Source organism: Dokdonia sp. Asnod1-B02, assembly GCF_045063955.1.
Lineage (GTDB): Bacteria > Bacteroidota > Bacteroidia > Flavobacteriales > Flavobacteriaceae > Dokdonia.
Window position 1 is genome coordinate 1,321,201 of record NZ_JBEFNW010000002.1, and the last position, 57,671, is coordinate 1,378,871.

The following is a 57,671-nucleotide window of genomic DNA, read 5'->3' on the forward strand; positions in this document are numbered from 1 at the left end:
CAATAATCATATCAGAGATATTGTGTGAAAAATTTGGAAGTCACTCTCAAGCCGAGGAGCTACTAACAGTTAAAAACAATTATCTAACTGAGCATATTAATGAAGTAGAACATTATAATGGTGTAGGAAAGTTATTTGAATATCTGAAAAAGCGCAATATACCCTATGGTATAGCCAGTAATGCAAGCAGTAACTTTGTAAAAGACTGTATAAAATTCTGGAAGTTTGAAGTACCTGTGATGTACGGCTATGAAGATTATGTAAATCCAAAACCTAATCCAGAACCTTATTTAAAGTTGGCAAATAGTTTAAATATAAAACCCGCTGACTTTAAAGATGTTTACATCTTTGAGGATAGTGAGCTAGGCTTACAAGCAGCTTTAAATTCAGGTATGAAATCTGTTTACATACAATCACATTGTGTAGTTTCCGAAAATATCATTAGTCAAACTAATTATCAATTTAATTCACTGTTTGATGCGATAGGAACTATTGATAAGCTTATAGCTTCTTAGTTAATAGAAGCTCTCATCATGAGAACTTGAAAATTATGAATGTCTTTGAGCTAGGTCGTTTTCAATACTGTATCATTTTTCTTTAATAAAACTTAAATTGACAGCGCTGTAGGTTAATCATTTAGAGGTCTTTAACGGTTGCTAGTTAAAATGTCATAATCCAGCTTAAATTATATTAGTGTCCAATTAAATTTATGTGAAACTAAAATGAACCACATGAAAATAGTAGGAAAAATATTCAGAATAGTGACAGTCGCTCAACTAGGTTATTATACCTACGACTGGATAAAGAATAAACGATCTTTTAAAAAAGAGTTTGTTCCAAATTTGAAGAAAATAAAACGGAAACTAATATAATAAGCATTATGGACAATACTAAAAGAGCAGCAGATCTTGACAATAAGGAGCACGGTGTGCACAAGGATAAGCACATAAATCAATACGGAGATCAAAACAAGGATTCATCCCAACCTAAAAGCGATGCTGGAGAGACTCATAAAGCTGGAGACAATATACTTTCTAATAAAGAAAATGCAGTGCAAGACAATGCTCATAAGGACGCGAAGCAAAAATCAAAACAATAAGATTATTGATTTGCAATTATTTCAAAATACTACAGTGAAAACTTTTATTCAACGCTGTACAATATGATGTAGGATTTCATTTCGGTGATGCTAACCGACATTGATAAAAATGAAAAACCCTGTAAATCAACGATTTACGGGGTTTTTGTTGAGTTTTGATACTCAATTAGTGGAGTCGGAGGGATTCGAACCCTCGTCCAAACAAGCAATATTACTGCTTTCTACGTGTGTAGTTTCTGTTTAAATTTTCGTGAGATTGCCGGTTAGAAACTACCAACGCACCCCTTATCTTCAATTAGGTGTCTCTCTCGCATCAAAGCCCTACGAGGGATAGGTTTACTTTTACGAAGTCACTATATCGATTGCCGTAAACCAAGGCTCTCGAGTGACTTCCTGCTTGTCTACCTTGTAGACCGAGGCGTAATCTTACTATAATTCAGATTATGCAGCTAGGGCGTAGTTGTTCTCGCCGTTTAAAAAGATGAAAAATGAGATTTACGAGCTGTTTTCCAGCGCTCGACACGCTTACAATACTATTGGTCTCGCTGTCAAAACCAGTCGACCCCAGTATTAAAATTTCCACTTTGCTTTCGCGAAAGCGGAACTACAAATATACTACTAAAGCTTATATTTGCTATTAATATTATGCAAAAGCTGTACCAACTACAGACACTGCCAAAACTTCACACACTATGAAATTTGCAATTATCAAGGAACGTAAAAATCCACCAGATAGAAGAGTTGTTTTTTCTCCAGAAAAACTGGCAGAAGCAAGAGAGCAATTTGAAGATGCAAGCTTTGTAGTCGAAGCATCTGATATAAGAGTGTTTCCAGATATGGCTTACACCATTAATGGCTTTGATGTAGAGGAAGATGTCTCTGATGCAGATGTGATGATTGGGGTGAAAGAAGTGCCTATGGAGGCGCTTGTGCCTAATAAAAAGTATTTCTTTTTTAGCCATACCATTAAGAAGCAACCATATAACCGTGACCTACTCAAGGCTATACTTGATAAGAATATAGAGATGTATGATCACGAAGTGATTACAAAGGCTAACGGAGCACGACTTATAGGTTTTGGTCGTTATGCAGGACTTGTTGGAGCATATAATGGTTTTAGATTATTAGGATTACGTGATGGACTTTTTGAACTTCCTAAGGTAGAAACGCTATTAGATCTTGAGGCTGTAAAAAGCCAACTAGATAAAATCAAGCTTCCTGCTATTAAAATTTGTCTCTCAGGTAGTGGAAAGGTTGCCCGCGGAGCACAAGAGATTCTAGACCATCTCAAGATTAAGGAGGTGACAGATCACGCTTATTTAAATGAAGAATTTAGTGAGCCAGTATATTGTACTATTGACGTACTTGAGTATAATAAACGTATTGATGGTACAGAAGGTTCTCGATTAGAGTTTTATAAAGACCCTTCTGGATATGAGAGCGACTTTATGAAGTATGCAAAGGTGACAGATTACTTTATTGCTGGACATTTTTACGGTGATGGTGCTCCTTATCTATTTACTAGAGAAGATGCAAAACATCCAGAGTTTAAGATTAATCTTGTTGCAGATGTATCTTGCGATATAGACGGTCCAGTGGCGAGTACCATTCGTCCTTCTACTATTGCAGATCCATTTTATGGGTATAATCCTGCTACAGAACAAGAAGATGATTATAATAAGGATGGTGTGATTGCTATGATGGCTGTAGATAATCTCCCGTGCGAATTACCTAAGGATGCTAGTGAAGGTTTTGGTGAGATGTTTTTAAAGCATGTGATTCCAGCGTTTTTTAATGGAGATAAAACAGGACTTCTTGATCGAGCGAGAATGACGCAAGATGGAAAGCTTACTGAGCGTTACAGCTACCTTCAAGACTATGTAGACGGTAAGGAGTAACGTTAAAGTTACACTAAATTCCTACAAGTGTTAAAAGATAAATAACACTACTTTGTACCTTTATCGTTCATCAATCAATTAATAATGAAAGTTCTTATTACAGGCGCCACGGGATTAGTAGGGCGCGCACTCACAGACTTATGTCATAAAGACGGCATAAGTGTACATTATCTAACTACCTCAAGAGATAAAATTGAGGATACACCTAATTATAAAGGTTTTTACTGGAATACAAAGACAGATGAGCTTGACGAAGCTTGTTTTGAAGGAGTAGAAACTATCATCCACCTTGCTGGAGCATCCATTGCGCAGCGCTGGACACCAGAAAATAAAAAAGCAATTTTTGAAAGTAGAGCTACAACAGCGAGATTGTTGTATAGTGCGCTTTCGCGAAAGCGGTCTAAAAACCAACCTATTTCTATAAAGCATTACATTTCTGCTAGTGCAGTAGGTGGATATCCATCTTCATTTACAAAAATGTATGATGAGTCTTATCCAGAATATGCTAAAGGTTTTTTAGGACAAGTTGTCGAAGAGTGGGAAAAAGCTGCTTTAGAATTCCAAAAACTTGATATCATTACTAGCCGTGTGAGAACGGGGATTATTCTTGACAAAGACAGTGGAGCGTTACCTAAAATTATGCAACCTGTAAAATATGGAGCAGGTGCACCACTAGGATCAGGAAAACAATGGCAATCATGGATTCATGTGGATGATATGGCAGGGATTTACTTCCATATATTAAAAAATAAATTGGCTGGCATATATAATGGGGTAGCACCACACCCAGTTACAAATAAAAAGCTGACAGAAGTGGTGGCAGACACTATGGGCAAGCCACTTATCATCTCTAGAGTCCCTAAGTTTGCACTTAAACTCATGCTAGGCGACATGGCAGTAATAGTTTTAGAAAGCCAGAAAGTAAGTGCTCTTAAAATTAAGACAGATGGATATGAATTTAAATACCCAAAAATTGACAAGGCTATAGAAAGCTTATTGGACTAACCAAAAAAAGAAAAGCCACTCGTGAGAGTGGCTTTTTTTACGCTCTATAAAAAGGAAGTCTTAAGCTTTAGTAGCTTTAAGATTTACAGTAAGCTCGATATCGTCAGAGATAAATTTATCTCCTAAATCGTCAAATACAGATTGTGATCCGTAGTTTACTCCCCAATCAGTACGATCAATAGTAAATGGCTCACTTGTAAGTGTCATATTTTCACCTTCTACAGCATAAGAAACTGGGAACTCAATGTTCTTCTTCTGGTCTCTTATAGTAAGGTTACCTTGCATCATTTTTTTACCGTCTTTTTCTGTAACTCCAGTTACTTCAAAAGCAGCAGTAGGATATTTTGCAACGTTAAAGAAGTGATCTTCTTTTCCTTCTGCCATTCCCTTTAAGTGTCCTTCAAGACTTTCTTTTCCGTCACCAGCCTCAAGGTCAGTTACAGTAATAGAAGTCATGTCAATAAGAAATGTTCCAGTAATAGCATCTCCAGCAACATTTACAACACCGTTTTCTATGTTGATAGTTCCGTTGTGCTTTCCTGTAGGCTTGCTTCCTACCCATGCAATTGTAGAGCTTGAAGCATCTACCTTAAATTTTGCAGCATCTTCTACTACAGCTACTTCCTGAGCATCTTTTGCTTCTGTCTCGTTCTTTTCTCCTTTACAAGAAACTACTCCTGCAACAAGAGCTACAGCAGCAAGTGTATTTAAAATTTGTTTTTTCATCTTGATAAAATTATTTAGTGAACTGCAAAATTAACATTTATCCATAGCCCTTATCATAATGTTATCTTAAATAGTAGTACGCTTTCGCGAAAGCGTAACAAACCTTAGAAATAGCTTTTTTATTACATGACGCAAGTAGGAGTATGGCTTTAAGCTTGGTCTCTGGTTGTGGATATAGTTAGATGACTATCTAAAAAATGATTCTTGTAACAGTTAGCATAGTATTCTCTTCTTAGATGGAAACAAATAACCGCTAGGCACGTCAAAGTTGTACATATAAGTAAGGATTACTTTTGTGAAGTGGTTTGATTAAATGTATTGATAAATCACGATACGGTAAGTTTTAAAAAGCCAGTGACATTTTGACATTTTGATACAATTGGCAGTACTTTTGCCACCTCAATAAAAATTGAATTTAAGACCATTATGGCAACAGAAGATAAAACACCAGACAATACAGTAGACGAAGCTGCTCAAGAGCAGTTTGTACACGAGGCAGAAGATGCAACGGTAGAGGCAACTGAAGAGGTAAAAGATGAAAGAAGCGAGCTAGAAATCGTTCAAGATCAACTGGCAGAGGAGAAGGATAAATTTTTACGCCTTTTTGCCGAATTTGAGAATTACAAGAGACGTACTACTAAGGAGCGTATAGAGTTATACAAAACTGCAGGACAAGAAGTCATACAAGCTATGCTTCCAGTTGCAGATGATTTTGACCGTGCTCTTAATGAATTTAAAGGCGATAAAGACGACGTTCACGTAAAAGGAATGACGCTTATAAGCAATAAATTTAAAGAGACGCTTAAGTCTAAAGGACTTGAGGAAATGAGTGTGAGAGCTGGAGATGATTTTAATGCAGATCAACATGAGGCAATAACTCAAATACCAGCACCTAACAAGAAATTGAAAGGTAAAATTGTAGACGTGATAGAAAAGGGATACAAGTTGGGAGATAAGATCATCCGGTTTCCTAAAGTAGTTACGGGACAATAATTTTAAAATGATTTACATCGCAGTATTTGTTTAAACTTATACTGCGATTGCAATAGATTAAGAGTGCTCAGTAACGCTGAGCTTTGATTATGAAAGAAGATTTTTACGACATATTAGGTATCTCAAAAGGAGCCACAGCAGCCGAAATTAAAAAAGCATACCGAAAGAAAGCGGTGCAATATCACCCAGACAAAAACCCTGGTGATGATACTGCAGAAGCAAACTTTAAAAAAGCTGCAGAGGCATACGAGGTGCTTAGTGATGATAACAAGCGTGCTCGTTATGATCAATATGGTCACCAAGCCTTTGAAGGCGGAGGTGGCGGTGGCGGCTTCGGTGGTGGAGGTATGAACATGGATGATATCTTCAGTCAGTTTGGAGATATTTTCGGCGGTGCTTTTGGTGGCGGCGGAGGTGGTTTTTCTGGATTTGGTGGTGGCGGAGGTCAGCGTCGAGTGAAGGGAAGTAACTTACGTATTCGTGTAAAACTTACTATTGAAGAAATTGCAAACGGCGTTGAGAAAAAAATCAAGGTTAAACGTAAAAAGCAAGCCGCTGGAGTATCATACAAAACATGTACTACCTGTAATGGTGCTGGACAAGTGACAAAAATCCAGAATACTATTTTAGGCCGCATGCAAACGAGTGCTCCTTGTACTACTTGTGGTGGAGCAGGGCAAATGATTGATAAACGTCCAGATGGTGCAGATGCGCAAGGTCTTATTATAGACGAGGAGACAGTAAGCATCAAGATTCCTGCAGGAGTAGTAGATGGAATGCAGCTTAAGGTTACTGGAAAAGGTAACGAAGCGCCAGGAAATGGTATCGCAGGAGATTTACTTGTTGCAATAGAAGAAAAAGATCACGAGTTCTTACAAAGAGAAGGTGATAACCTTCACCTAGATCTTTACATTAGTATTAGTGAAGCAGTACTAGGTACTTCAAAAGAGATTGATACTGTTACTGGTAAAGTACGTATCAAGATAGAAGAAGGTGTACAGAGTGGTAAAATACTACGCTTGCGTGGTAAAGGTATTCCATCTATAAACGGTTACGGTAAGGGAGATTTATTGGTACACGTAAATGTATGGACGCCTAAAACACTTAATAAAGAGCAAAAGCAGTTTTTTGAGAAGATGGCAACAGATGATAATTTTATGCCTAATCCAGAAACTGGAGATAAGTCATTCTTTGAAAAAGTTAAAGATATGTTCTCATAATGTGAAACTTTCAAATTTTGTGAAACCAAAATTATAGGGTTCATAAAAAAAACTTATATTTGAATAACGTTAAACAATGTTTGACGTTATTTTTCTTTTTCATAGCAATTTTTTTTCCCATCCTGAACTTACGTCTAGGGTGGGTTTTGCTTTTAGGACGTTTTGTAAATCTTGAATTATAGTACTGTTTGCCTAGTTTTCTAGTTATGATAAATGACTTACAACTATAAAGGTCTCAGTACGTTTTAATAAAACTCCTAAATTATAGCTAACAGTTATGCCTCCGTCAGGTCATATTCCTATCTTAGCTTGATTAACCACTATCTATGAATTCATTACTCGTTGCAGATACAGTCTCAAAGAAGTTTGGTGACTTTACCGCACTTAATAACGTTTCTATTGCTGTGCCAGAAGGAAGCATTTTTGGGCTACTAGGCCCTAATGGCGCTGGCAAGACAACACTCATTCGTATTATCAACCAGATTACCATGCCAGATACCGGTAGTGTAACGCTGGGAGGTGATCCATTACAACAGCATCACATACGCGATATAGGCTACATGCCAGAAGAGCGTGGCTTATATAAATCTATGAAAGTAGGGGAGCAGGTGCTTTACCTTGCTCAACTTAAAGGCCTTTCTAAAGCAGATGCAAAAAAACGAGCTAAACACTGGTTTGAAAAACTAGAAATAGGAGACTGGTGGGATAAAAAAATTCAAGAGCTTTCTAAAGGACAGGCACAGAAAATCCAATTTGTGGTGACCGTAATGCACCAGCCTAAGTTGCTCATTTTTGATGAGCCTTTCAGTGGATTTGATCCTATAAATGCAAATCTCATTAAAGACGAGATTTTACAATTGCGTGATGAAGGTGCTACCGTAATATTCAGTACGCACCGTATGGAATCTGTAGAGGAGCTTTGTGACCATATAGCACTTATTAATAAATCTAATAAGATTCTCGATGGTGAAGTAAACAGCATCAAGAGAGCATACCAGAATAATACGTTTGATGTAGGAGTACAGGTTGTAGATGAGACCGCTTTCGCGAAAGCAGAACAAGAACTCAAAGCTGCTTTTAAAGTAACTCCAGCGCATTTTAAAAGTCTTGGTAATGAACGTAAGCTTCGTGTGGAAATGGGCGATAAGTCTACGCCAAACGAATTACTTACTACCTTAAAAAATCATGGACAAGTCACCCATTTTATGGAAGTGATACCAAGTGTAAACGATATCTTCATTCAAACAGTTAGCCAAAACAAATGAGCATTCTTACCTTAATTATAAAAAGAGAATACATTGCCAGAGTACGTAATAAGTCATTTTTAATAATGACATTTTTGAGTCCGCTTATACTTGTGGGGATGATTTTATTAATCTCATACCTTACTCAACTCAATAGCGAAGATAAACGCACTATTGTAGTAGTAGACGATTCTGGGCAATTTGAAACTGTATTTTTTAATACAGACCAAACCACGTATCTCAACCTAAGTGATCAAGGCCTAGAAGCTGGAAAAGAGGTTGCAAAAGGTGAAGGTTATTATGGACTTATCTATATTAATGATAATCCTGCTATCGTAGAAGATGCTGTAACTTTTTATGGAAATGAAACACCTTCTTTTAGTTTTATAGGAGATATAGAAAAACGCATTGAAAAGAAAATGACCGATGAAAATCTCATCGCTCAAGGCATAGATTTGAATACGCTAGAAACTGCTAAAAGTAGTATAGATGTGCAAATAGAAAACTTTTCTGGAGAGACGAGTTCTAAGATGAGTAACTGGGTGAAAGCTGGTTTTGGAGGTGCTGCGGGTTACTTATTAATGATGTTTATTATCATTTATGGTAATATGGTGATGCGCTCTGTAATCGAGGAAAAGACTAATAGAATTATTGAAGTGATTATTTCTTCTGTAAAGCCCTTCCAGTTAATGATGGGTAAAATACTAGGTACTACACTTGCCGGAATCACGCAATTCTCAATATGGGTTATTGTGGGAGGAATATTGCTAGTAGTTCTTACTACGGTATTTGGTATAGATCCTTCAGCGGCATCGGCGGCGAGTCCTGCTGCTTCACAAGCGCAACAAATAGCAGAAGATCCTGGGATGGTGATTGAGTTACTGCAAGAGATTCAAAAACTACCGTTATTGCAACTTGTAGTAGGCTTCTTTATTTATTTTATAGGAGGATACTTTCTGTATAGTTCTATATATGCCGCAATAGGTGCAGCAGTAGATAATGAAACAGATACACAGCAGTTTATGTTACCTATCATTATGCCGTTAATGTTGGGAATTTATGTTGGCTTTTTTGCAGTGATAGATAATCCTCATGGAACGGTAGCCACAGTTTTTTCTATCATACCGCTTACCTCACCTATAGTGATGCTAATGCGTATACCGTTTGAGGTTCCAGTATGGCAACTGGCGCTATCAATTACCTTACTAGTGGCATCATTCGTGTTTACAGTATGGTTTGGGTCAAAAATATATCGCGTAGGGATATTGATGTATGGTAAGAAGCCTACTTATAAAGATTTAATAAAATGGTTAAGATACTAGCACTCCTTCTTGTTCTGCAGGAAGAGACTGTAGAGAAGGTAAAAGATATTATTGAACAAGACGTATGGGGAACCATTAAGGAATGGTTGGGTTTCGAACTTATAAGTGTAGGTAAAGAGCCTAATCATATAGGTTTTACAGTGGGTCACCTTATCATTCTAATAATAGCTTTTATACTCACAAGCATTCTCCTTAAGTGGATACGTGTGTTAATGACACGTAAAATGGAGGGCGATGACAAACTTAAGTTTGTAAGTGTTTTTAAGTTTATCAAGTATATCGCTTATATAGTGGTAGTGCTTGCTACGATGAGTGCTTCAGGGATTAATATTACGGTGCTTCTCACGGCCTCTGCAGCATTATTTGTAGGTCTGGGTCTTGCATTGCAGGAGGTATTTCAAGACGTAATAGGTGGTATTCTTATTATGATAGATAAGTCTATATCTGCAGGAGATATTATAGAAATGGATGGAAGAGTAGGTCGTGTGTTTGAAATAAAATTACGTACTACAAGAGCATTAACTAGAGATGATAAAGTAATAATTATCCCTAATCATAAGTTTATAACAGACACTGTCTATAATTACACTCAAAACCATAAAACCACCCGAGAGAATGTAAAGGTGGGCGTTGCTTATGGAAGTGATACGAGACAAGTAGAAAAAATATTACTAGAATGTGCAGTTGCACATCCTGAGATTTTAAAGCATCCAAAGCCTTTTGCGCTTTTTGAAAACTTTGGTGATAGTTCGCTGGATTTTGGTCTATACTTTTTTGTGAGAGACAGTTTTGTAGACCCACGGATTAAAAGTGCGCTTAGGTATGCTATAGACGACCGTTTTCGCGAAAGCGGGATTACCATCCCCTTTCCTCAAAGAGATGTACATCTTTTTAATACGGTAAATCCAGTATATACACCTAATAAAACAGCAGTTAACACCAATATTGAACCCCCTAAAAATGATATGATTGATGAATAAACAGACTAACATTATTATAGTATTACTACTGTTGAGTGGTACTTGTTTTGCTCAGCTTACAGATTTGGCTAGGATTGAGTATACATACTTCCCGCAGGAGCAATCTGATAATTCGTTTAGGAGGTTTAGAACATTTATTAATGTTCCTATAAAACTTAAAGAAGATACATACTTAGTTCCTGGATTTGAATATCGTAATGTGAATTTGAAGTTTGAAGATGTTGTGCCTTTTAGCCGTGAAGACTTAGATAGATTTCAATCGTTTAGTCTGTCTCTAGGATACACTCAGAAAATAAGTGAGGAGTGGCGCATAGGAGCAAAACTAGGTACTACGGTAACGTCTAATTTTAGTACAGGATCTGCCACTAGTAATGATTATGTGCATACTGGGGCTTTGTATTTTATAAATGATAAGACTAACGAAGGTCTAGATAAACCGTGGCGACTCATAGTAGGTGGGCGCTATGATACAGAATCTGGAAGACCTTTTCCATTACCTTTTGTAAACTATTATAAAGAGTTTCACCCAGACTGGTCTTATACATTGGGTGTTCCAAAATCAAATATAAAACGCTATTTTGGTAAAGACCGTAGGCACATACTCCAGAGTTTTGTGACGCTTGATGGGTTTTATGCAAATATTCAAGATAATGTAGATGTTGCAATACCTGCAGGAGAGTTTGAAACGGCAGAGAGTATCTCTATGACTGTAGCACTATTTGGTGTAGGTTATGAATACTGTTTTACAAAACACTTAGTGTTCTACATTTATGCTGGACATACGATTATAAATGACATACGATTACGTGATGGCGATAGAGATGATGTATTTACCATAAACGACAGAAACACGTTTTACGGTCGTTCAGGTATAAAATTTAAAATATAACAATGGCAAAGATTTTAATTATAGAGGATGAGGCTGCGATACGTCGTGTACTTACCAAAATTTTATCAGAAGAGAGTAAGGATTATCAAGTAGAAGAAGCTGCAGATGGACTTGAAGGTATCAATAAGATACGCGAGGAAGACTACGACTTAGTGCTGTGTGATATTAAAATGCCAAAAATGGACGGAGTAGAAGTGCTTGAAGCTGCACGTAAGCTCAAGCCGGAAACTCCTATGGTAATGATCTCAGGACATGGTGACCTAGATACAGCCGTAAACACGATGCGCCTAGGAGCTTTTGATTATATATCTAAGCCGCCAGATCTTAATAGATTACTTAATACCGTACGCAACGCGCTAGACCGAAAAACCCTTGTCGTAGAAAATATTCAGCTTAAGAAAAAGGTGAGTAAAAAATACGAGATGGTAGGTAAGAGTAAGGAGATTGATCAAATCAAAGAAATGATTGAGAAGGTTGCTCCTACAGATGCTAGAGTTTTGATTACTGGTCCTAATGGTACAGGTAAGGAGCTTGTAGCACACTGGTTGCACGAGAAAAGCGAGCGAGCAAAAGGAGCTCTTATAGAAGTAAACTGTGCTGCGATACCTTCAGAACTTATAGAAAGCGAACTTTTTGGCCACGTGAAAGGTGCTTTTACAAGTGCAAATAAAGATCGCGCAGGTAAGTTTGAAGCAGCAAACGGTGGAACTATATTTCTAGATGAAATAGGAGATATGAGTCTTTCTGCACAAGCTAAAGTACTTAGAGCTTTGCAAGAAAGCCGTGTACAACGTGTAGGAAGCGATAAGGATATTAAAGTGGATGTACGCGTAGTGGCGGCAACTAATAAGAACCTGAAAAAAGAAATAGCAGAGGGAAGATTCCGTGAGGATTTATATCATAGACTGGCAGTAATTTTAATTAAAGTGCCAGCGCTCAATGATCGTAGAGATGATATCCCAATTCTCATAGAGCACTTTGCAAAGAAAATCTCTCAAGAGCAAGGAACCGCAAAAAAATCATTTTCAGACAAAGCTATTGATTTACTTAAAGCTTATGACTGGACTGGAAATATACGTGAACTGCGCAATGTAGTGGAACGACTTATTATCTTAAGTGGCCCAGAAGTGTCAGAAGGGGATGTAAAACTATTTGCTAGTAAATAATATAATTATGAGTGACATTAAACCAGAAGACTATAAAATCACTAACGGTGTGACACTTTCAGATAGAGAGACCACCTTGTTTTCAGACGTAGAAGAGAAAGAGCTAGAAAGTAAGCTCAAGAAAATACGTAAGAAACTAGGCAAACTTCAAGACACTATGTACGCGCATGATAAATATAGCGTGCTTGTTTGTCTTCAAGGGATGGATACTTCTGGTAAGGATAGCCTCATACGTGAAGTCTTTAAGGATTTTAATGCACGTGGCGTTGAGGTTCAAAGCTTTAAAGTGCCTACAGAGCTAGAGTTAAGTCATGACTACTTATGGCGTCATTACTTGGCACTGCCAGAGCGCGGTAAATTTGGCGTGCATAACCGCACACATTATGAGAATGTGCTTGTCACTCGAGTGCACCCAGAATATATTTTAGGAGAAAAATTGCCTAACGTTCACAGTGTAGATGATGTAAATGAAGCATTCTGGGATAAGCGATTTGAGCAAATCAAAAACTTCGAAAAGCATCTTTCAGAGAACGGAACCATCATCTATAAATTTTTTATGCATTTATCTAAAGATGAGCAGAAAGATAGATTATTACGCAGACTCAATAAGAAAGAGAAGAACTGGAAATTTTCGGCTGGAGATTTAAAGGAGCGCAAGCTTTGGGATACTTATCAAGAATATTATGAGGACGCCATAAATCGTACATCGACAGAGAAGGCTCCATGGTATGTGATTCCAGCAGATAATAAGCCGGCAGCTAGACTTGCGGTAGCTACTATAATACTTGAGACATTATCACAATATGATGATATTCAAGAGCCAGAATTAGACGATAAAACAAAGGCAAATCTTGCCGATTATAAAGAACAGTTGAGCAATGAATAAAAAATTACGTTATATACTTGCGACTGCACTAGTAGTTGTTTCCGCTTTCGCGAAAGCGCAAAATGATTCAATTACTTTGAGAAAAATATACTCGGCAGCGCTTACAGAAGGGCAAAGCTATGAGTGGCTAGATCACCTTTCTAATCAGATAGGATCGAGACTAAGCGGAAGCCTAGGAGCCGAAAGAGCCGTGACCTGGACAAAAAGCGAACTAGAAAAAGTGGGTCTTGATAAGGTGTGGTTACAACCAGTGATGGTGCCAAAATGGATACGTGGTGAAGCTGAAAGAGCATTTATAGAAGGGGATAATGCAAGCATTACGTCTGTCCCTATTTGTGCACTTGGAGGATCTGTTGCTACAAAAACTACTGGACTCAAAGCAAATGTAGTTGAGGTGATGGGAATAGAAGAATTGAAAGCGCTTGATGCAAACGAAGTAAAAGGAAAGATCGTTTTCTTTAACAGACCTATGGACGACGAGCTTATCTTGACATTTCAAGCATATGGCGGTTGTGTAGACCAGCGTTATGCTGGAGCGATGGAAGCAGCAAAGCTAGGAGCGGTAGGTGTGATTGTAAGATCTGTGACACACAGTCTTGATGATTACCCGCATACAGGATCGATGTCTTATGGTGATTTGCCTAATTCAAAACGTATTCCTGCAGCTGCAATAAGTACCAAAGGAGCAGCGCTTTTAAGTACATCCTTGAAGCTCAATCCTGATACTAAGTTTTTCTATAAAATGTCTTGTAAGAACCTCGCAGATGTAGAGTCGCATAATGTGATAGCTGAAATTACAGGAAGTGAATATCCAAATAAATATATGGTCGTAGGTGGTCATTTAGATTCTTGGGATCTAGGAGACGGCTCGCATGACGATGGTGCGGGAGTAGTACAAAGTATGGAAGCGCTACGATTAATGAAAGCAATAGGTTATAAGCCTAAGCATAGTATTCGTGTAGTATTATTCATGAATGAAGAAAATGGCCTTCGAGGAGGTAATAAGTATGCACAAGAAGCAAAGGCAAAAGGTGAAAACCATGTCTTTGCTTTAGAAAGTGACTCTGGCGGATTTACACCAAGAGGTTTTTCTTTTGATAGTGATGATCGTAACTTCAATAAAGTGCTTACTTGGAAATCATTATTTGAGCCTTACTTAATTCACGACTTCACAAGAGGAGGGAGCGGTGCAGATATTGGTCCGCTTAAAGCAACTAATGATGGTATTGTACTCGCAGGACTACGTCCAGACTCACAACGCTATTTTGACCATCACCATGCGGCAAATGATACCTTTGATGCAGTAAATAAAAGAGAACTTGAACTAGGCGCTGCCACAATGACTGGCCTACTGTATTTGATGGATAATTATATACAGCCTCCAGGGAAATAATGCTCTTTTATTCATGGGCTGGATTATGCTAAGAATACTTTTCCTTTTAGTGACAATTAATTGTATCGCTCAGAAAACGGAAAGGATGCCGCTTTTACATATCGCTCCAGAGGTAATGTATCTCTATGACGATAACATAGAGAACAAAGACGATATAGAAGCATCAGATTTTGAACCGAGAGATAGTGATTTTGTACAGGCTTTAGGAGTTAATGTCGGGTTTAACGTGAGTGAATACCTCTCACTTGGAGCTTTTGTGAGTAAAGAAAAAGTATTGTCAAGAGATCTTGATTATAATGGCTGGGCAATAGCTGCGAATTTTGGAACAGAACCCCAGAAAAGCGGTTGGGCAGCAAGTATGAAACTTGGTAGCCACTTTGGAAACAACTTAAGAGAAGGAGGATTTTTAGGAAGACTTGGATTGGGTTTTAAATTTTATCTTTTTAAACTTCTTACCGCACAAACAGAATTTATATACTCTTATCAAGCCTTAAAATTTAAAGAAATTGTTGATGTCGAGTCTAGACAAAACTTGACCATTAATGGGATAGGCTTGTCTTTGAAAATATACTTGTAGATAATTGATTTAATTCCAATGTTTTAAATACTTTTAAGGATTCATTCAATCAATTAATCAATCTTAAAATGAAAAGAAATTTAAAACTCACGTACCTCTCAATCACCATCTTGTTCTGTTCGCTCACGGTATATTCTCAAGAAGATACAGTTGCACCACTAGAAAATTTATTTAGCGCAAATCTCAATATCGTAGGTGCAGGATTAACTTATGAGCGTGTTCTTGGTAATAAGTTTACCACCCATTTCAATGCCTCATATCAACTTGTAGGAGTTAGTGGTGGAAGTAATCAAGATGTTGACTTAACCTTTGCGGGTAATCTATCTGTAGGTGGACGTTATTATTATAACAGAGAACGTCGCTTTGAAAAAGGAAAAAAGCTCACACAGAACGCGGGTAACTTTTGGGCTGCAGAGTTTCAAGTTATTCCTGATTTCACCGTTGCAACAGAAGAACGTAATGTAAGATATCTGACAACTTATCTTGTAGGAGCAAAATATGGTCTACGCAGAAACATCACAAGAAATTTAAATTACGAATGCGAATTCGGACTAGGATATTTATTTACAGATGAGGATGCCACTGTTTATCCATTATTAGAATTTAAGCTGCAATACGTTTTATTCTAACTTTTAGCTAGAAGTCAGCAGCCCTTTTTCTTGATAAATGGCAATGCCTTTGTCTATCATAGCACTAATGGATGCCTCGAGTGAGGCGTCCATTTTTTTGATATGAAAACAGCTTTTGCCTTTCAAACATTTTCTCAAGGCAGGATTGATTTCTGTAAATGCAGCTACATCTGTATAAATAGGGAAGAAGTACAACCTGCAGTCCTTGGGCTTTGGGATCACACTGGCAAAATAAAAACCATCTACTTTCTGTTTTCCTTGCATGGTAGGTATGGTACCTGCCACTTCTAAGCCTGCGCTATCGTCTTTTCTGAGCTGTAAGTGCTGCTCGTGGCTTTTGATTATCGCTCTTAGTTTCAGGTCTATTTCGATGGGATTTGTGATCATAACTAGTTACAGTATTAATTACAAGCTTGAAGATAGTAAATTGGTTGAAATCTAGACGCTCTTTCTACGGGATGAAGTATTTTTGCGCTTTCGCGAAAGCGTATCAAATCTAATTAATGAGATTCTCAGACTACACAAAGGAATTTGGCATCAATCTTAAAATAGCATATCCTATTATGTTAGGGCAGCTGGGTCATATTCTTGTAGCACTGGCAGATAATTTGATGGTGGGACAGCTGGGTGCAGCTCAACTTGCAGCAGTAAGTCTAGGCAATAGCTTGGTGTTTATAGCGCTTTCTATAGGTATCGGATTTTCGTTTGCCATCACTCCGCTTGTAGCAGAGGCAGATGGTAAAGGTGATATAGAAAAAGGTCGCTTGCACTTTCATCATGGTGTCATTATGTGTACCATAAATGGCGTGCTACTATTTATCACGCTATTGATCGCAAAGCCTTTGTTGTACATGCTTGATCAGCCGCCAGAGGTGGTAGAACTGGCAATTCCATATCTTGAGATTGTAGCACTATCTATGATTCCGCTTATGATATTTCAGGGTTTCAAGCAGTTTGCAGATGGCCTGTCACAAACCAAATATGCAATGTATGCGACCATTGTAGCAAACGTGGTCAACGTTGTTTTTAACTATGTATTGATTTACGGAATCTGGGTTTTCCCAAGATTAGAAGTAGAAGGTGCAGCCTGGGGAACACTAATTTCTCGTTTCTTTATGGTGGCGCTGCTGATTTTTATGCTTTCGCGAAAGCGTAAATTCAAACCCTATTTTCACTGGGGAAGTAAGGAGCACATCCAGCTTGCTGAGTTTAAAACCTTATTTAAATTAGGATTTCCAACAGCATTACAGATGCTTTTTGAAGTAGGCGTTTTTACAGCTGCTATATTTTTATCTGGAATACTAGGAACAAATGCACAAGCGGCAAATCAAATTGCGCTTAACCTAGCTTCTATGACATTTATGATTGCTGTAGGACTTGGAGTTACGGCAACCATACGCGTAGGAAATCAAAAAGGTAAAGCCGATTTTCCTAACCTACGACGTATTGCTTTTTCTATTTTTATACTTTGTTTCTTAATCGAAGCTGTATTTGCAGTAGGATTTATATTGCTTAAAGACTGGCTTCCTCCATTTTATATAGATAATCCAGAAGTGATTTTTCTAGCGGCTCAGTTATTAATTGTGGCAGCGTTATTCCAACTAAGTGATGGAGTGCAGGTAACCATACTTGGAGCATTGCGCGGATTGCAAGATGTAAATATTCCCACAGTAATCTGTTTTATAGCCTACTGGATCATAGGATTCCCTATCATGTGGTATATGGGTAAAGATGAGCAAATGGGTGTGCAAGGCGTCTGGGTAGGCTTGCTAGCAGGGCTTACGGCTTCTGCGGTGATGTTGTACTTTAGATTTAATTACCTTAGCAAGAAATTAATAGTCCAACAGTAATAATACGATACTTATGAAAGTACCTAAGTTCCTTTTAGGCGATAATTCAGATTTTTCAGATCATATTTTTGTGATACATACTGAGTTCCCAAGGTTTATAATTGACCTTACGATAGACGAGATAGAATGGTTTGAAGAGTTTGATCGTCAAGACGAAGATGAGCTAGCCTCAGAAACAGAAAATGCCATCAAAGATGCTACCGAGTGGTATGATGCAGAGATGGAAAAGTTTGACAAAGAGCAATAAACGGTGGACCAACTAATCCAATACGATCAAGATTTTTTCCTTTTCCTCAACGGTTTAGGATCACCTACGTGGGATCAATTCTGGCTTATTGTTACAAATAAGCTTAGCTCGATTCCTTTATATGCCTTGCTACTCTTCTTTATTTATAAAAAGTTTGGTGTAAAAGGAACCTTGATAACAGTGGTAGCAGTCGCGTTACTCATTACGTGTGTAGACCAACTAGCAAATGCTTTTAAGCATGGTTTTGAAAGACCACGTCCTTGTAGAGTAGAAGACTTTAAAGGAATTATAAGATATGTAGCAGAGCGTTGTGGGCGTTATGGATATTATTCTGCCCATGCGGGTAATAGTATGGCGGTTGCTGTATTTGCAGGTCTTGCCTTAAGATCTACACATAAAAATTTAATCTTTATACTGCTATTTTGGTCTGCGATGGTGGGTTATAGCCGTATTTATGTAGGAGTTCATTATCCAGGTGATGTGCTTACAGGTTGGGTAATAGGAGCAATAGTTGGCTTTGCAATATATAGACTACAGCAGTGGGCCGTAGTAAAGTGGGCTTAAGAATCGGCGGTTGCGATTAGTGATTTTGCAGCTTTAAAAGGTGATACCTCACCGCGAGCAACTTTTTCAAGAATTTCGGGAAGCGTTGACTTCACGTCATTGTTATTATAAAAGGTATCCTTAAGATTATTCTCTATAGTTTGTAATAGCCAGAATTTGTTCTGCTCTGCTCTTTTCTTAGCAAAATATCCAGAGGCCTTTGTATGATTACAGTAATCTGAAACTAAGTCCCAAGAATCTGAAATTCCAGAATGTTCTAAGGCACTACAAGTAATGACTTGAGGAGTCCAATTGCTAGGCTTAGGTGGGAAAAGGTGCAATGCCTTTGCAAAAGCAGATCTAGCCAGCCGTGCTGCCTTTTCATTACCACCATCTGCTTTATTAATTACAATGGTGTCTGCCATTTCTATAATCCCGCGTTTGATTCCTTGTAATTCGTCTCCTGCTCCCGCTAGCTTTAGTAATAGAAAGAAATCAACCATAGAGTGTACTACCGTCTCACTCTGTCCTACACCTACAGTTTCAATAATAATAGTATCAAAGCCTGCAGCCTCGCATAATATGATTGCCTCTCGCGTTTTACGAGCTACGCCACCTAGAGAATCTCCAGAAGCACTAGGACGTATAAAAGCATTTGGGTTTTGAGATAATTCATACATTCTTGTTTTATCTCCTAAGATACTGCCATGTGAAACAGAGCTCGTAGGGTCTACCGCAAGTACGGCTACTTTTTTTCCTTGATCTGTAAGATAGTTTCCTAAGCTTTCTATAAACGTACTTTTACCTACACCAGGAACACCTGTGATTCCTAATCTAACAGACTTATTGGCATGAGGTAAGCACAATTCTATAAGTTGTTGCGCTTTTACTTGATGCTCTTGAACCGAACTTTCTATTAATGTAATTCCTTGTGATAATGCGGTAATATTACCAGTAATTAATCGCTGGGCTAGTTGTGATACATCAATAGTGCCTTGCTTCTTACTTTTTTTGTAAAATGCAGGATTAATACTCTTGTTTATGGGTGTGTTTTTGTCGCTCACAATGGTGATACCAAATTACTACTTTCTACAAACATCTACATCAAAAAAAAACCACCATTTGGTGGTTTGCGTTATTTAGAGGCGTTCATTCTTTGTATGTCTATAACTCCTGATTTTTTCTTCTTTAGCATCTTCTCTTTAGCCTTTTGCTTCTTTTTTTTCATTTTCTTTTTAAGCTTCAAGAGGTCAATGTGTGATTGCTTCATCTGGAATTCCATAGGCACAAGTACTTCTAGAATATTCACTGGAAGCCATCCATCATCTATAATATCTTTAAGTAAGTTAAGTACAACTTCATCTTGTACCATACATTCTCCTATAAGATATTTAGGCTTACTATTTTCAAGAGCCGCTTTAACTTCAATCCAATCACGGTTAGAATTTCCTTTTACGATGTCCAATCTACTAGGTTCTATGCCTTCTTGTGACATACGCTCTACTATTTTATGACAAAACCGATTTCTATTCACACTTTCATGACTTAGAAAGCGCTTATATTCAGTAATCTGGATATCTTCGGCGGCGTTAAAGTAGCGTCGCTCTGCCCAGAAGCATTCATCTAGTAGATCATTTAATTTTTCGTACGATAAGTCAAGGTGCTTCATAGGGCTAGTTATTGATGTCAAATATAATTCAGTATTAAACGTAGGTTTACTAACTTACTGTTAATACCTCTATATTTAAGAATAGTTTATTCAAAAATCATAGAGTATCTTAATTTTCTGTTAATGTCGTATTTTTTTAGCTCATTTGCAACATTGAGAAAATAGCGTCGTCTTTAGAGAGAATAGCAATCACAACCATCAAAACCAACCAACCATTTTGCTAGTTACTGACATCATAGAAAAATGTAAAACTAATGATCGCAAGGCACAGCTGCAGCTGTACAATAAGTATTGTGATGGTATGTACCACGTCGCCTTTAGGTTCTTAAAAAATTCATTTGAAGCAGAGGAAGCGATGCATGAGGGTTTTATAAACGCCTTTGCAAAGTTGCACCAGTTTACTGGAGAAGTCACCTTTGGAGCCTGGCTTAAGCGTATCGTGATTAATAAAAGTCTCGATATGATCAAGGCAAAAAAAGCAGTGATTATCCCTCTTAATGAAGAAGTAATGGGCAAAGTTGATGATGATGACGGTTGGGATGTAGGAGACGACGTTACTATAAAACATGTAAAAAACGTTATCAGCGAACTTCCTGAGAACTATAAATTTCCTCTTATGCTATTCTTAATAGAGGGTTATGATCATCAGGAAATTTCAGAAATATTACAGATTACAGAAGTGGCATCAAGAACGCTGGTGCACCGCGGGAAGAAAAAACTTCAAGAACAATTAAAGACGCTTAATTATGGCACAGGATATTAGAGAGCTCATGAAGAATGATAGCGACAGTAAGCTATCACTGCGCGAGGGACATACACGTCGCTTTGAGAATTTACTTGAAGAACGCTTACCTATTCAGGAGCAAAAAACTTCGGCTAAAGGAGGTATCTATTTATGGATGAAAATTGCAGCAGTACTTATTGTAGCTGGTGGAATTGTATTTATGGTGTATAATAACGCTTTCGCGAAAGCGGAAAATCAACAACTAGTAGAGGTAGAGACAAGTGAAAAACAAAGTGCAGAACCAGAAGTATTACTAAGCGCCATCTCACCTGAATTTAAACGAGTGGAGGATTATTACCTCGCAAGTGTGAATCTTGAGATTGCCAGATTAGAAATTACAGATGATAACAAAGAACTTATAGATGCTTTTATGAAGCAACTGTCTGATCTAGATGAAGAGTATAAGAGCCTCAATCGTGAGATTACCGAAAGTGGAGTAAGTGATGAAATGGTAAGTGCGATGATTGAGAATCTCAAATTACGAGTAGAGCTTATGATAAAGCTCAAGTCAAAATTGAAAGAAATGAAAAACGCTGCTCAACAAGAAGCAGCCATTCAAACCGTATAAAAATGAAACAGTCAAACATATTTTGGACCTTCCTAGCACTCCTTTTTGTAGCTTCTGGAAGTGTATTTGCACAAAGCAAAAAAGAAAAATTAAACGAGCGCTTCTCAGTGAATAAAGATGTGTCTATCACAGTAGACACACGCTATGCAGATGTGGTTTTTGAAACATGGAATAAAAATGAAGTATCTGTTGAGGCTTATGTAGAAGGTAAAGACGCTAGCGATGCTTTAAGATCATGGGATTTAAATGTGTCGGGTAATAGTAATAATGTGCGCATCAGCAGTAAAGGTGGTTATAGCGATGCAAAGGTGTATGATAGAAATGATATAGGTAACCTCAATCTCGATCTTGATTTAGACCTTGGAGAAATTATAGGTCAATCGCTTAGCCTGGTTGAGCCAGTCATGAATGGTCTTGTGGGGCCTCTATTAGAAGGAATATCTGGACAGCGATTACCAGATGAGTTTTATGAGGAAATGGGAAAGATGAAGTTTGATCATGAAGCATACAAGAAAGAAGGAAGGGCTTATCTAGATAGATGGGAGAAGCAAATGGATAAGAGCTATGGACCAGAGTTTGAAGAGAAAATGGAGAAGTGGGAGAAGGAATTTGAGCGCAACTCTGAGGATTGGAGTGAACGCCTTATAGATCGCTCTGGGATACCTAGATGGCCTTTTAAAAGCGGAGGTAATATGACCTTTGATAGTGATGAGTATGAAAAGGATAAACAAGCATATGTAAACAAACTAAACCGAAAGTACAACACACGAGTAAGTGTGCGTGAGGTTGATAAATGGCTGGATGATGTAGAGGCTTGGGGAGAAGATTTTGGAAAAAAGATGGAAGACTGGGGAGAAAACTTTGGTGAATCTATGGAAGCATGGGGAGAATCTTTTGGAGAGAACTTTGGCAAGTCTATGGAGAAGTGGGGAGAATCTTTTGGGAAAGACATGGAAAAGTGGGGTGAAAACTTTGGAAAGAAAATGGAACGCTGGGCAGAAGACCACGAAGGAGAGTGGGAAGAAAAACATACTAAGGACGAAAAGGGAAACAAGAGTAGCCACTTTAGCCTTAATTGGGACTCTGAAAGCAATGGGTCTAAAAAGCCAAATAAAAATGTAAAACGTATAATAATCATCAAGATGCCTAAAAAGGCTGAGCTGGACTTAAATGTACGTTATGGTAAAGTGAGAATGGTAGATGCTTATAATGCAAAAGCTACAATCTCACATGGAAGCCTTGTAGCAACAAACATCGACGGAGGGCAAACCTCCTTCGATGTTTCTTACAGCCCAGTGGCTGTTGCAAACTGGAACGAGGGAACTCTTAATGTGAATCACGTAAAAGAATGTAATATCTCAACTGCAAATAATATTGAGGTAACTTCAAACTCTAGTAATGTAAATATAAATCGTATTAATGGAGCTGGGATGATATCTGGCTCTTTTGGGAAGCTATCTATACCGCAGGTGAGCGATAACTTTGGGTCACTTACTATCTTTCTTGAGAATAGTGATCTTACGTTAAGATTACCACAATCTGCTTTTAACTTTAATTATAGCGGAGATCATAACGACTTCTTTATTCCAAAACAACTGGAAACAAAGTCTATGAAAAACGGATCTACAGAGATGGTAAATGGTTTTCATATATCACGCAGTAGTGCAAATACTATCACTATCAATGCAAAGTATAGTGACGTAGTACTACAGTAAATAAAGGTAACATAATAAAATATTTTGCAGCTATGGCTGCTTTTTGTGTTCACCTTAGATTAAGTACTTTTATAGTGTAATTGACCCTCTATGAATAACAATGTTTTAAGTTCGCTCACACAGAAATTCACACCCATCATAAATCCTATCTTTAAAAAGGAGGATTACTTTCCATTAGATTTGTCTACAGCTAATAAGGATTTAGATATTGATATGCTCACACGTCCGTATGAGCATCATGTGTTTTTACAATCGTATCTCGCAAAGAATGATGCTAAAGTTGCTTATGGTGGCTACTTAGAACAGCGTGCATTATATGATCGATCCGATTATTTTCAAGCTACAGACCCAAAAGACAAACGCAATATCCACCTAGGAATAGACTTGTGGTGTGATGAAGGTACAGAAGTACTAAGCCCTCTAGAGGGCGAGATACATAGTTTTAAGCGTAATGAGAATTTTGGTGATTATGGGCCAACCATAATCTTAAAACATAAGATAGGGGAGCACACTTTTCACACTTTGTATGGCCATCTGAGTCTTGCTTCTCTTGTGGGTAAGGAAGTAGGGCAAAAGGTAGGAGCAGGTGAGGTCATAGCAACCTTAGGAAATCCTGATGTGAATGGTGATTATGCGCCGCACTTACACTTTCAAATTGTAATAGACATGGAAGGCAAGGAAGGGGATTATGCTGGCGTAGGTAGTCAGAACACCTTAGATTTCTACAAGAAAAACTGCCCAGACCCTAATCTGCTATTAAAAATTTATTAATAGCTTGTGCAACGGCGTTCTCTTTATTTGTAAAAGGACTCACGTAATCTGCTAGTGACTTTAAGGTGTCTGTAGCATTTGCTACCGCAACACCTAGACCTACATTTTTTATGAGTTCGTCGTCATTATGATTATCGCCAAAAGCCATTACTTCGCTCATCTCATAGCCATATTCGGTTACTAGAAGTTTTCTCAAAGCGGTTGCTTTGTCTATGTTTTTTGGAGTGATCTCTATATACGTATCCTTAGAACGGTAAAAGTGTACGGTATCTCCGTAATCTGGCGTTAGAACTTCTATAATTTCATCAAGCTGCGCTGGATCTCCCATGCACATGAGCTTGTGGATTCCAAGATGCTCTTTGTTTAAAAAATCAAGACTTTCTAAGGCTGTTTGATATACTGGAGTCGCTCGTGTGTTGTTTATTTCGCGTAAGCTCCACTCATCTTCCTTATCTGTAAACCAGTGTTCATGACTATAAATACTTAGGTTGTAGGTATGTTTAGCGTGATGACTTACTAAGTTTTCAAGTAGCGAAGTAGGGAAGGTATTACTTTCTATAACCGCGTTATCCTTGCCTATGATAAGCCCGCCATTAAAAGCTATAAGAGACTCATCTAGGTTGCCCAGACCTTCTTGTAAGTACCTCATAGCTTGCGGTGGTCTTGAGGATGCTAGAATAAGGGGTAATCCCGCTTTCGCGAAAGCGTAAACAGTCTCATCACTTAGCCAGCGTTCTTTATTTAATAAAGTGCCGTCTATATCTGAACAGAGTATTTTTATAGTGTTTTCCATAATGTAAGAAACTAAAACGGCGAACTTAAAAAGTTCGCCGTTATTATATAATCAAAAGTGGAAATTAGTTTTGTACAATTACCCACTGTCCTTTAACTAAAAGTGGTTCTGCTTGTTTGAACTTTACCTCCTTAGTCTCACCGTTCATTACGTTTTTTATAGTAACGCGATCGTTACGACCTATTTTAGGTTGAGACCTTACGATGGTTTCTGTTACTTGCTGCTGCTGTGGCTGTGTGTTTCCAGCTGCTCTAGCTTCTGTAGAACGCTCATCAAGATTAGGAATTTCTTCCTTTTGCGTCTGCGTTTGCTCACGAGTTTCACGCACTTGAGAAGCATCACTTACTTGCTGCTGATTACCTTGAGGAATTTCTCCTTTAAATAAGAAAGAAATTACATCCTTGTTTACTTTATCAATCATCGTTTTGAAAAGCTCAAAAGCTTCAAACTTATAAATTAATAGAGGATCTTTTTGCTCGTGTACAGCAAGACGAACACTCTGCTTAAGTTCATCCATCTTACGAAGGTGATCTTTCCAAGCGTCATCTATAATGGCAAGAGTAATATTCTTTTCAAAATCTGTTACTAGTTGCTTACCATCAGTCTCGTAAGCTTCTTTAAGATTTGTTACTACACGTAGCTCTTTAGTTCCATCAGAAAAAGGAACCACAATACGCTCAAATTTTGCAGCAGGATCTTCATATACTCGTTTAATGATAGGGAATGCAAGGTCTGCATTCTTAGTCATCTTCTCTCTGTAGTGCTCAAAAGAAGCTTTGTAAATGATATCTGTAAGGTCCTTTGCAGATTTGCTTGCAAATTCAGTTTCGCTCACTGGGCTCGTCATTGAGAAATAACGAATTAACTCAAATTCAAAGTTCTTAAAATCTGAAGCCTGCTTGTTTGACTCTACAATTACCTCAGAAGTATCATAAATCATGTTTGCGAGATCTACTCGTAAACGCTCTCCGTAAAGTGCATGACGACGACGCTTGTAAACCACTTCACGTTGCATATTCATCACATCATCATACTCAAGAAGATTCTTACGTACACCAAAGTTGTTTTCTTCTACTTTTTTCTGCGCACGCTCAATAGATTTTGAAATCATTCCATGTTGGATCACTTCACCTTCCTTAAGACCCATTCTATCCATCATCTTAGCAATACGCTCAGACCCGAATAAACGCATCAAGTTATCTTCAAGAGACACGTAAAACTGCGAGCTTCCTGGATCTCCTTGACGTCCAGAACGACCACGTAATTGTCTATCTACACGTCGAGAGTCATGACGCTCTGTACCTATAATGGCAAGACCACCGGCTTTTTTCACTTCGTCAGATAATTTAATATCTGTACCACGACCAGCCATGTTTGTAGCAATTGTTACTACGCCTGGATTACCAGCCTCTGCAACAATATCTGCTTCTCTTTTGTGAAGTTTTGCGTTTAGTACATTGTGAGGAATCTTACGTAGCGTAAGCATTTTCCCTAACAATTCTGAAATTTCTACAGAAGTCGTACCTATTAATACTGGACGTCCAGCTTTAGAAAGCTCTGTTACTTCGTCAATTACTGCATTATACTTCTCGCGTTTAGTTTTATAAACTAAATCATCTTTATCCTTTCTAGCAATAGGGCGGTTAGTAGGAATCTCAACAACATCAAGTTTATAGATTTCCCAAAGTTCGCCAGCCTCTGTTACCGCTGTACCCGTCATACCAGATAGCTTGCGGTACATACGGAAGTAGTTTTGAAGTGTAACCGTTGCAAATGTTTGCGTAGCATCTTCAATTTTTACATTTTCCTTTGCTTCAATCGCTTGGTGTAGTCCATCACTGTAGCGACGCCCGTCCATAATACGACCCGTTTGCTCATCTACAATCATCACCTTATTTTCCATTACTACATACTCCGTGTCTTTTTCAAACAAAGTGTATGCTTTGAGTAATTGGTTCATAGTGTGAATACGCTCAGACTTAATTCCAAAATCTTTAAAGAGCTCTTCTTTCTCTGCAGCCTCTTCTTCTGGAGATAATCCTTTTGCTTCTATTTTCCCTATCTCAAGACCAATTTCTGGCATGGTAAAGAAATCAGGATTTTCTTTTCCAGAAAGTGTTTCAATACCCTTATCAGTAAGTTCAATCTGGTTGTTCTTTTCATCAATCGTGAAGTAAAGTGCCTCGTCAATCTTAGGCATCTCACGATTGTTATCTTGCATATAGAAGTTCTCCGTCTTTTGTAATAACTGACGTATTCCTTCCTCACTTAAATACTTAATAAGTGCTTTGTTTTTAGGTAATCCTCTAAAAACACGTAGTAATTGGATTCCTCCTTCTTTTGTATCTCCTGCAGCAATTAATCTCTTTGCTTCTGGAAGTACTTTTACAAGCTCTTGACGCTGTATGTTTACGATTTTCTCAATCTGTGGCTTTAGCGCATTAAATTCATGCACATCTCCTTTAGGAACAGGTCCAGAAATAATAAGTGGTGTACGTGCATCATCTACAAGTACAGAATCTACCTCATCTACAATAGCATAGTTAGGAGGTCTTTGTACAAGATCTTCCGGTTTATGTGACATGTTATCACGTAGGTAATCAAAACCAAATTCATTGTTAGTACCATATGTAATATCTGCAGCATAAGCGGCACGACGTTCTGGACTGTTAGGTCTGTGATAATCGATACAGTCTATTGTCATCCCGTGGAACTGGAATATAGGAGCCATCCATGCGCTATCACGTTTTGCTAGGTAATCATTTACAGTTACTAAGTGTATACCGTTCCCAGTAAGTGCATTAAGATATACCGGTAAGGTAGCCACAAGTGTTTTACCTTCTCCCGTTTGCATCTCTGCAATTTTTCCTTGGTGCATTGCGATACCACCTATGAGCTGTACGTCATAGTGAATCATATCCCATGTTACTTCTTTACCAGCGGCATCCCAGCTGTTTGCCCATATTGCTTTATCCCCATCTAGTGTTACATAATCTTTTGTAGCACTAAGAAGACGGTCATATTCTGATGCGGTAACTTCAAGTGAAGTGTTATTTGTAAAACGTTTTGCAGTTTCTTTTACAACGGCAAATGCTTCTGGAAGTATTTCGGTAAGTGTCTTTTCAGATATTTCGTAAGCTTCATCTTTAAGCTTGTCAATTTCTGTGTAAACGTCTTCACGCTCATCAATATCTTCGGTAGCTTCGGCTTTAATTTTTAGAGCTTCGGCAGCGTCTGTATTTTCCTTAAGCGCAGCGGCTAGCGTTCTTTTAAATTCGTTCGTTTTTTCGCGTAAGCTATCTAGAGATAATTTTTCTAAAGCGGCTTCGTGGGCTTTGATTTCGGCTACAATAGGAGTAATTGCTCCTACATCCTGTTTAGACTTATCGCCTACAAAAATCTTTAATACATTATCTAAAAATCCCATAATATGGTGTTGTTTTATGTCAATCTTGAACCCGTAAATTTAATCAAAAAAAAAGCCTCATAGAGAGACTTTTTAGTGTTTTAACGGGTATATTTTTTAATATTCGTCTTCGTTCCAGAGGTAGTCCTCGTCTGAGGGATAGTCTGGCCAGATCTCTTCGATAGAATCATAAGAGTCACCTTCATCCTCGATAGCTTGTAAATTTTCTACAACCTCAAGTGGTGCTCCTGTTCTAATCGCATAATCGATCAACTCATCTTTAGTAGCAGGCCAAGGCGCGTCACTTAGGTAAGAAGCTAGTTCAAGTGTCCAGTACATAGCATTTGTGTTTTTAATTTGTGCAAAAATAATTTTTCTAGGCAGAAATGCAAGTGAATTGGTGATTATTTCAAAATAAATGTAAGAACGTGGCTTTCAGACCTTGTAAAGTGGTGAATTTCGCTTTCGCGAAAATATTCCTTCCTCTTTATATTGATGTTTCTGTAATCTGTACTCTTAATCTAGCTTTGTAGGTATCCATTTAACCTCATCTGCTTGTAAGTCTTTAGACAACTTCCGTGCCAGCACAAATAGGTAGTCAGAAAGACGGTTGAGATATTTAAGAGTATGTGCATCAAAAGGCTCTAGTTCATAAAGTGCTGTTGCTAAACGTTCTGCGCGTCTGCATACGGTGCGTGCTACGTGACAATATGACACGGTGGTATGCCCTCCAGGTAGCACAAAATGTGTCATTTGAGGTAGTGATGTTTCCATCCAGTCTATTTCCTTTTCTAGTAGCTCAATATCCTCTTCATTGATTTTTGGGATATTAAGTCTATCCTTCCCGTTTTTAAGTACCATTTTTTCTGGATCTGTTGCCAGTACAGCACCTACGGTGAATAGTTTATTCTGGATATGCGTGAGTATTTCTTTGCTACGTGCATCGATTTCTTGATCGCGTACTAGCCCTATAAATGAGTTAAGCTCGTCTACAGTACCGTAACTATCTATTCTAATATGATGTTTTGGGACACGGGTTCCGCCAAATAAAGCGGTCGTTCCTGCATCTCCAGTCTTTGTATATACTTTCATTATCTTTTTTTGTGAGCCAGTATATGATACTGGTGTTTAAGATTGAGATTTCCTTTTTATGGTGTTCATGATGATATAACCTATTGCCATAAGTATTCCAAATAGCATTGCTTTATAAATAGGATTCATCAGTGTTCTTGAATTTTGATTTGTATAATTAAGGTCTTGCGAAATCTACTAGTCTAAAATAGAAGCGTTATTTGTTTTCTCTTTCCTTCATTTTCTTACTGAGGCCTTCTCCAAATTTGCGTGTTCTCCTCCCTCGTTGATTTGTAGTATTACGTTTGCTATTTGCAAATACGAGAAGAAATAGAACTGAAACCCCAATAATGCTTACAATTATCTGTGTGGTAGGGGAGAGGTTATTAAAGAAATCCATATTCATGTAGTTTCAGAGTGGTAGTGTTTATGTAGACACTACACACGCTTATTTTTGTTTTAAAGATACGACAAAGTACTGTTTATTGTCCTCATCACTTTCGGGTCCTTGAACTTGATAGGTTGCAATAAGCTCATCTGCACCTGAAACATTTGCGTCTTTTAATTCTTGTAGCCAGTCTTTACTATCTACGTGAACATTTTTAAGAGAGGCGCCTCTCATATCACTGTTAGCTAATTGTGTTTTTTCTAAGAAAGCACCGTCCAGTACTGCTTTAATAAGTGTAGCATCATTAAGTTGTGCTCCTTTAAGGTCTGCATTTGTAAGAATGGCGTTGTTTAATTGTGATCCCGTAAAATCACTGTTTTTGAGATTTGCTCCTGTGAGATTTGCATTCCATAAATCTGCATAAGATAGATCTGCATCGGGCATATCAATATTGGAAAGTTGCGCTCCAAAGAGATTTGCTCTTTTTAAATACACGTTACTAAAGGACGCAGCAAAAACATTTTGAATACTCTTTTTGTTCATCCCACTATTAATAATAGCTAGTAGAAATTGTCCTTTTTCAGGACTCAGCGGTTTTGTGAGAATTTCATCTTCTAGAAAGCGATAAGGTCTAAAGCCATAGAGCAATGCTTGAGTACGAGCAATAAGAGGCTTAGATATGGATGTTGAGATTTGTAATTCATCATGCACTTGATCGAGCACATTATCCATTAAAAAAACAAGATTATTCCTTCTGCTAGCCTCTTCTAGATACACCTGTTGCTGTATTCTATCATTCTGAATATCTAATTTTTTGTTCTGCTGGAATAAAATACCTGTTTGTATTAAGATTAAGAATACAGGTATTACAGCAAATAGTAAGGTAAATAAACCTATGCGAGTGATACGTTTTACAAGACTGGCAGAGAGTTGGGCAAATGAAGATTTTGATACATTAGGTAGCTCATGATAGACTTGGTCAAAACTTTCTTTTAAGTCAGCGCCAGCCCAGAGGTGAATACCTTTGAGTGTGGTTGTAAAAACTACTTTTTTATTTGATGAAGATTGCTCTTTAAGCTGCGTTTTTAAAAAATCATTTTCTTGACTTAATAACTCATTTTTACTGAGTGCTTGTTTAAGCTCGTCATCCATTAAACTCATAGTTGCAATTTTTCACCAAAATACTATCAAATTCGTAAAGAAGCCCCTATGTTGAGAATAAATATGATTAATAATTCACTCACGAAATAAGCAAATTATTTATTTCTAGTGTCACTCTCAATGACTCCATCACGTAATCTAATCACACGATGTGCATGCTCTGCAATATCTTCCTCGTGTGTTACAAGAATTACGGTATTACCTGCGGCATGTATAGCATCAAATAGTGCCATAATTTCCACTCCAGTTTTTGAGTCCAGGTTTCCTGTAGGCTCATCTGCAAGGATGATGGATGGTTTATTTACTAAGGCTCGACCTACTGCAACACGCTGTCGTTGACCTCCAGAGAGTTGGTTAGGTTTGTGATCCATACGATCTGCAAGACCTACGTCTGTAAGTACTTCCTCTGCACGAGCATTACGCGCAGACTTTGACATTCCAGCATATACCATTGGTAATGCTACGTTGTCAAGAGCGGTGGTTCTAGGAAGTAAATTAAAGGTTTGAAATACAAAGCCAATCTCGGTGTTACGTACTTCGGCTAACTCGTCATCTGTCATCTGGCTCACGTCACGTCCATTAAGAACATATGATCCAGCGGTAGGTGTATCAAGACAGCCTAAAAGATTCATAAGCGTAGACTTACCAGAACCAGAAGGTCCCATAAAAGCTACATACTCGCCCTTATCAATATCAAGGTCTATACCCTTGAGTACGTGAACAATCTCTGTCCCTAATGGGAAGTCACGAATGATATTTCTGATTTTAATAAGGTTGCCCATAGAATGTTTGGTTTGCTATTAGAAGAGGTAAGCGTCTAAATGTTACACAATTTATGTAAAAATTTATCTAGGAAGTAACAACTGTAACGTTTTAAGAAAAGAGACGATAGCTGTTTGAACGCTGTGCGTGTAAAAACAGGTCAAGATTATTTCGTTGTGTATAATTATAATCTAATATAAAAATCTTCTTTAGCTTGCTGTGGTCTAAAGAATGCCATTCCAAAATGAAAAGCATCTATGGTCGCAGATATCTCTGTCATTTTTTTAATGGTATTCCAAGCTTCTGTCATTTCTGGTGACCAGTGAATGTCATCAAACATCCAGACAGTATCGTCTGTTGTTGTGCTTAGGAGTGATGACACATAATCTAGCGTGGCTTGCTTGGAGTGGTTTCCATCAAAATAAATAAATTCAAACTTTTTGTGATTGTGTTTTACAATCTCATCATTAAAATCTCCTACACAAAGCGTTACGTTAGTCACATTTGCTGCATCTAGCTCCTTCCTTGCTATGGCAGCAGTATTGGGGCAACCTTCTATAGTAGTGACATGCGCCGTATTCTGAATCGCTAGTGCTGCAGTAGCAACACCAAGCGAAGTGCCTAGTTCTAACACTTCTTTAGGCTGAAAGTATGCCATAAGGCGTTGCAGTAATAGTACTCTTTTATGTGTAGCACCGGCGTACCTAGCAATATCTTTTACTTCTCGTTGAGCAGATTTAAATACTCTAGAGCCTGCGCCATAGTCCATCACCTCTATACTAGTCTCATTATCTAGTAATGCTTTTTTATAGGTATTGATTTTTTGTGAAATAGCAGGATCCGACTTTCCTCTCAATACTTCCTTCTCTAGTTTAAAAATAAACGGAGAGTGTATCCCATGAAGATGGAAGGTCTTAGGAAGCCATTTTAAGTAGGCTAGTATGGAGTGTTTGTACTGGTTCACTTTATAAAATGTGAGCTATTGTATGGTCTTGGTTATAATAAAGATTGTCGTTTGTAATTGCTTATCCTTCCATTTTAGACGATAATTCAAACCATCGTTCCTCTTTTGAGGCAATTGCATCTATGATTTTTTGCAATTTCAGACTTTCTTCGGTGATTTGATCTTGAGTAAGATCAGGATTTAAAAAGAGTTTTTGTTTGTCTTCTTTCTCGCGTTCTAGTTTTGCGATCTCACGCTCTAATTTTGCGTGCTCTTTCTGCTCGTTAAAGCTTATCGTTCCTGTATGCTGTTCCTCTTTCCAAGACTTAGTTTCGGTAGCGGTTTCTCCTATGGAGGCATTAAATTTTTGTTTATTCTCTATTTGAGATTGTTCTTTTTCTGCTTTCGCGAAAGCGTTACTTATCCCACCCTCGTAAGCTCTAAAATCTGAGTAATTACCAGGGAAATCTTCTACCACGGCATCTCCTTTAAAAACAAAAAGGTGATCTACAATCTTATCCATAAAGTAACGGTCGTGAGAAACTACGACAAGACACCCAGGAAAATCAAGTAAAAATTGCTCAAGTACGTTGAGCGTTACAACGTCTAGATCATTTGTAGGCTCATCGAGAATCAAGAAGTTAGGATTCTGGATAAAAATAGTACATAAGTAAAGACGCTTGCGCTCTCCACCACTTAATCGCTCTACAAAATCATACTGTTTCTTGCGGTCAAATAAGAAACGCTCTAGTAACTGCCCAGCAGAAATGGTTCTTCCCTTTTTAAGAGGAATGTGATCTCCGTATTCCTTAATAACATCAATTACTTTTTGACCCTCTTTGATGTTAATTCCCTTCTGCGTGTAGTAACCAAATTTTACAGTCTCTCCTACAATAACTTTTCCAGAATCTGGAGCTAGCTCGCCAGTAATCATATTAAGGAAGGTAGTTTTACCAGTTCCGTTTTTACCTATGATCCCTACGCGCTCCCCAGTTTTAAATACATACTCAAATTGATCAAGTAATTTAAGATCTCCAAAAGATTTGCTGATTTTATGAAACTCGAGAATCTTACTTCCCATGCGCTCCATATTAATCTCTAGTTGTACAGTGTGGTCATTGCGACGCTCATGGGCGCGAGATTTAATCTCTGCAAAGTCGTCTATGCGAGACTTCGATTTTGTGGTACGAGCCTTAGGCTGGCGACGCATCCACTCTAATTCTTTTTTATAAAGCTGCTTTGCTTTTCCAGTCTCTGTCTCCCATGCTGCTACACGAGCATCTTTATTCTCTAGGTAATAGGCATAATTTCCTTTGTAGCTGTAAAGCACGCCACCCTCAAGTTCTACAATCTCATTACATACATTTTCTAGAAAGTAACGGTCGTGCGTCACCATGAATAAGGTGATATTCTCTGAGCGGAAATATTCTTCTAGCCACTCTATCATTTCAAGGTCAAGGTGGTTAGTAGGCTCATCAAGTATGGCTAGATCTGGCTTGGTAAGCATCATTTGAGCTAGTGCAAGACGCTTTTTTTGCCCACCACTAAGGAGCTCAACTTTACGATCCATGTCGTCAAGTTTTAACTTGAAAAGGATCTGTTTGTATTGTGTCTCAAAATCCCATGCTTGTGCAGCTTCCATGGCATCAAATGCTTTTTGGTACGCATCTGCATCCTCCATATTGAGAAGTGCCTTCTCGTAATTTGCAATGGTTTTAAGTATAGGGTTATCGTGAGCAAATATGGTTTCTTCTACTGTAAGATTAGGATCCAGATCTGGTTCCTGAGGTAGAAACGAAATTACAATTCCCTTCCTGCTCACCACTTGGCCACTATCTGGAGCTTCTAGTCCGGCGATAATGTTGAGGAGAGAGGTTTTACCTGTTCCATTTTTGGCAACAAAGCCTATTTTTTGATCTTTATTAATACCGAACGCGATGTCTTTAAAAAGATGGTGTTCGCCAAAAGATTTTGATACGTTTTCTACAGAGAGGTAATTCATCAGGAAATAGTGTAGATGCAATACGTTGCACCATTTACGATTAGTTGGTCACATGAGTGATCAACCAGTTTTTTAGTATTATGGGTATGCGTTTACGCTTTCGCGAAAGCAAAAATAACGCTTACAAATAGAAATAACTTGATTTTAAGTCGTTGCGTAGCATTGTTTTTAATTAATTTCTGATAATTTTAAGCTAATAACTAAGCATCCATCTGTGAACGTTTTATTTTTATCGATGAAACGCTATATTTGTGATGCCTAACTTTACATAAATGAGATACCCAATCATACTGCTTTTACTCGTAATTATCGCGAGTACAGCTTCTTGTGTGCCCCTTAAAGACATTACCTATTTGCGCGAGACAGAGCGCGCTACAGACAGTATTGTATCTCTACAGCAACAGCAACCACCATACCGAGTACAAATAGGCGATATATTGAGTATCCGCTTGAAGGCATTGGATCAACAATTGGTTGACTTTTTTAATCCTTCCAGCAATGGAGGCGTATCTCTTGATGAAGGTTTTTATTATGATGGCTTTGCCATAGATACTCATGGAAACATCCGCGTTCCAGAGTTAGGTGAAATTAATGTCTTAGGCAGAACAACCGACGAAATAAGAGAAATTATAGAAAAAAGACTTCTAGCAGATTATATAAAAGATGAAGCCGATTTATTTGTTACGGTAAAACTACCAGGAATACGATATACTCTGGTAGGAGAGATAGGAGCCTCTGGAACTCAAAACGTGCTTGCAGAGAAAGTATCCATACTTGAGGCGATAGCAAATGCTGGAGGTGTGCCACTTACGGGTGACCTTACAGATGTACTTATTATAAGACAATATCCAGGAGGGCAACGTGTACACCATGTGGATCTTACAACTATAGATGTTATGCAATCACCTTACTACTACATACAACCTAATGATATTATAACAGTAAATCCGTTACCTCAAAAGGCTATAGGTATAGGTACTACCGGGCTACAAGCATTTACTACCATATTAGGATTAGTAACAACGCTAGCCTCTGTAATATTACTAGCAACCCGATAAGTGATGGAAGAAGAATTTGACGTACAAAGCTCCGGAGGTTTTTTTGATTTTAAGGGATTCCTGTTTAGGCTCTTAAGCTTTTGGTGGTTATTTGTAATATCATTACTTATTGCTTTCTCTATAGCGCATTATATTAACGTGCGTAAAGTGCCTATTTATAGAGAGACAAGTATGATCTCTATAAAAGATGATCAAAATCAAATGTTTGGGGGGAACACAAGTTTGGTTTTTAACTGGGGTGGTACTACAGATAAAGTGCAAACTAGTATTATCATGCTTAAATCTAGAACACATGCAGAGCGCGTTGTTCAATACTTACAGTACTACATTAATTACCAAAAACAAGGCAAATATGCCATTGAGGATGTGTATGGATACACTCCTTTTCAATTAAAACTTAATGACTCGTTTCCGCAGTTATATGGAAAGAGAATGACTGTAGTAGATCAAGGAGATGGTAGCATGAGGCTTACTATACCCTTTAGTGGAGGGAATGCTTCATTATTTAATTATAACACGCTTAAACCATCAACTATACCTGCACCATCTACAGATTTTGATCAGGTTTTTAAGTTAGGTGACACCATTGATACACCATTTTTGAAAGGGCAATTGCTAGCCACAGATGTTTATCCTACCGCAGGTCAGGAGTACTTTGTGAGTATGGGTAATTTTAATGCAACTGCAGGAAGATATCGTGGGATGGGAGTTACCCAAACTCCGCGAGGAAGTTCTACTTTAGAGTTGAGCCTTGTAGGGACTAATAAAAAACGACTTATAGATTACCTTAATGCGAGTATTGAAGTGCGTACAGAAGAGCAATTGCGCCAAAAGAATCTATTTGCCACAAAAACTATAAAGTATATCGATAGTAGTCTTAAGTCAAGTAATGTTGATTTAGATAAGGCATTGAATGATCTTAATTCGTTCCAAAATAAAAATAGTGCTATTACACTATCCGGAGGAGCGGAGCAAATAAGTGAAGAACTACAGACTATAGATAACGAAAAAGATGACTTAGCAAGACAACTTGTTTATTACAAGCAGTTAGAAGAATATCTAAGAACACGTACAGATTATACAAACGTGCCTGCACCTTCTGTTTCTCTTATTAATGAAGGAAGTATTACAGCTGGGGTGTCAAGTATTATCCAGCTTGCATTACAGCGTAGTAATCTTGCATATACTGCAAAGGAAGGCAATCCAGCATTTAGAGATCTTGATAGACGTATCGATGCAGAGAAAGCAGTCCTGTTTGAAAATATAAGATCCAGTAAATCTCAGATTAATTCGCAAATTTCAAACTTAAATAGAGAAATAGGTCAAGCCGAAAGGAAGCTTAGGCAGTTTCCAAAAGAAGAACAAGAACTTGCAGAAATACAACGTCGTTTTACCATAAGTCAAGAAGCGTATAATTTATACACTACAAAACGCAGTGAGGCAGAGATAATAAAAGCCTCAAACGTTTCAGACATCTTATTTATAGACAAAGCAAAAGATGTGGGTAGAGGGCCTATAGGCCCAAATACACAGCTTAATAAGGTAATGGCAGCCACCTTTGGAATTGTGGTTCCCTTAGCCTTGGTGTTGATTATCTTCTTTTTAGATACAAAAATAGGTACTCCTGAAGATGTTAAGAAGCGCTCTTCCATCCCTGTACTTGGAGTGATAGGTAAAAGTAAGCGTACCTCTGGACTCGTAGTACGTGATCATCCTCGATCTGCAATGGCAGAAGCTTTTAGGGGATTGCGTTCTGGCCTGCAGTTTATGTACAAGAAGAAAGGAGTTACGGGTGCAAAGACGGTATTAGTAACATCAAGTGTGAGTGGTGAGGGTAAAACATTTACCTCTATTAATCTTGCTTCCGTTTTCGCTTTAAGCGAAAAGAAAACAGTGCTCGTGGGACTTGATTTACGTAAGCCTAAAATATTTGATGATTTCGAACTTGAGAATGATAAAGGTGTTGTTAACTATTTGATAGGAGACGCAACGCTAGACGAAGTAAAACAGCCTTCAGGTATCGATCATCTAGATGTTATCCTTTCTGGACCTATCCCACCTAATCCTTCGGAACTTATTATAAGTGACGCGATGCATGAATTTATTAATAAGCTTAAGGAAGAGTATGATTATATTGTTTTTGATACACCTCCATTAGGCCTTGTCTCTGATGCATTTGAGCTAATGCCGTATGTTGATGCTTCACTATATATGGTGCGTCAAGGGTATACTAAGAAAGACATGCTCGGTCTGGTTACAGATAAGTATGAAAAAGGAGAAATAAAACATGTAAGCTTTGTACTTAATTATTTCCAACAGAAGCGGAAGTACGGTTATGGCTACGGTTATGGCGCAGGCTACGGTTATGGATACGGCTATGGAACCTATAATAATGGGTACCATGAGGAGGAAAGAAGAGGTGGTTTGTTAGGTAAGTTAGGAAGGTTAATAAGAGGTCGTAAGTAGAGAGAGTTTATGGTTGAAAAAATGAAAGAGGACGAAGACTGGCTTTACGAGATTAAACCTAAAGGTAAGTTGATAGACCTGAATCTTAAGGAAATATGGCGTTATAAGGATTTGCTAGTGCTCTTTGTAAAACGTGATATTGTAACTGTTTATAAACAGACTGTTCTTGGTCCTTTATGGTATCTCATACAACCATTATTTACTAGTGTGGTTTTTACGCTTGTTTTCAACACATTTGCAAACATTGACACAGGTGTTGTTCCTCCATTTTTATTTAATCTTGCTGGAGTTACCTTGTGGAATTATTTCAAAGAATGTCTTAGTACAAGTAGCAGTACTTTTACAGCAAACGCAGGATTATTTGGTAAGGTTTATTTTCCTAGATTTATTGTCCCTGCTTCTAAGGTTATTTCTGGGCTTTTTAAATACATCATACAGTTATTTATATTTTTTATTTTCTATTTGTATTTCATCTTTTTTAAAGATGCTTCTATTGCTCCCTCTGTTTATATATGGTTGTTGCCTATTTGTGTTCTTAATATGGCACTGTTAGGCTTAGGAGTGGGAATGATTTTGAGTTCTCTCACCACAAAATATAGGGACCTCACCATATTGGTTTCTTTTGGAATCAATTTGTTGATGTATTTGAGTGCAGTAATGTATCCGATAGCAGAAGCCAAAAAGAAGAGCTCTGAGTACGCATGGCTCATTGAAGCAAACCCACTCGCACAAACTATTGAGTTGTATAGGAATCTTTTGTTAGGTAGTGAATACTTAAATTTTAATGGACTTATTATAAGTAGTGTTGTCGCAATAGTGTCTCTTTTAATGGGATTAATTGTTTTTAATAAAACAGAAAAAACCTTTATAGATACTGTCTAATGAGAAATTCGATACGACTATATTGGTGGAGTGAGATACATATCCAAAAGAAGAAAAAAGAGAACTATGGAGATCTCTTAGGAAAATACCTTGTAAAAAAGATTTCAAGAAAATCTGTGAAATGGGTACGCGCAAATAAATTTCATCTTAAAAATTTATGGGAACCTTTATATGTAACCATTGGGAGTGTTTTAGAGCATATAGGTCCTCGTTGTACTGTTTGGGGTAGTGGTATAAACCATAGAGATTCTGTGATTTCGAATGCCACTTTTCTAGCAGTGAGAGGCCCGCTTTCGCGAAAGCGATTACTTAGTATGGGCTATGCATGTCCAGAAGTGTATGGTGATCCAGCGCTATTATTGCCACTTTTCTTTGAGAATACATTTGCTAAAAAAACAAAAATTGGGGTGATACCTCACATTAATGATTATGTAGCTGTAGCACAAATGTTTGCTAATATTCCAGAGGTGAAGATTATAGATTTTAGAACTAATGACATAGAGTCTACAACTAAAGAAATTCTCTCTTGTGAGCGTATTATAGCATCATCGTTACACGGTGTAATTGTAGCTCACGCTTATCAAATACCTGCCGTTCAAGTAATTTTTTCAGATAAAATTTTTGGTGATGGTGTAAAATACCATGATTATTTTATATCTGTATGTTTAGATCCCTACATAGCATTGACAGTACATACACCAGAAGATGTAAATCATTGGGTTTCCTTCGTTGAAAATCATAAAAATGCTCTTCCAGATCCTAAAGTTGTAAAAAGTTTACAAAAGACACTTCTTGAGGTATGTCCTTTTAAAGCATTAAATCAATGAACGATATAATATTAAAGGCACAAAATATATCAAAACAATATCGCTTAGGTGTTGTAGGGACTGGAACTTTGGGCCATGACATTAATCGGTTTTGGGCAAAGTTAAGGGGGAAAGATGATCCGTACTTACAGATAGGAGCTGTAAATGATCGAAGTGCTAGTGCTAGTTCTGATTATGTGTGGGCATTAAAGGATATTAATTTTGAAGTTAAGAGAGGAGAAATTCTCGGCATTATTGGAAAAAATGGCGCAGGGAAATCAACATTATTAAAGTTATTATCAAGAGTAACAAGCCCAACTACTGGCAGTATAAAGACTAAAGGTAGAATTGCGAGCTTACTAGAAGTAGGTACTGGGATGCACCCAGAATTAACGGGACGAGAAAATATCTTTTTAAACGGGGCTATTTTGGGAATGACCAAAATTGAAATTACTGCTAAGATTGATGAGATTGTGGACTTTTCAGGCTGTCAGATGTACATTGATACTCCTGTAAAGCGTTATTCAAGTGGTATGCGTGTGCGATTAGGGTTTGCGGTAGCGGCATTCTTAGAGCCAGATATTCTTGTTGTAGATGAGGTGCTTGCAGTAGGAGATGCTGAGTTTCAGAAAAAGGCTATAGGTAAGATGCAGGATATATCACAAACTGGAGGGAGAACGGTACTTATAGTGAGCCATAATATGGGTAGTATACAGCAATTGTGTGATCGTTGTATCGTACTTAAAAATGGCGAAATTAGTTTTGATGGTGCTACCAAGGATGGTATCGAAATATACTTAACCGAAAATGCAGAAGATAATACGAACAATTCTATAGGTGATTTTATTATAAATCAGGATGATGATGAATTCAGGTTAGATTCATTCAATATTTATCAAGACGAATCACCTGAAGGCGTGTTTTATACAAACTTACCTTTAATGGTCGAGATTAAATTTGAGTTGTTTAAAAGTTTAATAGGTTGTAGAGTAGGGTATGACTTTATCGATTTGAAGACTAACAGTTTACTATTTAGGAGTTATCATGATGATGCGAATACTGAGATAAAAGAGCTAGAAAAAGGAGAGTTTATATGTAGGAGTGTAATCTCCTCAAACTTACTTAAGGATGGCTCTTATTTTATCCAGTTGGCCATTGGTGTTCACAATAAAAGGTGGATCATATATAATGACGGTTTAGGAAAAAATATTGAGGTTAAAAATTTAGAAGGAATAAATGCAGTTTACATGGAGGATCGTCCAGGTTTAATAATGCCCTCATTGAACTGGGAGACGATTAAAAAATAATTTATATAACAAATAATGTTTGATAATATACTCTATAGGCTAGCTATTAAGACTGCCAAAGTCTTGAAAAACTATATTTATAAAATTGATTTGAAGAGACACACAATTACTCTTGGACAAAAGGACAAAGAATGGAGTGACTTGTTTAATGGGCAGAATTCTTTTGTCTATAAATTAAATAATTCTGTAAAAATAAACCTCTATAGAGACAGTGTTTTATCACAGCCTATATACAGAGGGTTTGAAGTAGAAGAGGTATCTTACTTAGAATCTGTTTTGAAAGAAGGTGATATTTTTATTGATATTGGGGCAAACGTTGGGTTGTTTTCTCTTTTTGCTTCACCAAAAGTTGGAGATACTGGGAGGGTAATTAGTTTTGAACCTACACCAATCACTTACAATAGACTAATCGAGAACATTTCTCTAAATGATTTTAAGAATATAGAAGCTAGACAACTAGCACTTTCTGATAAAGCAGGTGATATGGATTTCTTTATATCTAATAATGGTCATGATGCTTGGAATTCTCTTGCATCTAGTAGCGATAATAAATTACAAGAATCCATTAAAGTTCCTGTAAGTACACTAGATAAAGAACTAGAAAGAATAGATAAGAGCAACATACGTTTAATTAAAATTGATGTTGAGGGTTGGGAGAAATTTACATTGCTAGGAGGATTAACCTTTTTGGAGAATTTCTCGCCAATTTTGATGGTTGAATTTACAGAGCAAAACACCTTCAATGCGGGTTACATGGTTCAAGATGTGTACAAGATGATTGAAGAATTGGGATATAAGTGGTTTACACTAGAGAATGGAGGATTAGTTCAAGATGTTATGAGGTTAAGATATCCGTATGTAAACTTGATTGCCAAAAAATAGAAGAAGTATGATTTTGAGTATTGTCACTGTTAATATGAATGACGTGCTAGGGTTAGAAAAGACTATCACTAGTGTTTACAAGCAGTCATTCAAAGATTTTGAACACATCGTAATCGATGGGGATAGTAATGACGGTAGCAAAGAACTTATTATAAATACAAGAGAAAACTATAGTTATTGGATTAGTGAGCCAGATCAAGGGATTTATGACGCTATGAATAAAGGAATAGAAGCTGCTACTGGCGATTATATTTTTTTTTTAAATTCTGGTGATTGGTTAAAGGATCAAGATGTTTTAAAAAGAGTTTCTAGTCATCTAAGCGAATCTGATATTGTTTATGGTAATTATATTCAATATTATAATGAAACAAATCAAAGGGAGTATAAAGGGATAGCTGGAAGGACTATTGATTTAAACTTGCTTTTTGATGGAAATAGTTTGCCACATCCCGCAACTTTTCATAGAAGAGCGTTGTTTGATAGATACGGACTTTATGACGTAAATCTAAAAATAGTTTCAGATTGGAAGTTTTTTTTGAAGGCAATTATTCAAGGCGGTGCCACCGTAAACTATATTGATATTGCGATTTCATATTTTGATATGAATGGGGTGAGTAATTGTAATGAAGAACTTAAGTTTAAAGAACATAAGGAAGTATTACGATCACTTTTTTCAAATAGTGGATATGACATTATTAAAAGAAGTCAAATTGACACTAAATTATTAAACAGTAATAGATTTTTGATGCTTAGGGAATTGGAGAAATCAAAGCCAGCGCAAAAGATTTTATCCCTAGTATTATCAGGACTTCTTTTTTTGTTTTTAGGGAAGAAGTTGAGCGATTTAAATAGATATTAACAGTTTCTTAATGATTCTATTTTAAAGCCAGTTCTGTAGATATCTAGATTCTGTTATGAAATTACAGCTATGACTTATATCATTTAATAGTAGTTATTTGGAGTTGAAAAAATAAGAAAACTCTTATTCATAAGAAGAAATTAATTTATGGTATTTTCTGTATCCGTTATTATACCCGTTTACAATGCTGAAAAGTTTATCGAAAAGTCAATTGCTAGCGCACTTTTTTTTGATGAAGTTAGTGAGGTTGTGGTTGTAGATGATGGAAGTAATGACGATAGTGGATTAATTATTCGAAATTTTCAAAATAATGATGATAGAGTAAAGTTATATCATCATAAAGGAAATCTTAACAAAGGGCGCTCTGCTAGTCGTAATCTAGGTATGTTGAAGGCAAAAGCACCGTACATTGCATTTTTAGACGCAGACGATTTCTATTTAGAAAATAGATTTGTAAGAGATAAAATATTATTGCAAAATGAAGATTTAGATGGTACCTATAATGCTGTGGGGTTTGAATTTTACCGTAATACTCTAGGAGAGGAGCAACATCATTTTAAAACGGCAACTTTATCAAAAGATGTAGTGCCGGAAGAACTATTTGAAAATATTGTTTCTAGTAAAATAGGATATCTGCACTTAAATGGATTGACTATAAAGCGCTCTATTTTAGATGATTTAGGTCTTTTTAATGAGGAGCTAGTAGTCGCAGAAGACTCTGATTTTATCTTTAAAATAGCTTTAAAGAAAAGACTAGGAGCAGCTTCTATTTATGATGTTGTCGCGAAAAGAGGCATACACACTACAAATATTTTTAATGACGGTGATATTTATGATGAATATAACCTCAAGCTATATGAATCATTAATAAACTGGAGTTTAAGCAATAGTATCTCAAAAAAAAATAAAGATTTGTTATGGTCTACTTTATGGCTCGTAAAATTTAGAAAAAAGGAGAGTCTATTGTCTTATATTGCTTATTGGGGGAAATTAATGATGAGATGGCCAAGTTTTGCGCTATCTAGTCTTTCCATTAAATATTTTCCAATTATAAGATTAAGAAAACACTTGTTTCCAAGGTTTTTTAATTGAATTACATTACTAGTAAATTGAAATGACAAAGCTCTCCATCATCACAGTTAATTATAATGATCTCAAAGGTCTTAAAAAGACCATTGAGAGTGTGCATGCACAGTCTCTTCAGAGGTTTGACCATATCATCATTGATGGAGGATCTACAGATGGGAGTGAGGATTATATAAAAGCACAACAAAATACCTTTTCTTATTGGATAAGCGAATCTGATAGAGGAGTGTATCACGCAATGAATAAGGGGATTGAGCAAGCCTCTGGGGAGTATGTATTATTTTTAAATGCAGGAGATCACTTTCTTAATTCTGATGTTCTTGAAAATGCGATAAAGCATCTTAAAGGAGAAAGTATTATTTATTTTGATTTACAGGTGGTAGAAGAGCGTAATATCTTTATTAAGAAGTATCCCAAAAAGTTGTCATTTTCTTATTTTGTGGATGATACCTTACCCCATCCAGCCACTTTTATTAAAAAGACGGCTTTCGCGAAAGCGGGGACATATAAAGAGGATTTTAAAATAGTATCTGACTGGAAGTTTTTTATAGACGTTATCTGTAAATTTCAATTAACCTACAAATATGTTCCGGAGGTCTTGACAACATTTTACATAGGGGGAATGAGCTCTGATCCTAAAAATTGGTCTTTAAAAGAGGCGGAAAAGCAAGGAGTATTGAATGAAGAATACACACTTTTCTATCAAGATGTAGAAGAAACAGTGCTTATGAAAAGAGTTCTCAATAGTCTTAAAAAGTCTAGAATTATTAATGCTTTGGTAAGATTCAAGCTTTTAAATAAATTTTAATGAGTACACTCGTCTCCATCATTGTTCCTTGCTACAATCAAGCTCATTTTTTAAAAGAGAGTTTACAATCTGTTTTAGAGCAAACGTATACGGCTTGGGAATGTATCATAGTAAACGATGGAAGTCCAGATGACACGGAAAGTCAAGCTATGAGATGGTGTGAGAAAGATGATCGATTCAAGTATGTGTATAAAGAAAATGGTGGCTTGTCTAGTGCTCGTAATGCTGGAATACAAAATTGCGAAGGCACATTTATATTGCCTTTAGATGCAGATGATATGTTGCATATGAGTTTTTTAGAAAAACTAGTACCAGTCTTAGAAAATGGTGTAAACATTGGTGTAGTATCTTGTAATAGTATCTTCTTTGAGGATAGTATTTCAAATGTGGTAAACAAAAGAGAACCCAAAGGTGAGTCATACCATGCTCTTCTATTTGAAAATATCATGATGGCATCTTCCTTATACAGGAAAGAGTCATGGGCTCAAGTAGGAGGTTATGATGAGAGCATGAAGCATGGACTTGAGGATTGGGAGTTTTGGATTGCAATAACTAAAGGCGGCATGACTATATCCTTTGTTGATGAGTATTTATTTTATTATCGCAAATCTAAAAGGTCTATGCTTACGCATACAATAAAAAATCATTTGGAGGATACTTCAAAATATGTTTATAAGAAACATCGAGAGATTTATATAGATAAATTTGACACTACGATGGATTATTTATTTTACTTAATAAAAAAACACAGATTGAGTGAAGACAATTTGAAAACATCCTTAGAATATAAAATAGGGAAAGTTATCACAAAACCTTTTAGACTAATAAAAGGCCTCCTTAGATATAAAAAGTGAATTTTATGATTTCTGTTGTAATACGTAATAAAAATCAAGAGGTGGCATTAGCGTTTTTACTTAAAAACCTAAGAGAACGCTATAATGATGATATAGATGAAATAGTAGTTGTAGATAACCTATCTACAGATGGTAGTGAGAAATTTGCTGCCGTATATAATGCGCGCTTTGAGACTGTTAAAGAGTTTAGTTATGGAGGTAGTGCAAACTTTGCTGCTCAAAAAGCAACTCATGATGTAGTGGTTCTTTTTAGTGCTCATTCATATCCTGTGAGTCATGATTTTTTTAAGCTCATAAAAGATAAATTTCGAAGTAATAATAACCTTGCAGGCTTACGCTGCCTGCATAGTCCTAATGATTACCGCAATTATATTAACAATGTAAGCTCACAGGATGACCCTAATAAATCGGGATTGATTTTTTCTGGTTCCGCTTTCGCGAAAGCGGTATGGCAAAAACATCCCTTTAATGAAAATGTCTCCACTTTTGAAGACAAAGAATGGTCTAAGAGGGTTCTTGAAGCTGGTTACAAAATCGACTTTGTTCCAGCGATATTCAGTTACGAAATTAAACGAACAAAGGCACAAGAATTTTTTAGGTTCAAAAATGATATAATTGGCAACTATCAATTATGGCATGAAGATGTCAGTATTTTTTCTGCATTTAAAGGGCTTTTAGCTACAAGCTGGAGACTTAAAAGAGGGTTTGTTTTGGATTTGTGGTACGCGTTAAAACGTTTTCTATACACGATAAAGTTCTCTTTTAATAAACCAGAAAAATTCTAATGGTTAAGCATAAGAATAACTTTGATTTTCTGAGATTTATGCTAGCCATCTTTGTGCTTATCACACATTCTTTTTCCTTGAAGGGAATGGAAGAAAATCAGGAGTGGCTAACTATACTCACAAATAATCAGGTCAGTTTTTCGGCAATAGGTTTAAGCGGATTTTTTACCGTTAGCGGTTATTTTATCTATAAAAGCTTAATGCGGAGTGACACTATAAAGGACTATTTTAAAAAAAGGGTACTGCGTATATTTCCAGGATTATTGGTTGTGTTAATACTATCATTATTGGTTATTCCATTTTTTTATGAGGGGAAAGAGCCATTGTTGAGTAATGTGTCTTACCTTACTTATTTGCCTAATAATCTATCTCTGTATGGTTTCCAAGGTATAATTACGGGTGTCTTTAATGAAATGCCATATCATTCGGTAAATGGGTCTTTGTGGACTATTCAATACGAGTTTTCCTTGTATGTGGCTTTAATAGCGCTTTTTTTCCTTAAGTCTTACAAGAAGTTGCAGCTTATCCTATCGATATTAGTATTTATATTTATGATTGTTCTCTATAATTTTAATCTTGAAAACATTTATGAGAGACAGGTTATACAGATATTAGGATTTCACGTATTAAATCTAGGTGCCTTTTTTGTGGCAGGGACCGTACTTGCTCAGGTAAATTTTGATAAATGGAAGCATTCGGTAGTATTTTTAATAAGTGGGTTGCTCGTGGTTTTAGGTATTTATTTGGGGTTTTATAAAGAGGTAAAGCACGTACTTTTTCCTATATGTATTTTAAGTCTAGGTTTTGTGCCTATTAAACTACTTCAAAAATTTAGTGTTTATGGAGATGCTTCTTATGGTATTTATATTTATGGATTTCCTATTCAACAAATATTGCTGTACTATTTTAATCCTGAAATAGGTAATTTCATTATCTATTCTATTGTGATTTCTATCATAATGGGATATACGTCGTGGCATCTTGTGGAAAAACGCGCATTACAGTATAAATAAAAAGTAGCTTTATTATCTTACGACGCAATGAAAATGACAACACAACGTATCTATGTCTAGTAGCCTTACAATAGTAATACCTAATCGTAATCGTGATCTAAGCACGGTAAGACGTAGTATAGCCTCTATAGTGTCACAACTGGATGATGGTTCCCGATTAGTAGTTGTAGATTATGGAAGTGAATCATCTTATCAGATAGCGCTGAGTAACTTGCTAAAGACTTTTGATAGTGTAGTATTAATTGTATGTGCTACTCAAGGACAGCTTTGGAATAAGTCAAGGTGTATCAATATGGTATTAAAATCTTGCACGACTTCTCAATTTATGGTTTCAGACATGGACATGATATGGCATCCCAATTTTTCACAAGAAGTAGCATCACTTTTAAAACAAGAAAAAACAATTTATTTCCCTGTTGGTTTTATGTCTGAAGGAGAGAGTGAGAAAGACAAATCATTTAATGAATTTTTAATCAAAGGAGTATCAGGTGCCGAAGCTACAGGGATCACAATTTTCCCAACAGCGCATATAAAATCAATAGGTGGATTTGATGAGTTTTATCACGGTTGGGGAGGAGAGGATACAGACGTTCATTTAAGACTGCAAAGAGGAGGCTATGATGTAGAATTTATTAAAGATTCCATGTACTTTAAACATCAATGGCATTCTAAAATGTATAGAAGTGTCAAGAGTAAGTATCCTTTTGCAGAAACATTAGAGCTTATTAACGGCCAATATCTGAACAGGGTTAAAAAGGGAATAGCTGTTAAAGCAAATCATTTAGGAGAAGTAGGGGGTGTGCCTGAGCCTTATGATTTGAATATGCCTGAGGTTTCTATAGATGTTTATGCTACTAGAGATCAAGTGCTCTCTGCTTTGTATTATATGGATAATTACAAAGGGCATAGAGTTTTTTTTAAAGTTCGTCAACACCCAGAGCGAAAGGATATTGTCAAAAAGATTAAGAGAAAACTTAAAAATAAATCTATTAATTTTATTTCCATCTTAGAAGTGAATAATATAGTTCTAGAATGGATTGTATTCAAGGCTAGAAACTCCTATTATGATTATAAGCTTATAGGCGAACACACTGTGGCGCTAGAACTTCACTATAGGTAAAGATGAACATAAAACAAATTTCTATAGCTGCTATTAGAGAGGAAAAACCTACGTTAAGCGTTTTTGTACTTTGTTACAACCAAGAAGATTATATACTTCAAACTATTAAAAGTATTCTTACACAAAAGACTAATTTCCCTTTTGACATTGTTATTAGTGACGATGCTAGTACAGATGGTACTAGTGAAATATGTGAAAACCTTGCTTTGGCTTATAGTAATATAAAATATATAAGACGTAAAGGTAATTTGGGTTTAATGGCAAATTTTGTTGAAACTGCTAAGGAGTTAAAAGGTAAGTACGTCGCAATATGTGATGGTGATGATTATTGGATTGATAATAACAAACTCCAACTTCAAGTTAATTTTTTAGAAAAAAATACAAATTACAGTGTGGTAGGAACACGCTGTAAGCAGCTCTCTGCAAATAATATTTTAAATGCGGGCAATACTAAAATGCTTAATCCTATTTCTTTAGAAATATTATCTTGTGACAATATTATAACAGCGCCCACAGCCGTCTTTCTTAATGTATATAGACTTATAGAATTGCCTTATTTTTTTAAAAAGTTTCCTTATGGAGATTGGCCTTCTTATTTGCTTGTCATGTCGCTCACTAATACTTCGGCTTATAACTTAAATGAAATAACAGCTGTTTATAGAAGTTCTGTGGGTGTATCTGCGACTATGCGGAGAAATCCTATTTTAGTTGCCCAACAAAATTTGAACATTATTGCTGAGCTAAGGAAAATGGATATTTTAAATTCTAATAAAAAAGTATTTAAAAGCAGTATTGACTATCAGCGATTAAAGTTGGTGATGGCATACAACAGAGAAAAAAAATACGTAGATGGACTATTGCTGATGCTTCAAATATTGAGTTCATCTTTTTCTTTTGCGCTAATGAAAAAATATCTCTATTCGATAAAAAAATCAATTTCGTAAAATGAAAATTCTATTCGTATCCATGAACTCTATTCACTTCCGCCGCTGGTCAGATCAGTTGCGAGATAGCGGCCATGAGGTATATTGGTTTGATGTAAAAGATCAAGGATATGCACCATCTATGAGCTGGATGACTCAAATTACAGGATGGAAGAAAGGCTTTTTGAAGAAAAGAGGTCGTACGTTTATTAAAAATAAATTTCCTCAATTTTATAAGACTTTAGTTCGAAGGTTTGATCACCCTATACAGGATGCTTTCGCGAAAGCGTTAATAGAAATTGAACCAGATGTTGTTCATAGCTTTGCTCTATATACTTCTTGTTTACCTATTCTTTCAATAATGAATCAATTCAATAAATTACCATGGATTTATTCCAGCTGGGGGAGCGATTTATTTAATAAGAAGAATAAGCCTGACTACTTAGATGAAGTTCCTTTAGTTTTAAAAAGGGTCGATTATCTTATTACAGATTGTCATAGAGATTTTATAATTGCTAAGGAAAATGGTTTTAAAGGAAGATTTTTAGGTGTTTATCCTGGAGGAGGAGGGTTCAATAAGAGGTTGTTTAATCAAGAACGAAACAAAAACAGCTTCATAGTAAAGGGATACCATAATGATATAGGTAAAGCAATACCAGTTCTAGAAGCGTTGATTGACTTATCAAAAAGCCAACCTTTGGAAATTATAATTTTTGGAGCTTCTATTGAGGTTTTAGAGTATCTAAAATTGCAAAAGGATACTAGCACTAGTTTAAGATGCTATGAAAATATATCACGCGATAAACTTTTTAAATTACTAGATAATTCAAGATTTTATATAGGCAATAGTTTAAGCGATGGTATGCCTAACACACTTTTTGAATCAATTTTCTGCGGATGCATCCCAATACAGTCGAACCCAGGGAATGTGACAGAGGAACTTATAACACATGGTGTTAACGGATTTTTAATTGAACATCCATTAAACGTGTGTCATATTAAAAATGTGATTAATGAAGCCCTTAATGATAATAAGAGTATAGGTAACTTCTATGATAACAATGCGGACCTGAGGGATTTTTATGAGCGTAGTAATATTCAACAAAAAGTGATTGATATGTATAATACATTACTTGTATGATTATTGAGGATATAAGATTACACAAACAATATCAATATGATATTCTCGAATGTTTACTTGATGGCAAGCGCCTTTATTTTGAATGTTCACAAATCAAAACGCAAGATAGTAGCGATTTGATGTACGACGCATTTGTGATTGCAGTTTTACCACTGATGTTAGAAAAAAATGAAAATTTATTTGTTAAAGGAAACGTTGATTCTATATTGCTTAGACAAGTAAATGAGTATATACTTCCAAAATTATGTGAAATAAATAATTTTAAAAATACACTTCGGGTTGAGAGCACAAATACCAATGTGATTGATATTTTAAGTAATAAGAATGTTGCGACAGGTCTCTCTTGTGGGGTAGATAGTCTTGCGACCATAAAAGAATTTAGGGATGAAAATAAACCAATTTCATTTGTGACATTTCTTGACGCGGGAAGTCATGGTTTATACAGTTCTAAGAGTACTGATGAAATTTTTAATTTTCGACTTGAGAATGCTAAGAAAGCAGCGCAAAATATTGGCTCAAAACTTATAATCATAAGAACAAATGCGCATAGTTTTATAGAAGGACGTTTTGAGAGTGCGCATAGTTTTCTCAATATTTCTTGTGCATTTGCCACATTAGGGTTGATTAACGAATATAGGTATGCCTCTGCTTACAAATTTTCTGAGAGCACATTAATACCTGGAGATACTAGTAATTATGATCACCATATATTACCAGAGTTGTATTCTTCATATTTTAAAACTGCCTCAACTTTAAAAAAATATACAAGATTGGAGAGAATTCGAAATATATCTAATCTTAAAATTTCACAAGAATATCTTGATGTATGTACAAATTCATTGAGTGCAAAAAAAAATGGATTTCAAAATTGTTCGTCGTGTCATAAGTGTATGAGAACATTTATGGCGCTAGAGAACTTTACAAAGCTTGACAACTTTTCAAAGATAATTGATGTAGAAAAATATGAATCATCAAAAATGAGGTATATTCATTATCTATTGTCAGGTGATTTACCGATACACGATAAAGAAATTTTGGATATGCTACATGAGAATAAACTTATAACCTATAAGCATAAGTTGTTTTCCAGATATACAAAATTTGAAAAAGCCTTAAAGGCACTCTTAAAAAATGTTTTAACACATGATTAAAATTTACTGCATTGGTAATATGAAATATACTCCTTTTGGAGATTTTAATAAGTTTGATCTTAATTATCTGAATCTAAATAATATTTATGTAACAGATAGTATTCAAGATGCTGATGTATTAGTGGCACAGCAAAGGAAACATTTAAAAAAATATTTTTGGCAATATAGACGCAGCAAAAAATATTTATTATGGACTAATGAACCAAGATTAGATGTTTGTGAAAAATTACTTTCTAAAGAAGCTTTTGGTCTGGCATCGTTACAGATTATGAATGTGTATAACAGTGAGGTTTTTATAAATGCAGAGCCATCATTTAAAACATATTTTAGTAGCTCAATTGAATATTTACCTAAAACGTATAAAGTAACTAATACTTCAGTTATTGCTCTAATGTCTTATTATAAAGGGCTAAACACAGAATCTATAGTTATAAATAGCCATGACGTTGATTTAATAAAAAAAAGAACTCAAATTGTTTTGTACGGAAATGATATTGGGTCTTTAGATATATACGGAAAAGGATGGCCTGACAATAGATCTAAAGAAGATAGTAGGGAAGGCAATTGGGGACTAAGAAAGCGGAAATTGATGGATACGTATAATTACAACCTCTGTTTTGAAAATACTGTAGCTAGTAATTATATATCTGAAAAAATTTGGGATAGTATATCTAATTATTGCTTACCTATATATCACAGTGGCAATAATATTTATGAGTTGTTTCCCGAAGAATCATTTATTGATTATAATCACTTTTCTAATCCTAAAGAATTGTTTGATTTTATAAACGGTATTACACACGAGCAGTTTATTACAAGGTTTAACAAATGTGTAGAAGTTTATAATACTTACAAGCAAAAGAGTGATTCATTTTATAATTCTCAAAGGGAGTTGGTTTTAAATAGAATCATTAAAAGGTTAAAGGAATAATATATCCAAAGCGAATAGCTCAAAGTAAGAGATTGATTATAACTATGAATAAAGATTTTTGTTTTAAGAGTGCTTATATAGCGTTGAATTTTAGTTTCAATGAAAAATTAATCTATCCGCTTACTGATCGTGGTCTTGGATCTGAGTTAAATAATCTACTCCTAACAGCCGTTTATTGTTTGGTCAATAAAAAACAATTGGTGCTTTATGATTCTAATTGGAATTCGGGAAGATTTGAATATTATTTCGAACCTTTTTGTCAAAGATTTAAGGGGATCGTAGAGATTCCAAATTATATTTTTGGTGATGGTGGCAAAAAAAGAAAGATATACAAGAAAATTCATTACTACTTATATCCTCGCTATCAATTATTAGATTCATCAGTATGGAAGGAAATACGTAATCCTAAGTTACAATCACAGAAGATAAATATACCTGAATTAGCATTTGATGGATCTTCATTTGATCTTCTTTACATTTTGGAGAAGTATATTCTACAGTATAATACAAAAACCAAAAACAATATTTATAAAGAAGTTAATAAGAAAAGTTGGAACACATTTTCCGGTATTCACGTTAGACGAGGAGATAAATTAATACGAGAAGCAGGGCTTTTTAATGTTAAATGTTATTTAGAAAAAGGGAACGAAAAAGGTTTTGATATGCATAATTTATTTGTAGCATCAGATAACTTTCAGGTGCTAGAGGAACTCGAAAACTACAATTCTTATATTGAATACATTTCTTATTGTGAGCCAAGTGATACTGGACATCATCAAAAGTCATTTAATAATCAGGCAACGTCAAATATTGAGAGCCAAGTCGTTCGTTTGCTTATAGAAATAGAAATTTTGAGCTTAACGAAATGCTTTGTTGGTACATTCTCCAGTAATATTGGTCGTTTAGTTCATTTAAAAAGAAATACGTTAAATTCCTATTCCTTAGATTCAGATTGGTCGCTTTAGTTTATTTACTGTCGCGATGGTATATTAAAAATTTTACTGATCCAGAAGAATAAAATTATCTTTCATGAAACAGGCCATTTTAATCACTGCTTACAAGGATTTCCCTCAGCTAAAGAGACTCGTCCAAGAGTTTGATGATGAATTTAACATTTATATTCATATTGATAAAAAAAGTAGTCTTGATGAGGCTTTAAAAGATGATTTTTTACAAATGTCTAATGTAAGGTATGTCTCTCAAGATTATAAAGTCAATTGGGGTGGGGTTAATCACTTAAAGGCGTATTTAAAATTATGCGAGGTAGCGCTTACATCTGCTGAAAACGGTTTTTTCCATTTGATAACAGGGCAAGATTTTCCCATACAATCAAATAAAGATTTTAGAAAATATCTTGAAAATGGTCAAAACCATCTTTCGGCCTTTACAATGCCTAATAAGGCATGGACACATGGAGGAATGGATCGGATAGAGTTATTTAACTTTTATGATTTTTTCAACGCAAAAAAAACTAATAAGTGGATATATCTGACTCAGCGATTACAATTACGTCTCAAGTTTAAGAGATTTATAAAAAAATCTATGGGTCAATTGTATGGAGGTAATACATATTGGTCTCTCACTAGAGCAGCTGTCCAATATGTGATAACTCACACTCAAGAAAATCCTAAATTTTTAAAGCGATTTAATTTTACATTTTGTGCAGAAGAGATGTATTTCCAAACAGTGCTTATGAACTCAAGTTTTAAGGAATCTATTAACCATGATGACCTGCGGTACATGGACTGGGCTACGGGTAGAGGTGGAAACCCAGCTTTTCTAGATGAAACAGACTTTGAGAGTATCATAAATAGTAAAAAACTATTCGCTCGTAAATTGAGTCAAGATAGAAATGCACTCTTTGAGATACTTAGTAAGTATAGACAGGAATAAAACCAATTGAGAAGTACAGTTTACTTCAAGTGTTTTAACCTAAAAATGCATACTTTTAACGGATAAATAGTTAAGGCGGTGTTAAAGCTTTGAACTACAACCCAACCACAATGAAAAGCATCGGTTTTATACCCCTGCGTAAAGGCTCAAAAGGCATTCCAGGTAAAAATAAAAAGAAACTCCTAGGTCGCCCACTATTCTGCTGGGTCTTAGGTGAAGCGATTGCTTCACGTCTTGATGTTATATATGTTTATACGGATGATGAGGATATCATCGCTTTTGTAGAAAAAGAATATCACTGGACAGATAAAGTAAAAGCCGTAAAACGTAGCGAAGAGAGTGCTACTGATAACGCTTCTACAGAAATGGGGATGCAGGAGTTTGTAGCAGGTTTAAAAGAAGATTTTGATGTACTGTGTTTACTTCAAGCAACTTCACCTTTTACTACTTCTCAAGATATAAATACGTGTCTAGATGCAGTAGCGTCAGGTACAGATAATGATTCGGCTCTTACGGTGGTAAATACACATCGATTTACTTGGGATGCAGATGGGACACCTCAAAATTATGATGTGTTCAACCGACCGCGTAGGCAAGATTTTGATGGGTTACTTATTGAGAATGGAGCTTGCTATGTGACAACGCATGCCGCTTTTCGCGAAAGCGGGAACAGAATTAGCGGTAAAATAGCGACGGTACACATGCCTGAGGATAGTCTTACAGAGATAGACACGCTGACCGATTGGAAAATTGTTGAAGAATTGTTAGCCGCTCGTTTAAAAACGAAAAAACAAAGTAACCGAATTACACATCTTATACTTGATGTAGATGGCGTGTTTACAGATGGCTGTATCTATTATGGTGCAGAGGGCGAACTGATGAAAAAGTTTGATATGCGCGATGGTATGGGACTTGAGATTTTGAGACAATATAATGTTGAGGTAATGGTAATGACGTCTGAAGATTCTCAAATAGTTGCCAGCCGAATGAAGAAATTAAAAATTAAAGACGTGTTTTTAGGAGTGAAGGACAAGTATAGTCTGCTTTCTAGAATTGCTACAGATCGTGAGATTGATTTTTCTGAAATAGCATATATAGGCGATGATGTGAATGATCTTGCAAACATTTGTGCAGCAGGATGGTCACTTACACCTTCAAATGCGACGATGCCTATCAAGAACCACGCAGATATCATATTACAAAACAAAAGTGCAGAAGGAGCAATACGCGAGGCCTGTGACTTTATTATAAAATACAATAACCGATATGAGTAATTACAAAGCGCCTTATACAATTGCTGAAATAGGCGGAAACCATAAAGGCGATATGGAAATCGCAAAGGAGATGATTAAAGTAGCGGCTATCTTCTGTAACGTAGATGCTGTAAAATTCCAGAAGCGACATAATATTGAACTTCTTACTAAAGAACAATATGAAGCACCACATCCTAACCCTGTAAATTCGTATGGTGACACCTATGGAGCCCATAGAGAGTTTCTTGAGTTTGATGTGAATCAGCACGCAGAGCTTAAGGCTTTTTGTGAAGAGTTAGGCATTACCTATGCAACTTCGGTTTGGGATACAACGAGCGCAAAGGAAATTGCAGGGCTTCATCCAGAGTTTATAAAAATACCTAGTGCTTGTAATAATCATTACGAAATGCTAGGATGGTTATGTGAGAATTACAAAGGGGAGATTCACTGCTCCACTGGGATGACTACAAGAGATGAGATAGAGGAGCTAGTACAGTTTTTTGAAAAGCATAACAGAGGTAAAGACCTAGTACTTTATAACTGTACGTCTGGATATCCAGTACCATTTCCAGATGTTTGTTTGCTGGATATTAAAACGCTCATAGAGAAGTATGGCGATCGTGTAAAGTATATCGGGTTTTCTGGTCACCATCTAGGTATTGCAGTAGATGTTGCTGCTTATACATTAGGAGCAAACATTGTAGAACGCCACTATACACTAGATCGTACTTGGAAAGGTACAGATCACAGTGCATCACTAGAACCAGCAGGAATGAGAAAGCTTTCTAGAGATTTAAAAGCGGTGTATCAAGCATTGGACTATAAAGCGACAGATATCTTGCCCATTGAGCAAGTACAAAGAGATAAGTTGAAATATAGAAAGGTTTAAGGTAAATTAAGAGTCTTTGTTTAAGGCAAACTAACAAAAATTAGGAGTCGTCATTTCGACAGAGCATAGCGACGAGAAATCTCATCAGAGTAAGCAGAGAAGAGTGAGCATTGTATCTGAGCTTTTTACTTGAGCTAGATAATGCGATTTCTCCTTTGGTCGAAATGACAGAAGGCTAGATCAAAATGAAGTGTTATAAGGTGAGTATAGCAGAACTCGTCATTTCGATAGAGTGCAGCGACTAGGAATCTCATCAGAGTAAGTAGAGAAGAGTAAGCAATGTATTTTGAGCTTTTGCGTGAGCTTGATAATGCGATTTCTCCTTAGGTCGAAATGACAAAAGAATACAACCAAAAGAAACCTTATTACAGTAAGTAGCTGTATATGAAATATGATTAAAAAAAATAAAGTTTTCATTCTTTTCCCAGACGGCGTAGGCCTACGCAACTTTGCTTTTACTAAGTTCAAAGAAGTAGGAGAGGCACAAGGATTTGATATCACGTATTGGAATAACACGATATTTTCGTTAGAAAAGGAATTGGGTTATAAAGAAGTGGTGATTGAGAACACAAAGATTCACCCTAAAACTCCTACACTTAGTCACGCAAGGAAGAGGGTAGAACTTGCGCTTTCGCGAAAGCGTGAAAAGGATAATGTCTATCGTACCTATCGTTTTCCATTGCAGTGGGATAGTATAAAGAAAGCCTTAAAAAGTGCTTTTGTAAAGTATCACGAAACGTTTAGTGCTACGCCAAAGGGATGGCAACGAATAATAAACCAAATGCAAGCCGCCGAACGATCTACTGTTCGCTACAAAGAGCTTAAAGCACAACTAGAAGAACACCGTCCAGATATTGTTTTTTG

56 protein-coding genes and 1 other RNA gene (2 of these 57 only partly in view) are annotated in these 57,671 nt (G+C 36.5%); 44 read left to right on the forward strand and 13 right to left on the reverse strand.

Annotated elements, in window-relative coordinates; translation table 11 throughout:
* Both ACJJVU_RS06060 and ACJJVU_RS06065 read left to right on the forward strand, forming a co-directional pair.
* A protein-coding gene (locus tag ACJJVU_RS06060; protein WP_405223348.1) for an HAD family hydrolase crosses the window boundary here: on the forward strand, positions 1-515 show its 3' portion. It extends 145 nt beyond the left edge of the window; 515 of the gene's 660 nt are visible here — the last part of the coding sequence; its start codon lies beyond the left edge, outside the window; the stop codon is at positions 513-515.
* Between the two features lie 365 nt (positions 516-880).
* Positions 881-1,099: a hypothetical protein gene (locus tag ACJJVU_RS06065; protein ID WP_405223351.1), complete on the forward strand. Its 219-nt coding sequence runs from the start codon at positions 881-883 to the stop codon at positions 1,097-1,099.
* Positions 1,100-1,266: 167 nt separating this feature from the next.
* Here ACJJVU_RS06065 and ssrA read toward each other — a convergent pair.
* Positions 1,267-1,665: a transfer-messenger RNA gene (gene ssrA, locus ACJJVU_RS06070) on the reverse strand.
* Between the two features lie 126 nt (positions 1,666-1,791).
* Between ssrA and ACJJVU_RS06075 the strand changes: the two genes are divergently transcribed.
* Positions 1,792-2,997 (forward strand): NAD(P)-dependent oxidoreductase, encoded by a 1,206-nt coding sequence (locus tag ACJJVU_RS06075; protein ID WP_405223354.1) that lies wholly within the window; start codon positions 1,792-1,794, stop codon positions 2,995-2,997.
* A gap of 84 nt (positions 2,998-3,081) precedes the next feature.
* Positions 3,082-4,002, forward strand: a complete 921-nt coding sequence (locus ACJJVU_RS06080; RefSeq protein WP_405223357.1) for a TIGR01777 family oxidoreductase — start codon at positions 3,082-3,084, stop codon at positions 4,000-4,002.
* A gap of 60 nt (positions 4,003-4,062) precedes the next feature.
* Here the strand turns inward: ACJJVU_RS06080 and ACJJVU_RS06085 are convergent, their stop codons facing one another.
* Positions 4,063-4,728, reverse strand: coding sequence for a YceI family protein (locus ACJJVU_RS06085; RefSeq protein ID WP_298328331.1), 666 nt, complete (start codon positions 4,726-4,728; stop codon positions 4,063-4,065).
* Between the two features lie 426 nt (positions 4,729-5,154).
* Here ACJJVU_RS06085 and ACJJVU_RS06090 point away from each other — a divergent pair, with 426 nt between their 5' ends.
* The 11 genes from ACJJVU_RS06090 (at position 5,155) to ACJJVU_RS06140 (ending at position 16,027) form a co-directional block, all read left to right on the forward strand.
* Positions 5,155-5,721 carry a nucleotide exchange factor GrpE gene (locus tag ACJJVU_RS06090; protein WP_298328328.1) on the forward strand — a complete coding sequence of 189 codons (567 nt, stop codon included), beginning with the start codon at positions 5,155-5,157 and terminating at the stop codon, positions 5,719-5,721.
* Between the two features lie 89 nt (positions 5,722-5,810).
* On the forward strand, positions 5,811-6,941 hold the full coding sequence (dnaJ, locus tag ACJJVU_RS06095; RefSeq protein WP_108876722.1) for a molecular chaperone DnaJ: 1,131 nt from the start codon (positions 5,811-5,813) through the stop codon (positions 6,939-6,941).
* A 326-nt stretch (positions 6,942-7,267) separates the two neighbouring features.
* The gene (locus ACJJVU_RS06100; protein ID WP_405223362.1) at positions 7,268-8,206 is read left to right on the forward strand and encodes an ABC transporter ATP-binding protein; all 939 of its coding nucleotides are present in this window, start codon (positions 7,268-7,270) and stop codon (positions 8,204-8,206) included.
* Positions 8,203-9,507 carry an ABC transporter permease gene (locus ACJJVU_RS06105; protein ID WP_405223365.1) on the forward strand — a complete coding sequence of 435 codons (1,305 nt, stop codon included), beginning with the start codon at positions 8,203-8,205 and terminating at the stop codon, positions 9,505-9,507. The genes ACJJVU_RS06100 and ACJJVU_RS06105 overlap by 4 nt, the downstream gene beginning before the upstream one ends.
* Positions 9,492-10,487 carry a mechanosensitive ion channel family protein gene (locus ACJJVU_RS06110; RefSeq protein ID WP_405223368.1) on the forward strand — a complete coding sequence of 332 codons (996 nt, stop codon included), beginning with the start codon at positions 9,492-9,494 and terminating at the stop codon, positions 10,485-10,487. Before ACJJVU_RS06105 ends, ACJJVU_RS06110 begins: the two co-directional genes overlap by 16 nt.
* Positions 10,480-11,376 carry a DUF6268 family outer membrane beta-barrel protein gene (locus ACJJVU_RS06115; RefSeq protein WP_405223370.1) on the forward strand — a complete coding sequence of 299 codons (897 nt, stop codon included), beginning with the start codon at positions 10,480-10,482 and terminating at the stop codon, positions 11,374-11,376. Before ACJJVU_RS06110 ends, ACJJVU_RS06115 begins: the two co-directional genes overlap by 8 nt.
* A gap of 2 nt (positions 11,377-11,378) precedes the next feature.
* Positions 11,379-12,542, forward strand: a complete 1,164-nt coding sequence (locus ACJJVU_RS06120; RefSeq protein WP_405223373.1) for a sigma-54-dependent transcriptional regulator — start codon at positions 11,379-11,381, stop codon at positions 12,540-12,542.
* A gap of 7 nt (positions 12,543-12,549) precedes the next feature.
* Complete coding sequence (locus ACJJVU_RS06125) at positions 12,550-13,428, forward strand: PPK2 family polyphosphate kinase (RefSeq protein WP_405223376.1); 879 nt, start codon at positions 12,550-12,552, stop codon at positions 13,426-13,428.
* Positions 13,421-14,821, forward strand: coding sequence for a M20/M25/M40 family metallo-hydrolase (locus tag ACJJVU_RS06130; RefSeq protein ID WP_405223379.1), 1,401 nt, complete (start codon positions 13,421-13,423; stop codon positions 14,819-14,821). Before ACJJVU_RS06125 ends, ACJJVU_RS06130 begins: the two co-directional genes overlap by 8 nt.
* Before the next feature lie 85 nt (positions 14,822-14,906).
* Positions 14,907-15,398 carry a hypothetical protein gene (locus tag ACJJVU_RS06135; RefSeq protein ID WP_405223382.1) on the forward strand — a complete coding sequence of 164 codons (492 nt, stop codon included), beginning with the start codon at positions 14,907-14,909 and terminating at the stop codon, positions 15,396-15,398.
* A 68-nt stretch (positions 15,399-15,466) separates the two neighbouring features.
* On the forward strand, positions 15,467-16,027 hold the full coding sequence (locus tag ACJJVU_RS06140) for a hypothetical protein (RefSeq protein ID WP_405223385.1): 561 nt from the start codon (positions 15,467-15,469) through the stop codon (positions 16,025-16,027).
* Between the two features lie 3 nt (positions 16,028-16,030).
* Here ACJJVU_RS06140 and ACJJVU_RS06145 read toward each other — a convergent pair whose 3' ends face one another.
* Positions 16,031-16,414, reverse strand: a complete 384-nt coding sequence (locus ACJJVU_RS06145; RefSeq protein WP_405223388.1) for a hypothetical protein — start codon at positions 16,412-16,414, stop codon at positions 16,031-16,033.
* A gap of 116 nt (positions 16,415-16,530) precedes the next feature.
* Here ACJJVU_RS06145 and ACJJVU_RS06150 point away from each other — a divergent pair, with 116 nt between their 5' ends.
* Genes ACJJVU_RS06150 through ACJJVU_RS06160 form a run of 3 tightly spaced genes read left to right on the forward strand, consistent with a single transcriptional unit; the run spans position 16,531 to position 18,688 of the window.
* The gene (locus tag ACJJVU_RS06150) at positions 16,531-17,877 is read left to right on the forward strand and encodes an MATE family efflux transporter (protein ID WP_405223391.1); all 1,347 of its coding nucleotides are present in this window, start codon (positions 16,531-16,533) and stop codon (positions 17,875-17,877) included.
* A gap of 13 nt (positions 17,878-17,890) precedes the next feature.
* Entirely contained in the window at positions 17,891-18,124 is a 234-nt protein-coding gene (locus ACJJVU_RS06155; RefSeq protein WP_013751518.1) for a hypothetical protein, read from the forward strand.
* A gap of 3 nt (positions 18,125-18,127) precedes the next feature.
* Positions 18,128-18,688: a phosphatase PAP2 family protein gene (locus ACJJVU_RS06160; protein WP_405223394.1), complete on the forward strand. Its 561-nt coding sequence runs from the start codon at positions 18,128-18,130 to the stop codon at positions 18,686-18,688.
* Here the strand turns inward: ACJJVU_RS06160 and meaB are convergent.
* The gene (meaB, locus tag ACJJVU_RS06165) at positions 18,685-19,731 is read right to left on the reverse strand and encodes a methylmalonyl Co-A mutase-associated GTPase MeaB (RefSeq protein WP_405223397.1); all 1,047 of its coding nucleotides are present in this window, start codon (positions 19,729-19,731) and stop codon (positions 18,685-18,687) included. The genes ACJJVU_RS06160 and meaB overlap by 4 nt on opposite strands.
* Before the next feature lie 71 nt (positions 19,732-19,802).
* Positions 19,803-20,336: a DUF2383 domain-containing protein gene (locus tag ACJJVU_RS06170; protein WP_405223400.1), complete on the reverse strand. Its 534-nt coding sequence runs from the start codon at positions 20,334-20,336 to the stop codon at positions 19,803-19,805.
* 217 nt (positions 20,337-20,553) lie between these two features.
* Between ACJJVU_RS06170 and ACJJVU_RS06175 the strand changes: the two genes are divergently transcribed.
* The 4 genes from ACJJVU_RS06175 (at position 20,554) to ACJJVU_RS06190 (ending at position 24,174) form a co-directional block, all read left to right on the forward strand.
* The gene (locus ACJJVU_RS06175; protein WP_405223403.1) at positions 20,554-21,099 is read left to right on the forward strand and encodes an RNA polymerase sigma factor; all 546 of its coding nucleotides are present in this window, start codon (positions 20,554-20,556) and stop codon (positions 21,097-21,099) included.
* Positions 21,083-21,688, forward strand: a complete 606-nt coding sequence (locus tag ACJJVU_RS06180) for a hypothetical protein (RefSeq protein ID WP_405223406.1) — start codon at positions 21,083-21,085, stop codon at positions 21,686-21,688. Before ACJJVU_RS06175 ends, ACJJVU_RS06180 begins: the two co-directional genes overlap by 17 nt.
* A gap of 2 nt (positions 21,689-21,690) precedes the next feature.
* Positions 21,691-23,403, forward strand: coding sequence for a hypothetical protein (locus tag ACJJVU_RS06185; protein WP_405223409.1), 1,713 nt, complete (start codon positions 21,691-21,693; stop codon positions 23,401-23,403).
* Between the two features lie 90 nt (positions 23,404-23,493).
* Entirely contained in the window at positions 23,494-24,174 is a 681-nt protein-coding gene (locus ACJJVU_RS06190; RefSeq protein ID WP_405223412.1) for a peptidoglycan DD-metalloendopeptidase family protein, read from the forward strand.
* On the opposite strand, the gene ACJJVU_RS06195 is transcribed toward ACJJVU_RS06190, so the two are convergent.
* From ACJJVU_RS06195 to ACJJVU_RS06230, 8 genes are all read right to left on the reverse strand, one after another.
* The gene (locus tag ACJJVU_RS06195) at positions 24,149-24,967 is read right to left on the reverse strand and encodes a Cof-type HAD-IIB family hydrolase (protein WP_405223415.1); all 819 of its coding nucleotides are present in this window, start codon (positions 24,965-24,967) and stop codon (positions 24,149-24,151) included. The genes ACJJVU_RS06190 and ACJJVU_RS06195 overlap by 26 nt on opposite strands.
* Before the next feature lie 64 nt (positions 24,968-25,031).
* A complete protein-coding gene (gene secA, locus ACJJVU_RS06200; RefSeq protein ID WP_405223418.1) occupies positions 25,032-28,394 on the reverse strand; it encodes a preprotein translocase subunit SecA in 3,363 nt (1,120 codons plus the stop codon).
* Positions 28,395-28,490: 96 nt separating this feature from the next.
* On the reverse strand, positions 28,491-28,712 hold the full coding sequence (locus ACJJVU_RS06205; RefSeq protein WP_013751528.1) for a DUF2795 domain-containing protein: 222 nt from the start codon (positions 28,710-28,712) through the stop codon (positions 28,491-28,493).
* Positions 28,713-28,889: 177 nt separating this feature from the next.
* The gene (locus tag ACJJVU_RS06210) at positions 28,890-29,465 is read right to left on the reverse strand and encodes a cob(I)yrinic acid a,c-diamide adenosyltransferase (protein ID WP_298328251.1); all 576 of its coding nucleotides are present in this window, start codon (positions 29,463-29,465) and stop codon (positions 28,890-28,892) included.
* Positions 29,466-29,892: 427 nt separating this feature from the next.
* Positions 29,893-30,993 (reverse strand): pentapeptide repeat-containing protein, encoded by a 1,101-nt coding sequence (locus tag ACJJVU_RS06215; protein ID WP_405223422.1) that lies wholly within the window; start codon positions 30,991-30,993, stop codon positions 29,893-29,895.
* A 95-nt stretch (positions 30,994-31,088) separates the two neighbouring features.
* Positions 31,089-31,775: an ABC transporter ATP-binding protein gene (locus tag ACJJVU_RS06220; protein WP_108876699.1), complete on the reverse strand. Its 687-nt coding sequence runs from the start codon at positions 31,773-31,775 to the stop codon at positions 31,089-31,091.
* A gap of 164 nt (positions 31,776-31,939) precedes the next feature.
* Positions 31,940-32,719, reverse strand: a complete 780-nt coding sequence (locus ACJJVU_RS06225; protein ID WP_405223426.1) for an O-methyltransferase — start codon at positions 32,717-32,719, stop codon at positions 31,940-31,942.
* A gap of 61 nt (positions 32,720-32,780) precedes the next feature.
* Entirely contained in the window at positions 32,781-34,700 is a 1,920-nt protein-coding gene (locus ACJJVU_RS06230) for an ABC-F family ATP-binding cassette domain-containing protein (protein ID WP_405223428.1), read from the reverse strand.
* Positions 34,701-34,972: 272 nt separating this feature from the next.
* Between ACJJVU_RS06230 and ACJJVU_RS06235 the strand changes: the two genes are divergently transcribed.
* The 22 genes from ACJJVU_RS06235 to ACJJVU_RS06340 form a co-directional block, all read left to right on the forward strand.
* On the forward strand, positions 34,973-35,758 hold the full coding sequence (locus ACJJVU_RS06235) for a polysaccharide biosynthesis/export family protein (RefSeq protein ID WP_013751534.1): 786 nt from the start codon (positions 34,973-34,975) through the stop codon (positions 35,756-35,758).
* 3 nt (positions 35,759-35,761) lie between these two features.
* Positions 35,762-38,224 carry a GumC family protein gene (locus tag ACJJVU_RS06240; RefSeq protein WP_405223432.1) on the forward strand — a complete coding sequence of 821 codons (2,463 nt, stop codon included), beginning with the start codon at positions 35,762-35,764 and terminating at the stop codon, positions 38,222-38,224.
* Positions 38,225-38,245: 21 nt separating this feature from the next.
* Positions 38,246-39,106, forward strand: a complete 861-nt coding sequence (locus ACJJVU_RS06245; protein ID WP_405223435.1) for an ABC transporter permease — start codon at positions 38,246-38,248, stop codon at positions 39,104-39,106.
* Positions 39,106-39,933: a polysaccharide pyruvyl transferase family protein gene (locus ACJJVU_RS06250; RefSeq protein ID WP_405223438.1), complete on the forward strand. Its 828-nt coding sequence runs from the start codon at positions 39,106-39,108 to the stop codon at positions 39,931-39,933. Before ACJJVU_RS06245 ends, ACJJVU_RS06250 begins: the two co-directional genes overlap by 1 nt.
* Positions 39,930-41,219, forward strand: coding sequence for an ABC transporter ATP-binding protein (locus ACJJVU_RS06255; protein WP_405223441.1), 1,290 nt, complete (start codon positions 39,930-39,932; stop codon positions 41,217-41,219). Before ACJJVU_RS06250 ends, ACJJVU_RS06255 begins: the two co-directional genes overlap by 4 nt.
* A gap of 90 nt (positions 41,220-41,309) precedes the next feature.
* On the forward strand, positions 41,310-42,101 hold the full coding sequence (locus ACJJVU_RS06260; protein WP_405223444.1) for an FkbM family methyltransferase: 792 nt from the start codon (positions 41,310-41,312) through the stop codon (positions 42,099-42,101).
* Positions 42,102-42,108: 7 nt separating this feature from the next.
* Positions 42,109-42,960: a glycosyltransferase family 2 protein gene (locus tag ACJJVU_RS06265; protein WP_405223447.1), complete on the forward strand. Its 852-nt coding sequence runs from the start codon at positions 42,109-42,111 to the stop codon at positions 42,958-42,960.
* A 147-nt stretch (positions 42,961-43,107) separates the two neighbouring features.
* Positions 43,108-44,052 carry a glycosyltransferase family 2 protein gene (locus tag ACJJVU_RS06270; RefSeq protein ID WP_405223450.1) on the forward strand — a complete coding sequence of 315 codons (945 nt, stop codon included), beginning with the start codon at positions 43,108-43,110 and terminating at the stop codon, positions 44,050-44,052.
* A gap of 22 nt (positions 44,053-44,074) precedes the next feature.
* A complete protein-coding gene (locus tag ACJJVU_RS06275) occupies positions 44,075-44,854 on the forward strand; it encodes a glycosyltransferase family 2 protein (protein ID WP_405223453.1) in 780 nt (259 codons plus the stop codon).
* On the forward strand, positions 44,854-45,708 hold the full coding sequence (locus ACJJVU_RS06280; protein ID WP_405223456.1) for a glycosyltransferase family 2 protein: 855 nt from the start codon (positions 44,854-44,856) through the stop codon (positions 45,706-45,708). The genes ACJJVU_RS06275 and ACJJVU_RS06280 overlap by 1 nt, the downstream gene beginning before the upstream one ends.
* 5 nt (positions 45,709-45,713) lie before the next feature.
* Entirely contained in the window at positions 45,714-46,493 is a 780-nt protein-coding gene (locus ACJJVU_RS06285; RefSeq protein ID WP_405223459.1) for a glycosyltransferase, read from the forward strand.
* Entirely contained in the window at positions 46,493-47,506 is a 1,014-nt protein-coding gene (locus ACJJVU_RS06290; protein WP_405223461.1) for an acyltransferase family protein, read from the forward strand. The genes ACJJVU_RS06285 and ACJJVU_RS06290 overlap by 1 nt, the downstream gene beginning before the upstream one ends.
* Positions 47,507-47,558: 52 nt before the next feature.
* The gene (locus ACJJVU_RS06295; protein ID WP_405223464.1) at positions 47,559-48,626 is read left to right on the forward strand and encodes a glycosyltransferase family 2 protein; all 1,068 of its coding nucleotides are present in this window, start codon (positions 47,559-47,561) and stop codon (positions 48,624-48,626) included.
* 2 nt (positions 48,627-48,628) lie between these two features.
* Entirely contained in the window at positions 48,629-49,570 is a 942-nt protein-coding gene (locus ACJJVU_RS06300) for a glycosyltransferase (RefSeq protein WP_405223466.1), read from the forward strand.
* 1 nt (position 49,571) lies between these two features.
* Positions 49,572-50,690 carry a glycosyltransferase gene (locus ACJJVU_RS06305; protein ID WP_405223468.1) on the forward strand — a complete coding sequence of 373 codons (1,119 nt, stop codon included), beginning with the start codon at positions 49,572-49,574 and terminating at the stop codon, positions 50,688-50,690.
* Complete coding sequence (locus tag ACJJVU_RS06310) at positions 50,687-51,841, forward strand: hypothetical protein (protein ID WP_405223470.1); 1,155 nt, start codon at positions 50,687-50,689, stop codon at positions 51,839-51,841. The genes ACJJVU_RS06305 and ACJJVU_RS06310 overlap by 4 nt, the downstream gene beginning before the upstream one ends.
* A 19-nt stretch (positions 51,842-51,860) precedes the next feature.
* On the forward strand, positions 51,861-52,772 hold the full coding sequence (locus tag ACJJVU_RS06315; RefSeq protein WP_405223472.1) for a glycosyltransferase family 10 domain-containing protein: 912 nt from the start codon (positions 51,861-51,863) through the stop codon (positions 52,770-52,772).
* Between the two features lie 44 nt (positions 52,773-52,816).
* Complete coding sequence (locus ACJJVU_RS06320) at positions 52,817-53,737, forward strand: hypothetical protein (protein ID WP_405223475.1); 921 nt, start codon at positions 52,817-52,819, stop codon at positions 53,735-53,737.
* A gap of 64 nt (positions 53,738-53,801) precedes the next feature.
* Positions 53,802-54,665, forward strand: coding sequence for a beta-1,6-N-acetylglucosaminyltransferase (locus tag ACJJVU_RS06325; RefSeq protein ID WP_405223478.1), 864 nt, complete (start codon positions 53,802-53,804; stop codon positions 54,663-54,665).
* Positions 54,666-54,775: 110 nt separating this feature from the next.
* A complete protein-coding gene (locus ACJJVU_RS06330; protein WP_405223481.1) occupies positions 54,776-55,939 on the forward strand; it encodes a cytidylyltransferase domain-containing protein in 1,164 nt (387 codons plus the stop codon).
* Positions 55,932-56,807, forward strand: a complete 876-nt coding sequence (locus ACJJVU_RS06335) for an N-acetylneuraminate synthase family protein (RefSeq protein WP_405223483.1) — start codon at positions 55,932-55,934, stop codon at positions 56,805-56,807. The genes ACJJVU_RS06330 and ACJJVU_RS06335 overlap by 8 nt, the downstream gene beginning before the upstream one ends.
* A gap of 391 nt (positions 56,808-57,198) precedes the next feature.
* Positions 57,199-57,671 carry the start of a UDP-glycosyltransferase gene (locus ACJJVU_RS06340; protein WP_405223485.1) on the forward strand. Its footprint extends 934 nt past the window's final position, so the window shows 473 of its 1,407 coding nt (coding positions 1-473); the start codon lies at positions 57,199-57,201; the stop codon falls past the right edge of the window.

Coding starts and splice junctions, on each gene's coding strand:
- ACJJVU_RS06065 (WP_405223351.1), top strand. CDS start 881: ATGGACAATACTAAAAGAGCAGCAGATCTTGACAATAAGGAGCACGGT.
- ACJJVU_RS06075 (WP_405223354.1), top strand. CDS start 1,792: ATGAAATTTGCAATTATCAAGGAACGTAAAAATCCACCAGATAGAAGA.
- ACJJVU_RS06080 (WP_405223357.1), top strand. CDS start 3,082: ATGAAAGTTCTTATTACAGGCGCCACGGGATTAGTAGGGCGCGCACTC.
- ACJJVU_RS06085 (WP_298328331.1), bottom strand. CDS start 4,728: ATGAAAAAACAAATTTTAAATACACTTGCTGCTGTAGCTCTTGTTGCA.
- ACJJVU_RS06090 (WP_298328328.1), top strand. CDS start 5,155: ATGGCAACAGAAGATAAAACACCAGACAATACAGTAGACGAAGCTGCT.
- dnaJ (WP_108876722.1), top strand. CDS start 5,811: ATGAAAGAAGATTTTTACGACATATTAGGTATCTCAAAAGGAGCCACA.
- ACJJVU_RS06100 (WP_405223362.1), top strand. CDS start 7,268: ATGAATTCATTACTCGTTGCAGATACAGTCTCAAAGAAGTTTGGTGAC.
- ACJJVU_RS06105 (WP_405223365.1), top strand. CDS start 8,203: ATGAGCATTCTTACCTTAATTATAAAAAGAGAATACATTGCCAGAGTA.
- ACJJVU_RS06110 (WP_405223368.1), top strand. CDS start 9,492: ATGGTTAAGATACTAGCACTCCTTCTTGTTCTGCAGGAAGAGACTGTA.
- ACJJVU_RS06115 (WP_405223370.1), top strand. CDS start 10,480: ATGAATAAACAGACTAACATTATTATAGTATTACTACTGTTGAGTGGT.
- ACJJVU_RS06120 (WP_405223373.1), top strand. CDS start 11,379: ATGGCAAAGATTTTAATTATAGAGGATGAGGCTGCGATACGTCGTGTA.
- ACJJVU_RS06125 (WP_405223376.1), top strand. CDS start 12,550: ATGAGTGACATTAAACCAGAAGACTATAAAATCACTAACGGTGTGACA.
- ACJJVU_RS06130 (WP_405223379.1), top strand. CDS start 13,421: ATGAATAAAAAATTACGTTATATACTTGCGACTGCACTAGTAGTTGTT.
- ACJJVU_RS06135 (WP_405223382.1), top strand. CDS start 14,907: ATGCCGCTTTTACATATCGCTCCAGAGGTAATGTATCTCTATGACGAT.
- ACJJVU_RS06140 (WP_405223385.1), top strand. CDS start 15,467: ATGAAAAGAAATTTAAAACTCACGTACCTCTCAATCACCATCTTGTTC.
- ACJJVU_RS06145 (WP_405223388.1), bottom strand. CDS start 16,414: ATGATCACAAATCCCATCGAAATAGACCTGAAACTAAGAGCGATAATC.
- ACJJVU_RS06150 (WP_405223391.1), top strand. CDS start 16,531: ATGAGATTCTCAGACTACACAAAGGAATTTGGCATCAATCTTAAAATA.
- ACJJVU_RS06155 (WP_013751518.1), top strand. CDS start 17,891: ATGAAAGTACCTAAGTTCCTTTTAGGCGATAATTCAGATTTTTCAGAT.
- ACJJVU_RS06170 (WP_405223400.1), bottom strand. CDS start 20,336: ATGAAGCACCTTGACTTATCGTACGAAAAATTAAATGATCTACTAGAT.
- ACJJVU_RS06180 (WP_405223406.1), top strand. CDS start 21,083: ATGGCACAGGATATTAGAGAGCTCATGAAGAATGATAGCGACAGTAAG.
- ACJJVU_RS06185 (WP_405223409.1), top strand. CDS start 21,691: ATGAAACAGTCAAACATATTTTGGACCTTCCTAGCACTCCTTTTTGTA.
- ACJJVU_RS06190 (WP_405223412.1), top strand. CDS start 23,494: ATGAATAACAATGTTTTAAGTTCGCTCACACAGAAATTCACACCCATC.
- ACJJVU_RS06195 (WP_405223415.1), bottom strand. CDS start 24,967: ATGGAAAACACTATAAAAATACTCTGTTCAGATATAGACGGCACTTTA.
- secA (WP_405223418.1), bottom strand. CDS start 28,394: ATGGGATTTTTAGATAATGTATTAAAGATTTTTGTAGGCGATAAGTCT.
- ACJJVU_RS06205 (WP_013751528.1), bottom strand. CDS start 28,712: ATGTACTGGACACTTGAACTAGCTTCTTACCTAAGTGACGCGCCTTGG.
- ACJJVU_RS06210 (WP_298328251.1), bottom strand. CDS start 29,465: ATGAAAGTATATACAAAGACTGGAGATGCAGGAACGACCGCTTTATTT.
- ACJJVU_RS06215 (WP_405223422.1), bottom strand. CDS start 30,993: ATGAGTTTAATGGATGACGAGCTTAAACAAGCACTCAGTAAAAATGAG.
- ACJJVU_RS06220 (WP_108876699.1), bottom strand. CDS start 31,775: ATGGGCAACCTTATTAAAATCAGAAATATCATTCGTGACTTCCCATTA.
- ACJJVU_RS06230 (WP_405223428.1), bottom strand. CDS start 34,700: ATGAATTACCTCTCTGTAGAAAACGTATCAAAATCTTTTGGCGAACAC.
- ACJJVU_RS06235 (WP_013751534.1), top strand. CDS start 34,973: ATGAGATACCCAATCATACTGCTTTTACTCGTAATTATCGCGAGTACA.
- ACJJVU_RS06240 (WP_405223432.1), top strand. CDS start 35,762: ATGGAAGAAGAATTTGACGTACAAAGCTCCGGAGGTTTTTTTGATTTT.
- ACJJVU_RS06245 (WP_405223435.1), top strand. CDS start 38,246: ATGAAAGAGGACGAAGACTGGCTTTACGAGATTAAACCTAAAGGTAAG.
- ACJJVU_RS06250 (WP_405223438.1), top strand. CDS start 39,106: ATGAGAAATTCGATACGACTATATTGGTGGAGTGAGATACATATCCAA.
- ACJJVU_RS06255 (WP_405223441.1), top strand. CDS start 39,930: ATGAACGATATAATATTAAAGGCACAAAATATATCAAAACAATATCGC.
- ACJJVU_RS06265 (WP_405223447.1), top strand. CDS start 42,109: ATGATTTTGAGTATTGTCACTGTTAATATGAATGACGTGCTAGGGTTA.
- ACJJVU_RS06270 (WP_405223450.1), top strand. CDS start 43,108: ATGGTATTTTCTGTATCCGTTATTATACCCGTTTACAATGCTGAAAAG.
- ACJJVU_RS06275 (WP_405223453.1), top strand. CDS start 44,075: ATGACAAAGCTCTCCATCATCACAGTTAATTATAATGATCTCAAAGGT.
- ACJJVU_RS06280 (WP_405223456.1), top strand. CDS start 44,854: ATGAGTACACTCGTCTCCATCATTGTTCCTTGCTACAATCAAGCTCAT.
- ACJJVU_RS06285 (WP_405223459.1), top strand. CDS start 45,714: ATGATTTCTGTTGTAATACGTAATAAAAATCAAGAGGTGGCATTAGCG.
- ACJJVU_RS06290 (WP_405223461.1), top strand. CDS start 46,493: ATGGTTAAGCATAAGAATAACTTTGATTTTCTGAGATTTATGCTAGCC.
- ACJJVU_RS06295 (WP_405223464.1), top strand. CDS start 47,559: ATGTCTAGTAGCCTTACAATAGTAATACCTAATCGTAATCGTGATCTA.
- ACJJVU_RS06300 (WP_405223466.1), top strand. CDS start 48,629: ATGAACATAAAACAAATTTCTATAGCTGCTATTAGAGAGGAAAAACCT.
- ACJJVU_RS06305 (WP_405223468.1), top strand. CDS start 49,572: ATGAAAATTCTATTCGTATCCATGAACTCTATTCACTTCCGCCGCTGG.
- ACJJVU_RS06310 (WP_405223470.1), top strand. CDS start 50,687: ATGATTATTGAGGATATAAGATTACACAAACAATATCAATATGATATT.
- ACJJVU_RS06315 (WP_405223472.1), top strand. CDS start 51,861: ATGAAATATACTCCTTTTGGAGATTTTAATAAGTTTGATCTTAATTAT.
- ACJJVU_RS06320 (WP_405223475.1), top strand. CDS start 52,817: ATGAATAAAGATTTTTGTTTTAAGAGTGCTTATATAGCGTTGAATTTT.
- ACJJVU_RS06325 (WP_405223478.1), top strand. CDS start 53,802: ATGAAACAGGCCATTTTAATCACTGCTTACAAGGATTTCCCTCAGCTA.
- ACJJVU_RS06330 (WP_405223481.1), top strand. CDS start 54,776: ATGAAAAGCATCGGTTTTATACCCCTGCGTAAAGGCTCAAAAGGCATT.
- ACJJVU_RS06335 (WP_405223483.1), top strand. CDS start 55,932: ATGAGTAATTACAAAGCGCCTTATACAATTGCTGAAATAGGCGGAAAC.